51 protein-coding genes, 1 tRNA gene and 1 pseudogene (1 of these 53 only partly in view) are annotated in these 55,854 nt (G+C 61.2%); 35 read left to right on the top strand and 18 right to left on the bottom strand.

Features of this window, described 5'->3' with window-relative positions; all coding sequences use genetic code 11:
- From FSY45_RS03660 to FSY45_RS03630, 6 genes and pseudogenes are all read left to right on the top strand, one after another.
- Window positions 1-913 (top strand): annotated as a pseudogene (locus tag FSY45_RS03660) (aspartate carbamoyltransferase catalytic subunit) (its annotated part extends 41 nt beyond the left edge of the window); the annotation flags it as partial.
- Window positions 914-1,120: 207 nt separating this feature from the next.
- Window positions 1,121-2,413 (top strand): dihydroorotase, encoded by a 1,293-nt coding sequence (locus FSY45_RS03650; RefSeq protein WP_046461791.1) that lies wholly within the window; start codon window positions 1,121-1,123, stop codon window positions 2,411-2,413.
- A gap of 201 nt (window positions 2,414-2,614) precedes the next feature.
- Window positions 2,615-3,376, top strand: a complete 762-nt coding sequence (locus FSY45_RS03645) for a 1-acyl-sn-glycerol-3-phosphate acyltransferase (RefSeq protein WP_046461790.1) — start codon at window positions 2,615-2,617, stop codon at window positions 3,374-3,376.
- 50 nt (window positions 3,377-3,426) lie between these two features.
- Complete coding sequence (locus FSY45_RS03640; protein WP_034363549.1) at window positions 3,427-4,335, top strand: LysR family transcriptional regulator; 909 nt, start codon at window positions 3,427-3,429, stop codon at window positions 4,333-4,335.
- Between the two features lie 103 nt (window positions 4,336-4,438).
- Entirely contained in the window at window positions 4,439-5,827 is a 1,389-nt protein-coding gene (locus tag FSY45_RS03635; RefSeq protein ID WP_003071180.1) for an 8-oxoguanine deaminase, read from the top strand.
- Between the two features lie 286 nt (window positions 5,828-6,113).
- Entirely contained in the window at window positions 6,114-7,469 is a 1,356-nt protein-coding gene (locus FSY45_RS03630) for a uracil-xanthine permease family protein (RefSeq protein ID WP_003071182.1), read from the top strand.
- An 18-nt stretch (window positions 7,470-7,487) separates the two neighbouring features.
- Here the strand turns inward: FSY45_RS03630 and FSY45_RS03625 are convergent, their stop codons facing one another.
- Complete coding sequence (locus FSY45_RS03625) at window positions 7,488-8,498, bottom strand: tripartite tricarboxylate transporter substrate binding protein (protein ID WP_046461789.1); 1,011 nt, start codon at window positions 8,496-8,498, stop codon at window positions 7,488-7,490.
- Window positions 8,499-8,631: 133 nt separating this feature from the next.
- Here FSY45_RS03625 and arsC point away from each other — a divergent pair, with 133 nt between their 5' ends.
- From arsC to FSY45_RS03580, 9 genes are all read left to right on the top strand, one after another.
- Complete coding sequence (arsC, locus tag FSY45_RS03620; protein ID WP_046461788.1) at window positions 8,632-9,012, top strand: arsenate reductase (glutaredoxin); 381 nt, start codon at window positions 8,632-8,634, stop codon at window positions 9,010-9,012.
- A 171-nt stretch (window positions 9,013-9,183) separates the two neighbouring features.
- The gene (locus FSY45_RS03615; RefSeq protein WP_046461825.1) at window positions 9,184-10,725 is read left to right on the top strand and encodes a Do family serine endopeptidase; all 1,542 of its coding nucleotides are present in this window, start codon (window positions 9,184-9,186) and stop codon (window positions 10,723-10,725) included.
- A gap of 282 nt (window positions 10,726-11,007) precedes the next feature.
- Entirely contained in the window at window positions 11,008-12,573 is a 1,566-nt protein-coding gene (locus FSY45_RS03610) for an ATP-binding cassette domain-containing protein (protein ID WP_046461787.1), read from the top strand.
- Window positions 12,574-12,658: 85 nt separating this feature from the next.
- Entirely contained in the window at window positions 12,659-13,063 is a 405-nt protein-coding gene (locus tag FSY45_RS03605; RefSeq protein ID WP_012839717.1) for a hypothetical protein, read from the top strand.
- Window positions 13,064-13,209: 146 nt separating this feature from the next.
- On the top strand, window positions 13,210-13,869 hold the full coding sequence (locus tag FSY45_RS03600; protein ID WP_034363552.1) for a response regulator transcription factor: 660 nt from the start codon (window positions 13,210-13,212) through the stop codon (window positions 13,867-13,869).
- Window positions 13,866-15,233, top strand: coding sequence for an ATP-binding protein (locus tag FSY45_RS03595; protein ID WP_003071194.1), 1,368 nt, complete (start codon window positions 13,866-13,868; stop codon window positions 15,231-15,233). The genes FSY45_RS03600 and FSY45_RS03595 overlap by 4 nt, the downstream gene beginning before the upstream one ends.
- Window positions 15,234-15,382: 149 nt before the next feature.
- Window positions 15,383-16,405, top strand: a complete 1,023-nt coding sequence (locus FSY45_RS03590; RefSeq protein ID WP_012839715.1) for a sensor domain-containing diguanylate cyclase — start codon at window positions 15,383-15,385, stop codon at window positions 16,403-16,405.
- A gap of 120 nt (window positions 16,406-16,525) precedes the next feature.
- Window positions 16,526-17,995, top strand: coding sequence for a GGDEF domain-containing protein (locus tag FSY45_RS03585; RefSeq protein WP_046461824.1), 1,470 nt, complete (start codon window positions 16,526-16,528; stop codon window positions 17,993-17,995).
- Between the two features lie 192 nt (window positions 17,996-18,187).
- On the top strand, window positions 18,188-18,493 hold the full coding sequence (locus FSY45_RS03580; RefSeq protein WP_003071202.1) for an MliC family protein: 306 nt from the start codon (window positions 18,188-18,190) through the stop codon (window positions 18,491-18,493).
- Between the two features lie 140 nt (window positions 18,494-18,633).
- Here the strand turns inward: FSY45_RS03580 and FSY45_RS03575 are convergent, their stop codons facing one another.
- Window positions 18,634-19,524, bottom strand: coding sequence for a LysR family transcriptional regulator (locus FSY45_RS03575; RefSeq protein WP_046461786.1), 891 nt, complete (start codon window positions 19,522-19,524; stop codon window positions 18,634-18,636).
- 169 nt (window positions 19,525-19,693) lie between these two features.
- Between FSY45_RS03575 and FSY45_RS03570 the strand changes: the two genes are divergently transcribed.
- The 4 genes from FSY45_RS03570 to FSY45_RS03555 all read left to right on the top strand — a co-directional run bounded on the left by FSY45_RS03570 (window position 19,694) and on the right by FSY45_RS03555 (window position 24,523).
- Entirely contained in the window at window positions 19,694-20,692 is a 999-nt protein-coding gene (locus FSY45_RS03570) for a tripartite tricarboxylate transporter substrate binding protein (protein WP_003071208.1), read from the top strand.
- Window positions 20,693-20,769: 77 nt separating this feature from the next.
- Window positions 20,770-22,053 carry a hypothetical protein gene (locus tag FSY45_RS03565; protein ID WP_046461785.1) on the top strand — a complete coding sequence of 428 codons (1,284 nt, stop codon included), beginning with the start codon at window positions 20,770-20,772 and terminating at the stop codon, window positions 22,051-22,053.
- A 341-nt stretch (window positions 22,054-22,394) separates the two neighbouring features.
- Window positions 22,395-23,750, top strand: coding sequence for a chromate efflux transporter (gene chrA / locus FSY45_RS03560; RefSeq protein ID WP_046461784.1), 1,356 nt, complete (start codon window positions 22,395-22,397; stop codon window positions 23,748-23,750).
- Window positions 23,751-23,902: 152 nt separating this feature from the next.
- Window positions 23,903-24,523: a YdeI family protein gene (locus FSY45_RS03555; RefSeq protein WP_003071219.1), complete on the top strand. Its 621-nt coding sequence runs from the start codon at window positions 23,903-23,905 to the stop codon at window positions 24,521-24,523.
- 351 nt (window positions 24,524-24,874) lie between these two features.
- Here the strand turns inward: FSY45_RS03555 and FSY45_RS03550 are convergent.
- Together FSY45_RS03550 and dmeF are read right to left on the bottom strand one after the other, a co-directional pair.
- Window positions 24,875-24,949, bottom strand: a tRNA-Arg gene (locus FSY45_RS03550).
- Between the two features lie 51 nt (window positions 24,950-25,000).
- Window positions 25,001-25,954, bottom strand: coding sequence for a CDF family Co(II)/Ni(II) efflux transporter DmeF (dmeF, locus tag FSY45_RS03545; protein WP_046461783.1), 954 nt, complete (start codon window positions 25,952-25,954; stop codon window positions 25,001-25,003).
- A 71-nt stretch (window positions 25,955-26,025) separates the two neighbouring features.
- Here dmeF and FSY45_RS03540 point away from each other — a divergent pair, with 71 nt between their 5' ends.
- On the top strand, window positions 26,026-26,301 hold the full coding sequence (locus FSY45_RS03540; protein WP_003071225.1) for a metal/formaldehyde-sensitive transcriptional repressor: 276 nt from the start codon (window positions 26,026-26,028) through the stop codon (window positions 26,299-26,301).
- Window positions 26,302-26,346: 45 nt separating this feature from the next.
- On the opposite strand, the gene FSY45_RS03535 is transcribed toward FSY45_RS03540, so the two are convergent.
- From FSY45_RS03535 to FSY45_RS03505, 7 genes are all read right to left on the bottom strand, one after another.
- A complete protein-coding gene (locus FSY45_RS03535) occupies window positions 26,347-26,622 on the bottom strand; it encodes a hypothetical protein (RefSeq protein ID WP_046461782.1) in 276 nt (91 codons plus the stop codon).
- Window positions 26,623-26,679: 57 nt separating this feature from the next.
- Window positions 26,680-30,915 (bottom strand): translocation/assembly module TamB domain-containing protein, encoded by a 4,236-nt coding sequence (locus FSY45_RS03530; RefSeq protein ID WP_046461781.1) that lies wholly within the window; start codon window positions 30,913-30,915, stop codon window positions 26,680-26,682.
- Window positions 30,916-30,917: 2 nt separating this feature from the next.
- Entirely contained in the window at window positions 30,918-32,708 is a 1,791-nt protein-coding gene (locus tag FSY45_RS03525) for an autotransporter assembly complex family protein (protein ID WP_080944470.1), read from the bottom strand.
- Between the two features lie 121 nt (window positions 32,709-32,829).
- Window positions 32,830-34,017 (bottom strand): VWA domain-containing protein, encoded by a 1,188-nt coding sequence (locus FSY45_RS03520; RefSeq protein WP_003071236.1) that lies wholly within the window; start codon window positions 34,015-34,017, stop codon window positions 32,830-32,832.
- Between the two features lie 18 nt (window positions 34,018-34,035).
- A complete protein-coding gene (locus FSY45_RS03515) occupies window positions 34,036-34,638 on the bottom strand; it encodes a GNAT family N-acetyltransferase (RefSeq protein ID WP_003071238.1) in 603 nt (200 codons plus the stop codon).
- Window positions 34,639-34,649: 11 nt separating this feature from the next.
- Window positions 34,650-34,871, bottom strand: a complete 222-nt coding sequence (locus FSY45_RS03510; protein WP_003071240.1) for a hypothetical protein — start codon at window positions 34,869-34,871, stop codon at window positions 34,650-34,652.
- A gap of 30 nt (window positions 34,872-34,901) precedes the next feature.
- Entirely contained in the window at window positions 34,902-35,744 is an 843-nt protein-coding gene (locus tag FSY45_RS03505) for a MoxR family ATPase (protein ID WP_003071243.1), read from the bottom strand.
- A 116-nt stretch (window positions 35,745-35,860) separates the two neighbouring features.
- On the opposite strand from FSY45_RS03505, the gene FSY45_RS03500 reads away from it, so the two are divergent.
- On the top strand, window positions 35,861-36,523 hold the full coding sequence (locus FSY45_RS03500; protein ID WP_034363567.1) for a cytochrome c: 663 nt from the start codon (window positions 35,861-35,863) through the stop codon (window positions 36,521-36,523).
- A gap of 155 nt (window positions 36,524-36,678) precedes the next feature.
- Here the strand turns inward: FSY45_RS03500 and FSY45_RS03495 are convergent, their stop codons facing one another.
- The gene (locus tag FSY45_RS03495) at window positions 36,679-37,131 is read right to left on the bottom strand and encodes a DUF1841 family protein (protein WP_034353992.1); all 453 of its coding nucleotides are present in this window, start codon (window positions 37,129-37,131) and stop codon (window positions 36,679-36,681) included.
- Window positions 37,132-37,147: 16 nt separating this feature from the next.
- The gene (gene kefC, locus FSY45_RS03490) at window positions 37,148-39,040 is read right to left on the bottom strand and encodes a glutathione-regulated potassium-efflux system protein KefC (RefSeq protein ID WP_003071254.1); all 1,893 of its coding nucleotides are present in this window, start codon (window positions 39,038-39,040) and stop codon (window positions 37,148-37,150) included.
- A gap of 204 nt (window positions 39,041-39,244) precedes the next feature.
- Here kefC and FSY45_RS03485 point away from each other — a divergent pair, with 204 nt between their 5' ends.
- Entirely contained in the window at window positions 39,245-39,877 is a 633-nt protein-coding gene (locus FSY45_RS03485) for a LysE family transporter (protein ID WP_003071257.1), read from the top strand.
- A gap of 132 nt (window positions 39,878-40,009) precedes the next feature.
- Window positions 40,010-40,474, top strand: a complete 465-nt coding sequence (locus FSY45_RS03480) for a MaoC family dehydratase (RefSeq protein ID WP_046461863.1) — start codon at window positions 40,010-40,012, stop codon at window positions 40,472-40,474.
- A gap of 103 nt (window positions 40,475-40,577) precedes the next feature.
- Here FSY45_RS03480 and FSY45_RS03475 read toward each other — a convergent pair whose 3' ends face one another.
- The 3 genes from FSY45_RS03475 to FSY45_RS03465 all read right to left on the bottom strand — a co-directional run bounded on the left by FSY45_RS03475 (window position 40,578) and on the right by FSY45_RS03465 (window position 42,345).
- A complete protein-coding gene (locus FSY45_RS03475; protein WP_223305702.1) occupies window positions 40,578-40,952 on the bottom strand; it encodes a DUF4148 domain-containing protein in 375 nt (124 codons plus the stop codon).
- An 87-nt stretch (window positions 40,953-41,039) separates the two neighbouring features.
- A complete protein-coding gene (gene trmL / locus FSY45_RS03470) occupies window positions 41,040-41,534 on the bottom strand; it encodes a tRNA (uridine(34)/cytosine(34)/5-carboxymethylaminomethyluridine(34)-2'-O)-methyltransferase TrmL (protein ID WP_012839697.1) in 495 nt (164 codons plus the stop codon).
- 70 nt (window positions 41,535-41,604) lie between these two features.
- Window positions 41,605-42,345, bottom strand: coding sequence for a ComF family protein (locus FSY45_RS03465; protein WP_046461861.1), 741 nt, complete (start codon window positions 42,343-42,345; stop codon window positions 41,605-41,607).
- An 86-nt stretch (window positions 42,346-42,431) separates the two neighbouring features.
- Between FSY45_RS03465 and FSY45_RS03460 the strand changes: the two genes are divergently transcribed.
- The 7 genes from FSY45_RS03460 to FSY45_RS03435 all read left to right on the top strand — a co-directional run bounded on the left by FSY45_RS03460 (window position 42,432) and on the right by FSY45_RS03435 (window position 49,107).
- Window positions 42,432-43,340, top strand: a complete 909-nt coding sequence (locus FSY45_RS03460) for a class I SAM-dependent methyltransferase (RefSeq protein ID WP_046461860.1) — start codon at window positions 42,432-42,434, stop codon at window positions 43,338-43,340.
- 580 nt (window positions 43,341-43,920) lie between these two features.
- Entirely contained in the window at window positions 43,921-45,495 is a 1,575-nt protein-coding gene (gene coxB / locus FSY45_RS03455) for a cytochrome c oxidase subunit II (RefSeq protein WP_046461859.1), read from the top strand.
- A gap of 34 nt (window positions 45,496-45,529) precedes the next feature.
- Entirely contained in the window at window positions 45,530-47,173 is a 1,644-nt protein-coding gene (ctaD, locus tag FSY45_RS03450) for a cytochrome c oxidase subunit I (RefSeq protein WP_003071270.1), read from the top strand.
- A 10-nt stretch (window positions 47,174-47,183) separates the two neighbouring features.
- The gene (locus FSY45_RS28020) at window positions 47,184-47,294 is read left to right on the top strand and encodes a cytochrome oxidase small assembly protein (RefSeq protein WP_003071272.1); all 111 of its coding nucleotides are present in this window, start codon (window positions 47,184-47,186) and stop codon (window positions 47,292-47,294) included.
- Window positions 47,295-47,328: 34 nt separating this feature from the next.
- Window positions 47,329-47,943 (top strand): cytochrome c oxidase assembly protein, encoded by a 615-nt coding sequence (locus tag FSY45_RS03445; RefSeq protein WP_034353987.1) that lies wholly within the window; start codon window positions 47,329-47,331, stop codon window positions 47,941-47,943.
- Window positions 47,940-48,137 carry a DUF2970 domain-containing protein gene (locus tag FSY45_RS03440; RefSeq protein ID WP_003071276.1) on the top strand — a complete coding sequence of 66 codons (198 nt, stop codon included), beginning with the start codon at window positions 47,940-47,942 and terminating at the stop codon, window positions 48,135-48,137. Before FSY45_RS03445 ends, FSY45_RS03440 begins: the two co-directional genes overlap by 4 nt.
- An 88-nt stretch (window positions 48,138-48,225) precedes the next feature.
- Entirely contained in the window at window positions 48,226-49,107 is an 882-nt protein-coding gene (locus FSY45_RS03435) for a cytochrome c oxidase subunit 3 (protein WP_046461858.1), read from the top strand.
- A 68-nt stretch (window positions 49,108-49,175) separates the two neighbouring features.
- On the opposite strand, the gene FSY45_RS03430 is transcribed toward FSY45_RS03435, so the two are convergent.
- On the bottom strand, window positions 49,176-49,418 hold the full coding sequence (locus tag FSY45_RS03430) for a twin transmembrane helix small protein (protein ID WP_041744308.1): 243 nt from the start codon (window positions 49,416-49,418) through the stop codon (window positions 49,176-49,178).
- A gap of 14 nt (window positions 49,419-49,432) precedes the next feature.
- Here FSY45_RS03430 and FSY45_RS03425 point away from each other — a divergent pair, with 14 nt between their 5' ends.
- The 5 genes from FSY45_RS03425 to FSY45_RS03405 all read left to right on the top strand — a co-directional run bounded on the left by FSY45_RS03425 (window position 49,433) and on the right by FSY45_RS03405 (window position 54,533).
- A complete protein-coding gene (locus FSY45_RS03425; protein WP_046461857.1) occupies window positions 49,433-50,245 on the top strand; it encodes an SURF1 family protein in 813 nt (270 codons plus the stop codon).
- Complete coding sequence (locus FSY45_RS03420; RefSeq protein WP_081007735.1) at window positions 50,181-50,912, top strand: hypothetical protein; 732 nt, start codon at window positions 50,181-50,183, stop codon at window positions 50,910-50,912. Before FSY45_RS03425 ends, FSY45_RS03420 begins: the two co-directional genes overlap by 65 nt.
- 74 nt (window positions 50,913-50,986) lie before the next feature.
- A complete protein-coding gene (gene cyoE / locus FSY45_RS03415; RefSeq protein WP_046461867.1) occupies window positions 50,987-51,910 on the top strand; it encodes a heme o synthase in 924 nt (307 codons plus the stop codon).
- Window positions 51,911-51,916: 6 nt separating this feature from the next.
- Complete coding sequence (locus tag FSY45_RS03410) at window positions 51,917-52,531, top strand: SCO family protein (RefSeq protein ID WP_046461856.1); 615 nt, start codon at window positions 51,917-51,919, stop codon at window positions 52,529-52,531.
- A 226-nt stretch (window positions 52,532-52,757) separates the two neighbouring features.
- The gene (locus FSY45_RS03405) at window positions 52,758-54,533 is read left to right on the top strand and encodes a bifunctional diguanylate cyclase/phosphodiesterase (RefSeq protein WP_046461855.1); all 1,776 of its coding nucleotides are present in this window, start codon (window positions 52,758-52,760) and stop codon (window positions 54,531-54,533) included.
- 18 nt (window positions 54,534-54,551) lie between these two features.
- On the opposite strand, the gene FSY45_RS03400 is transcribed toward FSY45_RS03405, so the two are convergent.
- A complete protein-coding gene (locus FSY45_RS03400; RefSeq protein WP_046461854.1) occupies window positions 54,552-55,715 on the bottom strand; it encodes a hypothetical protein in 1,164 nt (387 codons plus the stop codon).
- Window positions 55,716-55,854 lie beyond the last annotated feature (139 nt).

Genomic DNA, 55,854 nt, shown 5'->3' with positions numbered 1-55,854 from the left:
CCTGCTCTCCACCGAAGGCCTGTCCAAGGACATCCTGACCCAGATTCTCGACACGGCCAGCAACTTCGTCAGCGTCAACGACCGTGAAGTCAAGAAGGTGCCTCTGCTGCGCGGCAAGAGCGTGTTCAATCTGTTCTTCGAGAACAGCACACGCACCCGCACCACCTTCGAGATTGCGGCCAAGCGCCTGTCGGCCGACGTCTTCAACCTGGACATTGCGCGCAGCTCGGCCAGCAAGGGCGAGACCCTGCTGGACACCATCGACAACCTCTCGGCCATGGCGGCCGACATCTTTGTCGTGCGCCACAGCGAGTCGGGCGCTCCCTATCTGATCGCCAAACATGTGGCACCCCATGTGCATGTGGTCAATGCCGGCGACGGCCGCCATGCCCACCCCACCCAGGGTCTGCTGGACATGTACACCATCCGCCACTACAAGCAGGATTTCTCCAATCTGCGCGTGGCCATCGTGGGCGACGTGCTGCACTCGCGCGTGGCGCGCTCGGACATCCACGCCCTGACCACGCTCGGAGCTGCCGAGGTGCGCGTGGTCGGACCGCGTACCCTGGTGCCCTCGGACATGGCCAGCATGGGTGTGCGCGTCTTCCACAATCTGGAGGAGGGCATCAAGGACTGCGACGTCATCATCATGCTGCGTCTGCAGAACGAGCGCATGAGTGGCGCGCTGCTGCCTTCGAGCCAGGAATACTTCAAGAGCTTCGGCCTGACCGAAAAGCGCCTGGAACTGGCCAAGCCCGATGCCATCGTCATGCACCCCGGCCCCATCAACCGCGGCGTGGAGATCGACTCCGCCGTGGTGGATGGCCCGCAGGCCGTGATCCTGTCGCAGGTGACCTTCGGTATCGCCGTGCGCATGGCGGTCATGTCGATCGTCGCGGGGAATGAGGCTTGAACACCCCCTGAGCCGCTGCGCGGCTTCCCCCTCTCTCGCGATGCGGGAGGGGGACGACACCTTCGCGTCGGGGCGGCCCTAGCTTGGTGTCCCGTGCGAAGGTCGACGAAGCAAACTGCAGTTGCTGGTGGTGACGATTTTTAGAGATGTTTTTATAGCTGCTAGCGCTTGTGTGGCAAGGGCTGGAAGCCAATTTGGTGCCAAACCATGAAGATTCTGATTCGCAATGGCCGGGTGATGGACCCGGCACGAGGTTTCGACCAGCAGGCCGATATCGCCATCGATGGCAGCGTGATCGCCGCCATTGGCACGGTGCCCGAAGGTTTTGTGGCCGAGCGTGAAATCGACGCCTCCGGCCAGTGGGTGCTGCCCGGTCTGGTGGACCTGGCCGTGCGCCTGCGCGAGCCCGGTCACGAGCATGAAGGCATGTTGCAGTCCGAGATGGCGGCTGCCGTGGCCGGTGGCGTGACCAGCCTGGTCTGCCCGCCCGATACCGAACCCGTGCTCGACGAGCAGGGTCTGGTGGAAATGCTCAAGTTCCGTGCCGAGAAGCAGCACAAGTCGCGTCTGTTCCCCATGGGCGCGCTGACCGTGGGACTCAAGGGTGAAACGCTGACCGAGATGGCCGAGCTGACCGAGTCCGGTTGCGTGGCCTTCGGCCAGGCGGATGTGCCGCTGTCCAGCATCACCACGCTGAGCCGTGCGCTGAGCTATGCCAACACCTTTGGCTATGCCGTGTGGCTGCGCCCGCAGGACAAGGATCTGGGCAGGGGCGTGGCCGCCAGCGGCGCGCTGGCCACCCGCATGGGTCTGGCCGGGGTGTCCGTGGCGGCAGAGACGATTGCGCTGCACACCATCTTCGAGCTGATCCGTGGCTCGCAGACCCGGGTTCACCTGTGCCGCATCTCCAGCGCCGCCGGCGTGGAGCTGGTGCGCCGAGCCAAGGCCGAAGGCCTGAACGTGACCGCCGACGTGTCCATCAACTCGCTGCTGCTGACCGAGAACGACATCGGCTACTTCGACAGCTGTGCCCGTGTGGTGCCCGTGCTGCGTCAGCAGCGCGACCGCGATGCGCTGTCTGCTGCACTCGCGGACGGCACCATCGATGCGCTGGTTTCCGATCACTGCCCGGTGGACGAAGATGCCAAGGTGCTGCCCTTTGCCGAAGCCGAACCCGGTGCGACCGGCGTGGAGCTGCTGCTGTCCATTGCCGTGAAGTGGAGCCGCGACTACAAGGTGCCGCTGAACCGCGCACTGGCTGTCGTGACTTCGGCTCCCGTGGCCGTGCTGGGGAGCGCCCTGGGCGAGCAGCAGTCCCTGCTGGGGCAGCTCAAGGTGGGCGGCGTGGCAGATCTGTGCATCGTCGACCCCGAGGCGGAGTGGACGGTCGATCCCAAGGCGCTGCAAAGCCAGGGCAAGAGCACGCCATTCAACGGCTATGAGCTGCCTGCGCGCGTGGTAACGACTATCGTTGACGGCGCTGTCGCCTATCAACGATAGGCTCCCCCTGAGCGGCTTTGCCTAGGCGGCCCCGCCGCTTCCCCCTCTCTCGGTGCGTTGCATCGGGAGGGGGACGACACCCTCGGTGCGCGGCGGCGCTTCCTAGGTGCCTCTGACTTTGCATTGCGCCAGTCTTAGGCGCTTGCCGGTTTCATGTTGCAGCAACTGAGTCACAACGAGCCGCTACACTGTTTGAGAATCATGGCAAACGGCTTGCACAAAATCAAAACCGGCTCGCGTGCGGTATGGCGCGGACTGCGTCTGCTGGCCCATGTGGCCAAGGGCGCCTGGATCGTGGCGTTTCGCTTTCCGCAGCTGCACTACCTGCAGCAGCACGAGCATGTGCAGGCCTGGGCCGCAACGCTGCTGCTGCGGGCCGGGGTGCGACTGCAGGTCAAGGGCCTGCCGCCAGCCAAAGGACCGGTGCTGATGGTCAGCAACCATATCTCCTGGCTCGATATTCCGCTGCTGCACGCGGCGCGCCATTGCCGCTTCATCTCCAAATCCGACGTCAAGGGCTGGCCCATCATCGGCACGCTGGCGACGGCAGCGGGCACGCTCTACATCCAGCGCAGCTCGCGCCGCGATGCAGTGCGCATGGTGGGCGCCATGGAAGAGGCCTTCAAGCGCGGCGAAATCCTTGCAGTCTTTCCTGAAGGGACGACGGGCGATGGACGCAGCCTGCTCTCGTTTCACTCCAATCTGCTCGAAGCCGCCGTGCAATGCGATGCGCCGGTACAGCCCGTGGGGCTGCGCTTTGTCGATGGCAAGACAGGCAGCACCAGCTATGCCGCAACCTATGTCGGGGATGAGACCTTGCTGGGCTCCATCTGGCGCGTGCTTTGTTCGGAGCAGCTGATTGCCGTGGTGCACTATGGCGAGGCGCAGAGCGCACAAGGGCGTGACCGCCGCGCCTGGGCCAAGGACTTGCACACCGAGGTGGACAGGCTGCGCCAGAACTAGGCGCTGTGCCGGCGCTTTGCGCGCCCAGTCAAACCCTGTAGGCTGCGCGCATGCACGCCAGAGTTTTGCGCTATCTCGATGAAGTGGTTCGCCGCGGCTCCATCCGCAAGGCGGCCGAGCACCTGCATGTGGCTCCCACGGCCGTGAACCGGCAGATTCTCGATCTGGAGGCCGAGCTGGGAGCGCCGCTGTTCGACCGCATCCACAACCGCCTGCGTCTGACGCCTCTGGGTGAGATGGTGCTGACCCATGTGCGAAGCACCTTGCGCGAACATGCAGCGCTGCGCGAGCGCATTGCCGACCTCAAGGGCATGCGGCGTGGCGAGATCACTGTGGCGGCGACGTCGGGCCTGGCGGGCTCCTTGCTGCCATCGCTGGTGCATGACTTTCGCAGCAGCCACCCGGGGATGGTCGTTCGTGTCATCGACTTGCCCACGCAGGCCATTGTGTCTGCCGTGGAGGCCGGAGAGGTGGACCTGGGCCTTGCCTACGATCTCACGCCCAGACCCGGTTTGCGCATGCTGGCGGCCAGCGAATGGCAGATCGGAGCCGTCCTGCCGGTCAAGCACCCGCTGGCCCAGCATTCGTCGCTGCTGCTCAGCGAATGCGTGGGTCATCCGCTGATTCTGCCGGCACCGGCCCTGACCATACGCAGTCTGCTCAACGAAGCCTTCGCGCGCAGTGCCATCGAGGTGACGCCGGTGGCCGAGTCCACCTCCATGGCCTTGATACAGCGCCTGGTCATGCTGGGCGAGGGCATTGCCTTGCTCAACGCTCTGGATGTACTGGAGGAGCTGGATCGCGGTTCGCTGAGCTTCGTGCCTCTGCGCGATGCGCATCTGCAGCGCCAGACCCTGATGCTGTTCGTGCGCAAGGGCGCGGAGCTGAGCGCGGCTGCCGAGCTCATGGCGGCAAGCATCGAATCCGCGCTGGCGCGGCTCTACGCCAGAAAACACTGATTCACCGTCCACATTTTGTGGACATGCTTGGCTGAATTCAGCGCTATCGCGCGCTTGGGTGCCTCTCTAGACTTGCGCTTCTTGTTTAGAGAGGAAGAAACCCATGACCCTGATTGCCCTGAATGCCGACGTACTGGTCACCATGGATGCGCAACGCCGCGAGATCAAGGACGGTGCGCTGGTGGCGGACGGCCCGGCCCTGCTGTGGGTGGGTGCAACGGCCGAGCTGCCGGCGCAATACCGCCGCATGGCCGACGAGGGCCAGGCGCGCGTGCTGGACATGCGCGGCAAGGTCGTGACGCCGGGCCTGGTCAACACCCACCATCACATGTACCAGAGCCTGACGCGTGCCGTGCCGGCCGCCCAGGATGCCGAGCTGTTCTCGTGGCTGCAGAACCTCTACATGCTGTGGTCGCATCTGACACCCGAGATGATCCATGTCTCGACCCAGACCGCCATGGCCGAGCTCATGCTGTCGGGCTGCACCACGACCAGCGACCATCTGTACCTGTTTCCCAATGGCTCGCGCCTGGACGATTCCATTGCGGCTGCGCAGCAGATGGGCATGCGCTTTCACGCCGCGCGCGGCTCCATGAGCCTGGGCCGCAGCAAGGGCGGCCTGCCACCCGATGTGGTGGTGGAGGAGGAAGAGGCCATCTTGCGCGACAGCCTGCGCCTGATCCAGCAATACCACGACGGCTCGCGCCACTCCATGCTGCGCGTGGTTCTGGCCCCATGTTCGCCGTTCTCGGTGACGCGTGATCTGATGCGCGAATCGGCGGTGCTTGCGCGTGCGCACGGTGTCTCGCTGCACACCCATCTGGCCGAGAACGACAACGACGTGGCCTTCTCGCGCGAGAAGTTCGGCCTGACCCCGGCGCAATACGCCGAGGACCTGGGCTGGGTGGGGCGCGACGTCTGGCATGCGCATTGCGTCAAGCTCGATCCCGAAGGCATTGCGCTGTTTGCGCGCACCGGCACCGGTGTGGCGCACTGTCCATGCTCCAACATGCGCCTGGCATCGGGCATCGCACCCATCCGCAGCATGCGCGATGCCGGCGTGTCCGTGGCCCTGGGGGTGGACGGCAGCGCATCGAACGACGGTGCCCACATGCTGGGCGAGGCGCGCCAGGCCATGCTGCTGCAGCGCGTGGGCTACGGCCCGGCGGCCATGAGTGCCCGAGAGGCGCTGGAGATCGCCACGCTGGGCGGTGCGCGCGTACTCAACCGCGATGACATCGGCGCACTGGCTCCCGGCATGTCTGCCGACTTCGTGGCCTTCGACATGGAAGACGTCGGCTATGCGGGTGCCGGCCACGACCCCGTGGCAGCGCTGGTGTTCTGTACGCCGGCCAATGTGTCCAGCAGCGTCATCAACGGGCGTGTGGTGGTCGAGGACGGGCGTCTGCTGACCGCCGACCTGCCCGTGGTTCTGGGCCAGCACCGCCATCTTGCGCGCAGCCTGTTCGAGCGAGCTGCCGCAGGGCATTGAGACTTTTCGGTGACGGCCATCGTGGGTCCATTGCGATGGCCGGACATCGGTGTGAGAGAGATTCCAAGCCTTTGTGGCACTGGAAGAAAAGTGGGCTCGGGACTGGTGTCAGGTGACTTGGAGTGCCAGAAATTCTTTCTCGATGCTGGACACGCTATACGGCGCCGCGCATGGGCTGTATCGGCAACGGCATATGAGAGCTCCCGGTTGCGTGCTTAGTCTTGTGGCCTTCGCGGGGAAGCCTATTCCCCGGCGATTGCATACCTAAAAAACAGGAGACAAGACCATGGAAAAGCTGCTTTACGGGGTGGAAGACCGTCCGCCCAGCCTCATCACCACCACGCTGCTTTCGCTGCAGCATCTGCTCGCCGCTCTGGGCGGCATCATCGCCGTGCCGCTGGTGTTCGGTGGCGCGCTCAAGCTGCCGGCCGACCAGATCGTGGCCCTGGTCAATGCGGCGCTGCTGGGCTCGGGCATCGTCACCATCATCCAGTGCCGTGGCGTGGGACCTGTCGGCATACGCCTGCCCTGCGTGATGGGTACCAGCTTTGCCTTTGTCGGCGCGGGCATCAGCGTGGGACTGGAGCATGGTGTGCCCGGCATCCTGGGCTCTTCGCTCGTGGGCTCGCTGGTGATGATCGTCGGCAGCTTCTTCATGCCTGTGATCCGTCGCTTCTTTCCGCATACCGTGACCAGCGTGGTTGTGACCATGATCGGGCTGTCGCTCACGCCCGTCGCCGTGGACTGGGCCGCAGGCGGTGTGGGCAGCGGCAGCTATGGCGCCGTGGGCAATCTGGCGATTGCGGGCTTTGTGCTGGCGCTGGTGATTGGCTTTGTGCAATGGGGCAAGGGCGTGATCTCGGCATCGGCCGTGGTTCTGGGCATTGCCTGCGGCTATCTGCTGTGCCTGGCCCTGGGCTTGATCGATTTCACCCAGGTGCGTGAGGCGCCGATCTTCGCGATTCCCCAGCCGCTGCATTTCGGCATGAGCTTTCCGGTATCGGGCATCGTTGCCATGTCCATCGCCTTTCTCGTGACCATTGTCGAGACCACGGGTACTTTCATGGCCCTGGGGGCGGCAACACAGACGCCGATCCGTGGCAAGCGCCTGTCCAGCGGCATGCTCTGCGACGGCGTGGGTTCGGCCTTTGCCGCCTTGATGTCGAGTCCTCCTGTCTCCACTTTCGCGCAGAACGTGGGCGTGGTTTCGCTCACCGGCGTGGCCAGCCGCCATGTGGTGATGCTGACCGGCGTGATGCTGTTGCTGGCCGGTCTGTTTCCGGTGCTGGGAGCGCTGGTCGTGACGATTCCCCAGCCAGTGCTCGGCGGTGCGGGCCTGATGATGTTTGCCATGATCATCCTGGCGGGCATCCGCATGCTCAGCGGCGCAGAGCAGACGCGTCGCAGCGGCCTGATCATTGCAGTCTCGCTGGGCTGCGGTCTGGCCGTGACGGTGCGCCCCGATCTGCTCTCCAAGATGCCTGCCTTTGTGCGCGAGGTGTTCGGCTCGGGTATTACCGTGGGGGCGCTGGTGGCCGTGGGCCTGAATCTGCTGCTGCCGGGGCGTGAGTTCGATGCCCACGAGGAAGAGCTGGAGTCCGCAACGGCAGCCCCGGTTGCAACCAGTTCCGCCGCAGCCTGAAGCGCAGGCCCTGGGCGCTTAAAGCGTCATCTTGCTGTCGATGATGACCTTGCGCCAGCGCGCGAGGTCCTTGACGATGAGGTCGGCAAAGACCTTGGGCGTGCTGGGCATGGGCTGGGCGCCTTCGCTTTGCAGACGCTCGAGGATGGCGGGGCTTCGGAGCGAGGCATTGATCTGCTGATTGATCCTGGCGACCACGTCGGCGGGCATATTGGCAGGACCGACCACGCCATACCATTGGTCGGCCTCAAAGCCGGGCAAGCCTGCTTCGGCCACGGTAGGCACATTGGGTAGTGCAGGGATGCGCTGAGGTGATGAAACGGCAATGGCCTTGATCTGGCCGGAGCGAATTTGGGCCAGCACGGCAGGGATGCCGGTGAACAAGGCCTGAACCTGACCTGCCACCAGGTCATTGACGGCCGGTGCCGTGCCCTTGTAGGGCACATGCTGCATCTTCAGCCCGGCTTGCAGGCTCAGATAGGCCATGGTCATATGCGCGGCACTGCCGTTGCCCCCCGAGCTGAAATTCACTGCGCCCGGGTTGGCCTTGGCGTAGCTGATGAACGATGCCAGATCATTGACCGGCAGCGATGGATGCACGACCAGCACGTTGGGCACACGCGCCACCCAGGCCAGAGGCGTAAAGCTCTTGATAGGGTCGTAAGGCAGCTTGGGGTAGAGCGTTGGTGTAACGGCCAGCGTGCCGACATGACCCATGAGCAGTGTGTAGCCATCGGCACTGGCCTTTGCCACGCGGTCCGCGCCAATGCTGCCGCCTGCGCCGGCGACGTTTTCCGGCACCACGCTCTGGCCCCAGGCGGTCGTCAGCTCATGACCTATGGCGCGACCCAGAATGTCGGCGGAGCCGCCGGGCGTGAACGGAATGACCATGCGTATGGCCTTGCTGGGGTACTTCGAGTCCTGTGCCAGAGCCGTACCGGTCAGACTGCCCAAGGTGGTGGCCGCAGCCCATTGGCTCCATTTGCGACGGTTCAGAGTGAAGGGTTCACGTGCGGTGAAAGCGGGCATATTGTCTCCTCATGATGTTTTGCAGACAGTCTATGAGATGGCGCTCTGCCTGGCTCTGGCGCAGCCGGCATAGCTGCTATGCAGTGACTGCCTGCCAAGCCTTGGACAGGTACAGGCTCGCTACACTGCAGTCATGACTACAAGTACAGACACCCCCGTGAATCGCCCTGACATCACCATTTTTCACAACAGCCGCTGCAGCAATTCGCGCGGCGCGCTGGCGCTGCTGCGCGAGCATGGTATCGAGCCCAATATCGTCGATTACATCGCCACGCCGCTGACGGCGCCAGAGTTGGCAGAGCTGGTGGCACACCTGGGCGTTTCGGTGCGTGACTTGCTGCGTACCAAGGAAGCTCAGTTCAAGGAACTGGGTCTGGACAACGCAGCGGTCAGTGATGTCCAGCTGATTCAGGCCGTGGCTGCGCATCCGGTGCTGCTCAATCGACCCATTGTGGTCACTCCCAAGGGGGCCAAGCTTTGTCGCCCGCCGGAGCTGGTGCTGGAGCTGATCTGAACGAGGTGGGTTGCAGATTGAAAATGGCCTGAACTCCTTGAGCTGCCGATGCAAGCAGCTTCTGGTTCAGGCGCATTGGTGAATACCGCAAGCGCCTAAGTCTCGCCTAAGTGTGGACGTTCAAACTTCCCTTCAACGACACCGATCCGGTGCTTTTTTGAAAGGATGACCATGAACACAATTCTGTCCACACCCCGCCGACTGGTAATGGCTCTGGTGGCTGCAGGTGCGATTGGCGCACTGGGCGCCACCGGCGCCGGCCTGGTTGGAACCCGCAGCGCTGCCCAGGCGCAGGTGACGCAATCTGCAGCGGCTGCGCAGCCCGCAGCGCTTAACCTGCCTGTGGTGAATGCTCCCAATTTTGCGGATATCACGGCGCGCAACGGCCCGGCCGTGGTCAATATCAGCGTGGTGGGTTCCTCTCGTGCCATGAGCGACGATGAAGGCGACCAGGCCAGCGAACGTCAGCAACAGGGCCCGGGCATCAGCCCCGATGACCCCTTCTTTGAATTCTTTCGCCAGTTCGGCTTTCCTGGAATGCCGGGCGGGCAGGGCATGGGGCCACGTGCGCAGCAGCCCGATACACCCATGCGCGGCCAGGGCTCGGGTTTTATCGTCTCCAGCGACGGCGTAATTCTGACCAATGCCCATGTGGTGCATGGCGCCAAGGAAGTGACGGTCAAGCTCAACGACCGCCGCGAGTTCAGGGCCAAGGTGCTGGGAGCCGACCCCAAGACCGATGTGGCGGTACTCAAGATTGACGCCAGCGGCCTGCCCACGGTCAAGCTGGGCCAGACCAGCCAGCTGCGTGTGGGCGACTGGGTGCTGGCGATCGGCTCGCCCTTCGGTTTTGAGAGCAGCGTGACGGCTGGCGTGGTGAGCGCCAAGGGACGTTCTCTGCCCGATGATTCCTTTGTTCCCTTCCTGCAGACGGATGTGGCGATCAACCCCGGTAACTCCGGTGGCCCGCTATTCAACGCCCAGGGCGAGGTCGTGGGCATCAACAGCCAGATCTATACCCGCTCGGGCGGGTATCAAGGGGTGTCGTTTGCGATTCCCATCGAACTGGCAACTCGTGTGCAACAGCAGATTCAGGCAACGGGCAAGGCCCAGCATGCCAAGCTGGGTGTGAGTGTGCAGGAGGTCAATCAGGCCTTTGCCGATTCCTTCAAGCTGGATAGGCCCGAAGGTGCATTGGTGGCCAGTGTCGAAAAGAATGGCCCTGCTGCCAAGGCCGGACTGGAACCAGGCGATGTGGTGCGCAAGGTGGATGGCAAACCCGTTGTTGGTTCGGGCGATCTGCCGGCCTTTATCGGCCAGGCCTTGCCGGGGCAGAAGGTAACGCTGGAAGTCTGGCGCAAGGGTGAATCCAAGACTCTGAGTGCGACCCTTGGCGATGCCAGTGACAAGGCTGCGAAGGTGGCTAAGTCCTCTCCGGACGCTGACAAGGGAAAGCTGGGGCTGGCTTTGCGCCCCCTGCAGCCTGAGGAAAAAAAGCAGATTGGTGTGGACTCCGGCCTGCTGGTGGCTCAGGCCAGCGGTCCGGCAGCAGCAGCAGGTATCAGCCAGGGAGACGTGCTGCTGTCCATCAATGGCGCGCCTGCCGGAAATATCGATGAGGTGCGGGCCGCAGTCGCCAAAGCGGACAAGACCGTGGCCGTGCTGATCTGGCGCGATGGCAACAAAATCTTTGTGCCGGTGCGCCTGGGTTGAGTTGATCCCTTGCCGTATGAAAGACCGCATCCTTAGGGGTGCGGTTTTTCTTCTCTGTTTTTATTGATTAAAAACAAAAAATATCTGAATAAATGAATATTTGGTGGATTTCCACATGATGTTGTCTTGTTTCAAGAGGTAACGAGTTTCTAGAGATGTAATGCCATAGACTGCCGGGCCAACGCATTCATTCGTCTTTTTGACGCCGTGCGGTGGCGATTCGGCGTGACCGCAAATACATCGTGACGGCCCTCGGAGCAGGCGCTGCGAGGGGAGGATTTTTTGGATCAGCAACACAGTCTGCAGGTGCAAGGCCTGGGCGCTTCATATGGTCCACGCGTGGTTTTGGCCGAAGTGGATTTCACACTTCCGCAATCAGGCGTAACTGCATTGCTGGGTCCTGCGGGTACAGGAAAATCCACGCTGCTGCGCACGCTGGCCGGACTGAACGCGGTCAATCCGCGTTTTCGCAGCTGGGGGCAGGTGGTCTATTGCGCTCATCCATTGCGTATGCCTTTGAGCGCCGATGGCGTGCAGGCCTTGCCGCGCCTGGTACAGCAGCATGCCCGGCTCATGCGCGCCAACACCCTGGATGCTCTGATCGAGAAGGCGCGCCAGAGCGAGTCACGTGGGCCACTGCAGTGGCGCACGTGGGTGACTGAACAGCTGCAGCACTATGGTTTTGCCGAGCTGGCCCAGGTACTGGACAAGTCCACCATGCTGTTGAGTGCGGTGCAGCAACGCGCTGTAGCCATTCTGCGCGAGGCCTGGGCCCGGCCTGCGGTGTTGATGGTGGATGAGCCCACGGCTGATCTGGAAGGCTATGAGGCGTTTTTGCTGCTGGACTTGATCAAGCAGATAGGGCAGCACAGTAGTGTGCTGCTCGTCACGCACCATCAGCAGCATGCCCAGGCTGCTGCCCAGCAGATGCTGTTGCTCGCAGGTGGTCATATTCAGGAAGCTGCAGCAATGGCGGTGTTCACTCTGCGGCCGCTCAGTGCTGCCGGTCAGCAATTCCTGCGTACCGGCAGCTGCGCTGTCCCCATGCCGGGTACCCCTTTGAATGAGCTGGCCGACGATGTATTGCCGCCACCTCCCTTGCCTGTCGCAGCCTTGGCGGCCATTGCCGAATTTTCCGACCTGCCGGCATCTTCGGCAGCAGTGAGTGAGGCCGTTGCTCCCTTTAAATTGGAACCCGTGCTGCCTGTGCCAACGTCGGTCTCTGCACCTGCACCTGCACCTGCACTGTCGCAAGCGGCAGCGGTTGCGGCATCTGGTCTGTCCTCTGCAACCCGCTACCAGCCTCGCATCGTGAATGCGGCTGTGCTGATGGAAATGCAGCCACTGCTGGCTGCTGAAAATGCCATGCCAGCCAGCCGCGGCCCGAACGGATTTTCCTGGCTGGTGCCAGGAAGGCTGGCAGGTACGCCCTGGCCGGGTGTGGTCCATGACATGGACGCCGACCTCAAGGCCCTGAATCGTTGCGGTATCACCATGCTGATCACGCTGACGGAAAAGGACTTCCCGCAGGATGCCTTGGCCCGCAATGGGCTCAAGAACTTTCACCTGCCGGTCTATGACCACGAGCCACCGACAGTGGCACAGATGCAGATGCTGCTGGCACGCATGTCGGTCGCCCTGCGCCGTGGAGAGGTGCTTGCCGTGCACTGCCTTGCAGGATTGGGCCGTACCGGAACCGTGCTTGCCGCCTGGCTGGTACGCGAGGGCCTGACTGCCGAAGAAGCGCTGCGCCGTGTGCGATTGATTGACGCTCAGTATGTGCAATCCGAGGCACAGGAAGCGCTTCTTTATGAATTCGAAAACGCATTGCTGCAAAAGATGGCGTGATGTTTTCAAGACCACCAAAGCATGGGCGCTGCGGACTGCAAACGGCCATGACGCGAAAGATTAGCAATAGGAAAGTGAGAGCGTAATGAGTTTGGATACCGTGTTGACGCAGGCCGTGGCTTCGGTCCCCGAGTGCTTGGCCGCTGGTTATGTGGATGCTGCTTCGGGCATGTTGCTGTCGATCCGTACCGTGGATTCCCATCCGCGTGAGGTGATTGATCTGGTGGCGGCTGCTACGGCCGACCTGTTCAACGGCCCCAATGTCTCCATGATCGAGACCATGTTCAAGCGTTCGCGCGGCCTCAGCGATGATGGTCACCACTATTTTCAGGAAATCATCGTCAACAGTGACAACCTGATTCACGTCTTTCTGCGTAGCAAGGCAGTGCCCGACTATGTGGCAGTCTTTGTCTGCCGCCGTACCGCCAACCTGGGCATGGCATTGACCAAGGCACGTATGGCGATGCCGGGCATCGAAGCTGCGGTGTAACCGGCGGCCCTTCATGTGAGGTGGCGGCTTGCCCGCTTGGGGTGGAGCTGCCTCGCTTGCCGCCTTGCGGGCATGCAGTCTGCGTGCGATGCATCCTTTGTTTCTGGTGCTGGGCATTCCCGCTGTAGCGGCGCTATCCTTGCTCCATGCGTTTACTGCTCGTTGAAGATGACACCATGATCGGCCAGGCCGTGCTGGCGCTGCTGCGCGGTGAAGGCTATGTGGTGGACTGGGTTCAGGATGGCGCCCAGGCCGATACAGCCTTGCATGGCCACCAGTACGATCTGGTGCTGCTCGACTTGGGCTTGCCCAAGCTTGATGGCTTGCAGGTGCTGCGCCAGTTGCGTGCGCGCAAGGATGCCACGCCGGTGCTGGTGGCGACCGCCAGGGATGCCGTGCATGACCGCATTGCGGGGCTGGACGCAGGGGCCGATGACTATGTCATCAAACCCTATGACATGGATGAGCTGCTGGCCCGCATTCGCGCGCTAACGCGGCGTGCGGCAGGGCATCTGGATGCGGTGTACGAACATGGCGGCGTCATGCTGAACCCCAATACTCGCGAGGCCAGCGTGAATGGCCAGCCGGTCACTCTGTCTGGTCGTGAATGGGCAGTGCTGCAGGCGTTGCTGGCAAGGCCGGGGGCCACGCTGTCACGTCAGCAAATCGAAGACAAACTCTATGGCTGGGGCGATGAGGTCAGCAGCAATGCGGTGGAGGTCTATATCCACGGGTTGCGTAAAAAGCTCGGCGCTGCCGCAGTACTCAATGTGCGCGGTCTTGGCTATATGGTGCCCAGGCCATGAGCGAAAACCAAGCATTGCAGCGGTTGAAGCTGCCCGGCTCGCTGGGCGGGCGTCTGTTGCTTTTCATCGGCATGGCGATTTTGCTGGTGGCCGTGCTGCAAGGGGTGTTTGCCTATCGCAATGCACTGGCGCAGACCGATACGCTGTTCGACTACCAGATGCAGCAGACGGCGTTTGCACTGCGGGCGGGTCTGCCGGTCGATGCCAAAGGCAGACCGCAGGGAACGCCTCCCGAAGATGAAAACAACGAGTTCATCGTCCAGGTCTGGACCAATGAGGGACTGAGAATTTTCGAGTCGGCTCTGGGGGATGCCTTGCCCCAGATGGCAGTGCTGGGCTTTGCCGATGTGCCTGCGCGTGGCACGACCTATCGTGTGTTTTCACTGCAGACACGATCTCAGGTGATTCAGATTGCACAGGACATGCGCGTGCGTCAGATCCTCGCGCGTGAAGCCGCCTGGCGCAGCTTGTTGCCTGTGGTGCTGCTGTTGCCGCTGCTGGCGCTGGCCGTGTGGTGGGTGATTCGCCTTTCACTGACTCCCGTGCAGCGGGTGCGCAGGGAGTTGGCCTTGCGTCAGCCTCAGGATCTGGCACCCGTGGCGGAGCATGATCTGCCGGATGAGATGCGCCCGCTGGTAGAGGAGCTCAACAGCCTGCTGCAGCGCGTACGGCAGGCTTTTGAGGCACAGCAGAATTTCGTGGCAGATGCTGCGCATGAGCTGCGCTCGCCGCTGGCCGCGTTGCAGCTGCAATTGCAGCTGCTGCGCAAAGCAACGGACAGCTCCGAGCGCGAGTCGGCGCAGGCCCGTCTGGCGCAAGGAATCGAGCGCGCCAGGCGCCTGGTGGAGCAGTTGCTTGCATTGGCCAGGCAGGAAGCCAGGCCGCAGACTGAAGATGCACCGCTGGCTGACTTGCGCGTGCTGGTCGAGCAGGCTCTGGCTGATGCCGCGCCGGCTGCCCAGGCCAAGGGGTTGGACATGGGTCTTAGTGAAGACCCGCAGCAGCAGTCCGCATTCAGCGTGGCCGCAGACGCAGAGGCACTGGCGGTGCTGCTGCGCAATCTGCTGGACAACGCCATCAAATACGTGCCCGCCGGGGGGCGGGTTGATGTGGGCTGGTTGCAGGACGAGCACGGACATGCACTGGTGGTGGAAGATTCGGGTCCAGGCATTGCACCGGCCGAGCGCCAACGCGTCCTGCAGCGCTTTGTTCGCGGTCAGGGGGCTGGTGGCATGGCCGGCGGCAGTGGCCTGGGGCTGGCCATTGCGCAAAGCATTGCGCAAAGCAGCGGCGCCCAGCTGTGGCTTGACGAGTCGCCGCAACTGGGCGGTCTGCGTGTCAGGGTCCTGTGGCCTCAGTCCTAGTCTGACAATCGATTGCTTGAAAATACAGGCGTTGGGATCTGGCTTTCATTGCATGATTGAACGATAGTCTCAGCCGAATGAAAGTGATGATGCCTAGGCTTTGCCTGAGCTGCCGCACTCGTCGTGCGGCCGTACCCCCAAATTGCACCATGCCATCAATTATTCAACGCCTTTCCCAGACTGTCTCCGCATCTCAGAATCTGCCCAGCTTCACGCGACCTCTTCTGGAAATCATGGTGGAAGTGACTGATCTGGAGTCGGCCTATCTCACCACCGTGGATGAGGCACGCGGTATTCAGAATGTCCTGTACTCCCTCAATACGGGAGGAATGAAGATCCCCGAAGGGCTGGAGGTGCCCTGGCACGACACCTTGTGCAAGCGGTCGCTCGACGAAGGGCGTACCTTTACTGACAATGTTGGCGAGTGCTGGGGCGACTCGGATGCAGCGCGTCAGCTGGGTATCCAGACTTATGTGAGCACGCCCGTGCGTTTTTCCAATGGTGCGTTGTTCGGCACTCTGTGTGCAGCCAGCGACCATTCCGTCGCGCTGGCCGCGGAGGCCGAGGATCTGCTGCGCCTGTTTGCCAAGATCATTGCAGGCTTTGCCGAGCGCGAGCAACTGGTGAGATCGCTGCAGCATGCCAACGAGGAGCTGGCTTCGTTGGCCATGCTCGATTCCCTGACTGGATTGCCCAATCGCCGCTGCGTGACCGAGGAACTCAACCGACTCATTGCTCATTGCCGTCGCACCCGTGAATGGGTGCTGGTGGGCTTTGTGGATCTTGACCGCTTCAAGCAGATCAATGACCAGTTCGGTCATGAGGCTGGGGATGCATTGCTGCGTGCCATGGCCGAACAACTGCGATCAGGACTGCGCAGCAGTGACATGCTGGCTCGTTTCGGTGGCGATGAATTCGTCATGGTTGGCGCGGGGCCTTTGCTGGATGAAGACGCTGAGGCCGTGATCAGGGAGATGCAGCTGCGATTGAGCAAAGCCTCTGTCGCCAGCTTGCAATTGGCCGACGGTCGTGAGATCGAGTACGCAGGAGCCAGCGTGGGAATGGTCTGCTTGATGCCCGATGACACCGATGTGGATGATGCTTTGCAGAAAGCCGATGCCGCAATGTACAAGGTGAAAGCCGCAAGGCAGAGACTGCCTGAGGTGATCTGACCTGAAAAGACTCCGCAGGGAGTCTTTTTCATTGCGGCGAGACAGTCGATCGACTCTTGCAAAAGAGGGCTGAGTGCAGGCTTGAAGTCTCGGTAATAATCGTTGGCGGAGGTATCGTTTGTGAAAAATTCGCTCGCAGAAGGTCTGGACTTCGAGGATATGTTCAACCTGGCACCGGTATCGCTCTGGATGGAGGATTACAGTGGCCTGAAACAGATTTTCGATCAATGGCGGGCGCAGGGGGTGAGCGATCTGCTCAGCTTTCTCAAAGAGGATCCGGAGCGGCTCAGGCTTTGCAGTCAGTCCTACAAGGTGCTGCGAGTCAATCAGTACACGCTGGACCTGTTCAAGGCCGAAGATGAGGAAACCCTGAAGAACCGGCTCAGCGAGGTCTTTCGCGGCGACATGCTCGACAGCATCATGAACGAACTGGTCGCTCTCTGGGAGGGGGTGCTCAGTTTCGAGACCCGTTCGGTCAACTATGCCCTGGATGGACGGCGGCTCGATGTGCAGGTGAGGGCGCGTGTGCTGCCGGGCTACGAGCAAAGCTGGAGCCGGGTGTTGGTCTCCCTGGAGGATGTGACGGCGGAGGTGCAGAGCACGGTGAAGCTGCAGCGCAGCGAGCAATACGCCAGAGACTTGTTTGAGTACTCTCCGGTGTCACTGTGGGTCGAGGACTTCAGCGTGGTCAAGCGCCTGATGGACGATGTGAGAGCGCGCGGAATCACCGATTTCCGGACTTTTCTGAAAGTGCATCCGGAATTCGTCACCCGCTGCATGCAGGAAATCCAGGTGCTCGATGTCAATCGCCAGACGTTGCAAATGTTCGGTGCCGAGAGCAAGCAGCAACTGCTGCAGAATCTGTCCAAGGTCTTCAGGGGCGAAATGTACGATTCGTTTGCCGAGCAACTGATAGACCTTTGGGAGGGTAAGCTGGTGCAGCAGCGGGAAGTGGTGAACTACGGGCTGGCTGGCGATGTGCTCCATATTCATATGGAGTTCGCCATCATGAGCAGCCATGCGGAAAAGTGGGGTTTGGTTCTGCTGTCGCTCGTGGATATCACCGCTCGCAAGAAGGCTGAGGCTTATCTTGAATACCTGGGCAAGCATGATGTGTTGACCCAGTTGCGCAACCGCGCTTTCTATACCGAAGAGCTCAACAGGCTGTCGCGCAAAGGGCCCTGGCCCTTGTCCATGCTGGCCATAGATATGAATGGACTCAAGGTCGTCAACGACGAGCATGGGCATACTGCAGGCGATGCCATGCTCAGGCGTATGGGCGAAGTTCTCTCCAAGGCAGTGGATGCGCCGGCCTGCGCCGCCCGCATCGGCGGCGATGAGTTTGTCGTGCTATTGCCGGGAACCGATGAACGCGGTGCCGTGGCATTGCAGGAGCGCATCTTGTCCTTGCTGGAGTTGAACAATCAGTTCTATCCGGGTCACAGCATCCAGGTCTCCATGGGCCATGCCTGTGGCCTGGAAGGCACGCCGATAGAAAGCATTGTTCAAGGGGCGGACAAGGCCATGTATGCTGAAAAAGCACGCCTTTACCGGGACAAGGAGCGCGACAGGCGTGTGAGCTCAGCCTGAGCTCGGATATGCGTCAATCAAGTTCCACTTCGCGTTGCGGTCTGACCCGCTGGCGGGAGCCTGCAGTGGGTTGGGACATCCCAATCTGTCGAGAGAGACAAAGGTGATCTGCCAAGTGTTGGAAGTGCCACCAGACACAAGAGTTCTTCATGGCTGCTTGAGTCCTGCCTTGAAATATCACGGGAGAAGTCTATGAAAGTCATCGGGCTTGCCATGTTCGCCGCAATCGCCGTCAGTGCCTGCAGTTCTGCGCCATCTCAAGATGCAGACCGTGAAGTTGCATTCACCTGTGCAAACGGGGAATCCATTTCGGTGCGTTTCTCGCCTGCCAACAGCAAAGCAGTCTTGATACGTGGCGGTCAAGACATAGAGCTTCCACAGCAGCCAAGCGGCTCCGGATTTGTTTACAGCAACGGGCCCAATACCATCCGAGGAAAAGGACTGGATCTGACGGTAGAGGTCGGCCGCATGGTGCCGATTCAATGCAAGGCCCGGTAAGAGGCCCTCTGACTATCGCCGGAATTCCACCGCATCCATGCGCATGTGCTCGGTTGCGGGCGCAGACCCTTGAGACGCATTTGGCGTTCGCAGCCATCTGGCGCTGGAGTTTTCTTGAGTGCTTGGCCTTTGCCGCAGGGTTATGGTTCCAGCTGTTTTTGCAACTCCTCGACGAAGCATTGCGTGCGTTCCGAAGGTGCCGAATGACTGGGCAGTGCCAGCACTACCTCTACTGAGCACTCGGGCAGGAACGGTTTGATGCAGAGGCTTGACGCAAATGTTGCCGCCACGTAGGGGTTCACCACGCCCAAGCCCGTACCTTGCGCGGCAAGGCAGCAGATGGTCGAGGAGTAGGTGGTTTCCACCGTTGAGCTGGGCCGGACATCATGCTCAAGCATGGTTCGCTGCAGTTGCAGGTAGATGTTGTCATCCGAATTCAAGGTCAGCAGCAGCTGATTTTCCAAGTCCTGGACATGCAGGCTGCTGTGCTGTGCCAGCGGATGGCCTGGATGCATGACGCAGACGGCCTGGGTCTGGTGCAGAACGCTTGCGTTGAGCTCAGGGGAGCCAATGGCCATGGTGCTGACGACCAGGTCAAACTGACCGTGCAGCAGTCCTTCCCGAAGATGTGTGGTGCCTAGCGTCTGCAGGCTGATGTGTGTACCCGGGTAGTGCTGCAGAAAATTGTGCAGGGCCGCAGGAACGATGGACAGTCCCAGTGCCGGGGTGCAGCCTATGCGCAAAGTGCCTGCACCGAACTGCCGCAGCCCCTGAAGGTCGCGCTCAATGCGGTCCAGTCCTACGAAATGTTGCTGCACCGTCGAAAAGAGCTCCCGTGCCTCTGCAGTCGGGCGCAGCCGCCCTTTATGCATATCAAACAGCTTCAGGTCCGCGCTGGTCTGCATTTGAGCCAGCAGACGGCTGATGGACGGCTGCGTGGTGTGCAGCAGCTGCGCAGCGGCGGTCGTGGTGCCGGTTTGCATCACGGCACGAAATGCTTCAATTTCTTTAAAACTCAAAGGGCGTGGCATGGCGCAATCGGTTTGATGCTGAGGAGGAAGGGTATACCAACCACGTATAGATGAGTTTGAAAAATGAATTTTTCCGAGTAGGTTAGGCTTTCTACACTGACTTCCATACGAATAAGTGCATGCGTTTTCAGGAATTGAGGGCGCATCAATCAATCCAAGGAGTCATTAGATGGTTTGCATTAGCGCTCGTCGCTCTCTGTGTCTGGGAGTGCTGGCTGCCGCAACGTTGGCGAGCGTCGGCTCGGCCTGGGCTGAAGGCAGCTCCGCATATCCCAATCCTGCTCGTCAAATTCGCATCATCGTGCCGTTCACTGCGGGTGGCAGCTCGGACGTGCAGGCCCGTATGCTTGCCGACAGACTCGGTCGTATGTGGAATCAAGCCGTGGTGGTCGAGAACAAGCCAGGTGCAGGCGGCCATCTAGGTGGGAAATATGTGTCCGATCAGCCGGCGGACGGCTACACGCTGATGGTGGGATCCATCGGATTGCATGCTGCTTACGGGGTTTACAAGAAACTACCTTACGACCCTGCCAAGGAGTTGCGCGTTGTCACCGTGCTGGCGGAGATGCCTCATGTCGTGGTTGCAACCCCCAATCTGCCGGTCAAGAATCTGCAGGAGCTGACCGCGCTGGCCAAGAAGGATCCAGGCAGCATCAATTTTGGCTCTGCTGGCGTGGGCTCGTCGGTTCACATGATGGGAGAGCTGTACAAGCTCCAGTCAGGCGCTCCCATTGTTCATGTCCCCTATCGCGGCAGCTCGGCAGCGCTCAACGATTTGCTTGGCGGCCAGATCCAGCTGATGTTCGAGAACCCTCCGACAGTGCTGGCTCATGTCAAGGGCGGCAAGCTCAAGGCGTTGGCGGTGACCGGCAACGAGCGCCTGGCGGCGTTGCCGGATGTGCCGACGACCGGTGAGGCAGGAATGAAGGACTATGTGGCCACATCGTGGACCACGGTTGCCGTGTCCTCCAAGGTGCCTGAGGCCCTGGTGCACAAGCTCAGTGAAGACATCCGCAAGGTGGCCAATACACCCGAGTTCCGCAAGGGGCTGCAGGATCAAGGGATGAGTGCCGTGGCCAATACCCTGGCAGAAGCGCAAAGCTTTGTGGCCAAGGAAAAGCAGCGTTGGGACCAGGTGATCGCTGCCGGAAAGATTACGGCGAATTAACCAGAGCCGGGCTTCTTCATGCCCTGCATCGCTTTCGAGTCGCAGCCAGTCGCTGCGACGCTACTGCTTGATATCCAATGACGACCTCTTCTCATTCTTCTTTTGCTCCCTGCCGGCGCGTGGGTGACGGCAGCCTTCATCATTTCTTCGGCTATTACAATAAGTCCAACTGGGACAAAGGCAATCGCCTGCTGGCAGCCCAGCAAACGCCCTGGATGGACATTTACCTGACGCCAGAGGTCAAGGCCACGATTGGCTATTTCGACACTCAGGACGGTGACCGCTTTCACGCAGTGGGCGAGACCGGTGCCTGGAACTTCCAGATGGGCAGCCAGCTGCAGTGGCTAGACGGCGCACCGGGCCGCAAGCTGATCTATAACGATCGCACGGGCGATATGTCAGCCCGTTACCCGGGCTTTGGCGCCGTGGTGGTGGATGTGGATACGCAAGAGCGCCGAGTTCTGCCCATGCCCGTGTATGTGGTTGCACCCAGCAGTGCCTGGGCGCTGTCGGTCAACTACCGGCGCCTGTACATCACGCACGAGACCATTGGTTACAGCGAGCCGGGCCAGCCTTTTGAATTGCCTCTGGCGCCCGCAGATGACGGCATCTGGTGCATGGAGCTGGCGAAAGGTGATTCCCGGTTGTTGGTCAGCTATGAGCAACTCAAGGCATTCCATCATGTGTCGTCGATGGACAAGGCCATCCACTGGGTCAGCCATATCGAGATCAACCCGGCTTCTTCGCGCATCCTGTTTTTGCATCGATGGTCAGAACGTGTGAAGGATGAGACCTGCTTTCTGCATCGCCTGATCACCATGAACCCGGACGGTTCGGACATGCGCTTGCTGGAGTGCTCCGATCATCCGCTGCCGCAGCTGGCTGACGACTTCGACCCCAGTGCCGTAGGCACGTTTGACTATGAAAAGTCGCAATACCAGATCTCTCATCCCTTGTGGCAGGACAACGAGCACATCATTGTCTGGGGGCCACATGCCGGCGAAATTCACTACCACCTCTATCACGATGTTGAAGGAGGTGAGGTGAAAGTGATTGGTCGCGATGTACTGGTGGCAAACGGCCATATGACGTTCTCGCCGGTCAGTACCCGCTGGATGCTGAGTGACACCTATCCCGACGACAGGACACACGAGCGCTTTCTGTTCCTTTTCGACATGCAGACCGGCGAGCGTCGCAATCTGGGCAGTTTCTATGCCACTCCGGAGCTGAGCAAGGAAAACCGCTGTGACCTGCATCCACGTTGGAGTCGTGATGGCAAGCAGGTATGCATTGACTCGGTGCATGAGAGCCAGCGCCAGATGTATGTACTGGATGTCTCGTCGATCGTGGAGGCGGCCTGAAGGTTGAAAGCGGCGCCATCGGTGATGATGGTTCTGGTGATCCGAGCTGCGGTGTGCTTCAAGAGGGAAAATTCCGGCGCTCGATGCCTTCGTCTGCGCGAGTGAGCTGCCGCGAAGGAGCTCTGGGCGTTGAGGGCTGAGATGCATGTCCTTGTGGTGCACAGCAAGTACGGCTCTGCTCCATGTGCTGGCGCTGCTCTCGGTAGCTGCAGACTTTGTCTTCGGCGTGCATGAGAGCTCAGGCGACTGGGCTAGAATTCCTGTATCGGGAAAGCAGCCTCCCGTCCCGCAAGGGTAGACGGTGTCCCGTCCAAGAGCTGGATATTCTCTATGGAGCTTTTATGGACACCGCTTTACCCAGGCCTACCGACCCGGTTGCGCCAGCCTCTCTTTCGCTTTCAGAAGCGCTGCGCTTCTGGTTGAAGCTTGGATTCATCAGCTTTGGCGGTCCCGCAGGTCAGATTGCACTCATGCATGAGGAGCTTGTAGACCGCCGTCGATGGATTTCCGAGAAGCGATTTCTCCACGTCCTTAACTACTGCATGTTGCTGCCGGGGCCCGAGGCTCAACAGCTTGCAACGTATCTGGGATGGCTGCTGCACCGGACATGGGGTGGCATTTTGGCAGGGGTTCTTTTTGTCCTGCCATCGCTGTTCATCATCATGGCTCTGGCCTGGCTGTATATGGCCCACGGGGACATGCCGGTCATTGCGGGCATTTTCTATGGCATCAAGCCCGCTGTGACGGCGCTTGTGGCACAGGCAGCCTACCGAGTGGGCTCCAGGTCGCTCAAGAGCAGCTGGCATTGGGGCATTGCGGCTGCTGCGTTTGTCGCCATTTTCGCGCTCAATGTTCCGTTTCCGCTCATCGTCATTGCGGCTGCAGCCATCGGTTTCATCGGTGGCAAATTGCGACCCGAGGCCTTTGGTGGCTCCAGCCATGAAAAAAGCAATGCGCGTCAGCCAGTCGGGGCCGCATTGATCGATGACGACACTCCAACTCCGCCGCATGCACAATTTTCCTGGCGAGGATTCTGGAGGGTGTCGCTGGTCTGCCTGACGCTGTGGGGCATCGCAATGGGCGTGCTCGCCACGGCGTTTGGTCTGGAATCACCGCTGGTACAAATGGGATGGTTCTTCACCAAGGCTGCGCTGATGACTTTTGGTGGCGCATATGCGGTGCTTCCCTATGTTTACCAAGGCGCGGTGGAGAACTTCCATTGGTTGACTGCAACACAAATGATCGATGGCCTCGCTTTGGGAGAGACCACTCCGGGCCCTCTCATCATGGTGGTGTCCTTTGTGGCTTTTGTGGGCGGCTGGACAAAAGCGATCTTCGGTGTGGATTCGCTGCTGCTCGCTGGAGTCGTCGCTGCAGTGATCGTGACCTTCTTCACTTTTCTGCCGTCGTTCTTTTTCATTTTCCTGGGGGGTCCCTTTATCGAGTCCACCCACGGCAATCTGAAATTCACTGCGCCATTGGTCGGAATCACCGCTGCGGTCGTGGGTGTCATCCTGAATCTGGCGGTCTTCTTTGCCTACCATGTAGTTTGGCCCCACGGCTTCGCAGGACACATAGAGTGGCCGTCGATTGCCATTGGTCTGGCAGCAGGCATCGCGTTGCTCCGCTTCAAGATCAATGTCATCTGCGTCATTGTGGCGGCAGGGCTGACAGGATTGCTTGCGCAGTTGTGGTGATCGCTCAAGCCCCTGGTCTGGGGGCGAGTCATGGGGCATTTTGCGACTGCCATAAGTTGGGAGCTCTGGTTAAACTTGTCTTACCCCACCATCAACCAGGTTCCTGCCTCTATGCCACGAATCGCGCTGATGTTAATGCCGCATAGGTCCAGATGATGCCTACTGTCAAATCCATCATCCCGCTTGAACTTGCACCAACCCTGTTCAAGAGCGCCAACGCCTTCGAGGCCTGGCTGAAGAAGAATCACGCTACTTCTGAAGGCCTCTGGCTCAAGATCGCCAAGCGAGGCTCCAACGAGCCCAGTGTCACCTACCCCGAAGCGGTGGAGATTGCGCTGTGTTGGGGCTGGATCGATGGGCAGAAGAAAAGTCTTGACGATCAACACTATCTTCAGCGCTTCACGCCGAGGCGCGCGCGAAGTGTCTGGTCGAGAATCAATGTCAACAAGGTACAGGCACTCATTGAAGCGGGCCGCATGCAGGCCCCGGGTCAGGCTCAGATAGAGGCGGCCAAGGCTGACGGGCGCTGGGCGCGGGCCTACGACAGTGCGCGTACGTCCACGGTGCCCGAGGATTTGCAGGCTGCACTGGAGGCCGAGCCGGCGGCCAAGACCTTCTTTGCAAGTATCAATGCCTCCAATCGCTACGCGATACTGTGGCGTATCCAGACTGCCGCGAGGGCCGAGACGCGCGCCAGACGCATCGCTCAGTTGGTGGAGATGCTTGCCCGCGGCGAAACCATCCATCTCTTCAAGCCGAGTGCCAAGGCTTGATTACGAAGCTCGCATGCGTATGGGCATTCTGCATTGAGCGGCCTGCGTTTCTGTTGCTGTCTGGTTGCCTGCGGCGAAAAGCATGACTCATATGCCAGCGCCAGAGAAGGGCTGGTCGATATTCACGCCGACGGGGGCAAGGGTTGGGTGACGAGGGGGGACGAAGCCAGGGGGCAAAACTGGGGGCATCTGAAATGTACCCCCAATTTATAAAAATGTACCCTCAAATGTGTCCCCAGAAGTCCTCTTATTGCGGCACATTCCTGTGGACTTCGGCGCACTTCAAATTGAGGTCTACAGAGGGGAAAAAGAAAAAGGCCGGAAGGTTATGCACCTTCGCGGCCTTGAATTTGGTCCCCCCGACAGGAATCGAACCTGTATCTGTCGCTTAGGAGGCGACCGTTCTATCCATTGAACTACGGGGAGGGACGCTGGATTCTACCCGTGTTGCCAGCCTGTGGATTCCAACCGACTTATTTATGTCAGCTCTGTACTGTTGACTTCGACAGAGACGTGGGTGAGTTCTTCGTGTACCGACAGCAACCGGCGGATGTAGTCGGGTGTGACCGTGGCAGCGCCCTCGACTGCGATGATGCAGGCATGGTGGTTCTTGCCTACGCGCCAGACATGCAGGTCTGTGATGGTGACGGGTTGCGGACCTTGCGCGATGGCATCACGTACCTCTTGCACGACGGGGGCATCCATTTCGGCATCGAGCAACACGCGGCTGCTATCGCGCAGCAAGCCCAAGGCCCACATTGCCACCATCACGGAGCCGGCCAGGCCTATGACCGAATCCAGCCAGGCAAAGCCCAGGAGCATGCCGCCCAGCAACGCTGCGATGGCCATGACTGATGTGGCTGCGTCTGCAATTACGTGCAGATAGGCGGAGCGCAGGTTCAGGTCGCCATGCGCATGGTCGTGTCCATGGTGATGATCGTGGTGGGACTCATGGCCGTGGTGATGGTGGTGTCCGTCCTTGAGCAGCCAGGCACAGACCAGGTTGACCAGCAGGCCAAGAGTTGCCACGCCTATGGCTTGCTGATAGTGAATGGCGGCAGGCGAGAGCAGGCGTTGTATGGATTCAAAAGCCATCAGGCCTGCAACCAGCAGCAGGCAGATGGCGCTGGTGTAGCCCGCCAGGATTTCTATCTTCCAGGTGCCGAAGCTGAAACGTCTGTCATTGGCCAGCTTGCGCGCAGCGGCATAGGCGCTGACGGACAGGCCCAACGCCAGCGCATGTGAACTCATATGCCAGCCGTCTGCCAGCAGGGCCATGGAATTGAAGTAATAGCCGGCGGTGATTTCCAGCACCATCATGGCAAGCGTCAGCAGCATGGCCAGCTTGGCATTTTTTTCGCCCAGCGGATTGCCTTGGTCAAAGTTGTGGGAGTGTTGCCGGGTAAGGGGGGAGGCGGTGTATGAGGTCATGATTGGCTTGTTTTTATATACTCTACCCCAGTATATTTTCCATGCCGGCAGGAGGACTACAATTCCTGCATATGTCGCATACCGTTTCGAATCAAAAACCGTTGCTCGCGCGCATTCGCCGCATCAAGGGGCAGACGCAGGCACTGGAGCGGGCTCTGGAAGAGGGGCAGGAATGTGCCGTGGTGCTGCAGCAACTGGCGGCTGTGCGCGGGGCCGTCAATGGTTTGATGCTGGAGCTGCTAGAAGGCCATGTGCGCGAGCATCTGGGCGCCGAGGCCGCGACGGCCGAGCAGCGTGAACAGGACCTGGAGCTGGTCGTGAAGGTGCTGCGTTCCTACGTCAAATAGGGCCGGGCTGCAGGCGTGGGCGGCCTGCATGGATGAAGCGGTGGATCAGGGCTGCACCAGCGTCGCCAGATCATTGACGAATGGCTGCACGTCAGGATGGCCGTGCAGCCATTGCCTGCCCAGAAATTCTTCGATCGACTGCTGCTGCAGCCCGAGGCCGGGCCGGCGGGCCGATGCGGCCTGCAGCAGGTCATGAGCGCGGTTCATGACCTGCTCGCTGTCTGCCGCCGCGGGCTCGCCCAGCTCCAGCATCCATTCCTGCTGGATGCGGAGTATCAGCTTGCCCGCGGCTTGCTCAAGCGCAGTGCGGTTGCGTGGCATAGCAGAATTGATGGCTTCTATCGCATGCCAGAAAGGGGATGAAGGCAGTTCTCATGCTTAGTCCTTGCGAACGGTATAGACGATGTCCATGGCGCTGGTCATGCCGGTCTGGGCGCGCAAAGTGACGCTGCGCGACAGGTCGTAGAAGATATAGATGATGCCCATGGCTCCCGACAGGCTCTGCTCGTAGGTCAGGTAGAGCTTGTCCGAGATGCGCTTGCCCATGGTCAGCGCAGCGCCTGCTGCATCCGTACCGTCCCCGCCTCCCTTGAAACCGACTTCATCGAGACCCAGGCTACCCGCAATCTTGCCGCTGGAGCTGTTGCCGCCAGCGAGCAAGGCCATGGCGGCCTGCTGAAGCAGGGCGCTGCTGGCCCCGCCGGAGGCAGGGTCGCGGCCCATGACTACCCAGGAGAGCTTTTCCGCGTCGGGCAGGGCAGGGTCCGAGTACAGCAGCACGCGTGGCGCACTGGCCGTGCCCAGCACCTGCACACCGGCCTTGACGGCAATATTCGGGCGCAGCGCCAGTATGTCCAGAGAGGGGTTGTTGTAGGGGCCATTGAAGCGGATCAGCCCGGTTTCCACATTCAGCGACTGTCCCCAGGCGCGGTAGCGGCCTTGCTCGGTACGGATCTCTCCGGTCACGCTGGGCGGGCCGCCGATGTAGCTGGCGCCTCGCACTTCAAGCTGACCCAGCAGTCGCGTGGTTATGCCAAAGCCTTGCAGCGCAAAGTCACGTCCCATGTCGAGCTTGACAAGAATGTCTGGCACCTTGCGTGGCGTGGCGCGGGCCTGCTCCTTGCGGGCCTGTTGTTCGCTACGCCGGCGCTCCTCCTCTTCGGCCTTGCGCGATGCCGACGAGCGCACCACCACATCCTTGTCCAGCGATGGCGCGGATTCCTCGGGCAGGATGATGGAGGCTCTGTCGACCGTCAGGTCGCCGCGCAGCGTGAACTGGCCTTGCTCCAGCCGGGCCTGCAGATCGCCGGAGACGCTGACCTGACGGTCGGCACGCACCAGGACTTGCAGCTTGCTGGCCTTGGCCTGCAGATTCATGCTCAGGCCCGATTCGGGCCCCGTACCCGATGGTGTGAACTGGGCATAGCCCGAGCCGGTAAGCTGGCCGCCGTCTTCAGGAGCTCGGGTCAGATTGCCGCTATAGCCCAAAATGCGCGCCTGGCTGCCCTTGCCGCCCTTGAGGCGCAGTTCGGTGATGTCCAGTCTGGTGCCTTGCAGCTTGGCGCGCAGAATGCCGTCGCGCAGGTCCACGCCATCGAGCAAGGACACGATGTTGAGCCCATCGGCCTTGATATCGCCCTGCCACTTTGGGTCCTGCAAGGTGCCGCTGATGCTGGCATCCGCCGCCAAGCTGCCCTGAATGCGCCAGCCTGGTGGCGCAAACAAGGACCACAGCCCCATATCTGGCATATTGGCGTGCAGCTGACCGGACAGAGGCGCTGTGGCGGGTAGCGTCCAGCCGTCTTGCTGGTAGCTGAGCTGGGTGCGCAGGTCGGCGTTGAGCTTGCCTGCGCGCTCGCTGTCCCAAAGCAGTTTGGCGTTGACCTGGCTGCCCTGGGCCTGCACGTTGAGGCGCATGTCCTTGATGCGCGAGCGCATGCCTGCGCCGCCGATCTGGCGCGTGCGCGTGCCGCCGGCGCGTGTGGCGGTGGGGCCGGTGGTCTGGATGACGGTGGTGCTGGAGCCATCGTCCACCGCCAGCCGCAGATCGCCTGCGGCGCGCTCGACCGTGAGATCGGCCTTGAGATCCTTGCCCAAGGTGTCCAGGTTCCAGCGTGCGTTAAAGCTCAGGTCGCCGGAAATCCCAGCGGCTTCCAGTGGCGGATCGTCATCGCCCAGGCTGAAGGCATCGACCCAGGCCAGCGGAATTTCAAGGGCCTGCCCTGCGCTGCGCACACCCCATTGGCCGCTGCCGGCACGGGTGACGGAACTCGCCTCCCATGTCAGCTGGGCGGGAGGCAGTGGCTCGCTGCTGGTACGCCTGAGGCTCAGTTTTGGAGGCGTAATCTGCAGCTTGCCGGCGCTGAACTGATAGGCGGTGCTCAGCACCGTGCTGCCGCTGGTGCGCTGTTGGATCTGGACGGGGGCACCGGGCTGAAGCTGCATGACCCAGGGGCCGGGCTTGTTCTTGTCGGGTGTGAACTGGGCCTGCAGCTTGTCCAGACTGGCCTGCCAGTCCAGCGGTGCCATGGCCTTGCCGCCTGTGAGGCCGGCCTGCAAAGTTGTGTCGATCTGTATGCTCTTGCCAGCCTGCTGGGCCTGCGCGGTCAGGCCGACCCTGGCATTTTCAGGGCTGCCGTCAATGCTCAGTGCCAGCGCAGGCAGGATGGCGCTCTGCTCGGCTGCAGTGCCGGCGGGCAGATAGCGAATTTTCTCGGCGCGCAGCTTGGCCTGAATCTGCAAGCCACTGGCGGGAATGGCCGCGCCATGGGCGGCACTCAGGCGCTTGAGCAGATTTTCCCAACCGCCCTTCAGGGCCAGTTGCAAATCTGCACTGCCATCAAGCTGCGCACCGCTCAGTGGGTCCTTGACGCCCGGCAGCTTGCGCAGCCATTGCGTGAGCGTGCTCATGGAGCCGAGCTGCAGCTGGCTTTGGACAGCGCCGCTGGCGGGGCCCATCTGACCTTCGATGCTCAGTTGCGCACCGGGAGCAGTGGCCTTGAGCCTAGCCTTGGCCTGCTGGGTTTCGGTATTGAACTCCACGGACCTGGCATCGACGCTGGCCTGCAGGGCTTGCAGCTGCAGCTTTTCCAACTGCAGCAGCGGAGCCTGCCACTGGCCGCTGGCAGCCAGGGTCTGAATGCGCAGCGCCGGGCTGTCGCGCTTGCCGCTTGCCGCTTGCAGATTGGCGTCAAACACTATCTTGCTGGTTGCTGGATCGCTGCTGTCGACATCGGCCTGTACGGCCTTGGCACTGATCCGGCCCTGCAAGGGCGAGGCTTCCAGCGTGCTGTAGAGATCGGCCGGGTTGAGCTGTTCCACCGTGGCCAGGCCTTCGAACAACCGGGTACTCGGAGTGAACTGACCGCCGAGTGCGATATGGCCCTTGCCGATCTGGATACGGGAGTCATCCACCTGCCATTGCTGGCCATCGAAATCGATTCGGGCTGTCAGCTCGGCCACGGGCAGGCGCTGCTTGTCCCAGGGGCCGGGCAGTGCGTTGCTGAAACGGGTGTTCAGGTTCCAGGGCTGAGCCTCCAGGTTCGTAGCTGGAACTACCGTTTCGTCGGGGCCAGCCTGCAATTGGCCGGTCAACAGGGTGCGTGGCCCTTGAGGCCAGAAGGCCGAGACATCGAGATTGTGGAGTCTGGCCTTGGCTGCCAGCAGCGGCTGGCTGCGCCAGGGCATGATGCTGGCCTCCACATCGGCCTGCATGGTGCCCACCTCTGCCGTTGCTGCTTCGGACGGCCTCCCGCTCTTCTCCCGCTTCGGCTCGGTTGCCTGCGGGTCTTGAGTTACCGGGCCAGGGGTCGATGCTTCAGCGCTGGCATTGGCCTTGATTGCCAGCCTGGCCGCTTCGGTGGCCAACGTGCCTTCGGCCGTCACCTTGGCCTGCACGGCTATGGTGTTGAGGGCGTCAGCGCTTTTGTCCAGCGGATTGGGCACTTGCACATCGCCTGTTGCTTCTGCTTGCAAGGCCATGGGGGCCGCGCCCTGAAGCTTCAACTGGGCCTGATAGGCACCCTGGGCAAAGCGCAGGCTGCTGACCTTGAGTTCATGGTCTGTGCCCGTGTATTCATAGCGGCCGTGGAGGTCCTGAACCACGGCCTCAGGCGGGCCTTGCCAGATGATCTGATCGATCCTGAAGGGCAGCTCTATTTTCACCGGCAGGGTCAGCGACTGCAGTGGTTCGCTGGCGGGTTGGTCGGGGTCGGGGGTGCTGGCAATGCGCAGCTCTGCGATATGGACTTCGCCCAGCTTGAGCGTACGGGACAACAGCAAAGGCCTGAACTGCCAGCCGATCTGAGCTTCCCTGACCTCGACCTTCATGGTCGGGCTTTGCCATTGCAGCCAGCCGATACGGCCGCCGTTCTTGACGCTGCCCGTGACCTCCTTGGCCACCAGGCTCTGGTCTGCGGGCAGCCAGCCCGCCACGCGCTGCAGCGTCTGGTTGAGCGAGTCGTCCCTGCCAATCCACCACAGCAGGCTGCCAAGTGCCAGCGCCAGGGCGAGCAGGGCCGCTGCAATAGTCCAGCCCAGTGCGCGCAGCCAGCGGCGGCGTCTGGGGGCTGAGGAGGAGGCCTTGGCGGTAGGGGTTGTGTCTTGTTCTGCCATGCTTAAAACGTGAAGCCCAGGCGCAGGTGCAGGCGCAGTTGCTGCTCCTGAGCGCCCCAGGCGAGATCTGCTTGAATCGGACCGACTGGGCTTTTCCAGCGTATGCCGGTGCCAAAACCGACGCGGGTGTAGAGCCGGTTGATATCGTCGCCGACCGTACCTGCATCGATGAAGACGGCGTGTTCGAAGTCCTGGGTGTTGCCCTTGATGGTGATGGGCCGCTGCCATTCCACGCTGCCCATGGCCAGATAGCGGCCGGCAATCACGCGGCCGTTGTCGGTGCGTGCGCCAATCGACTGATAGCCATAGCCGCGCACCGTGTTGTCACCGCCGGTCAGAAACATGATGGTGGTGGGCAGATCCACATCTTTCTTGGCCATGACGGCGCCGACTCCGGCCTTGATCTGCAGACGGCTGTGGCGCCTGGTTTCCTCATCGCGCTCGCCCAGCGGGATCAGGCTGAGCCAGCGGCCCGTGAGGCGCCCGAACGGCGAGCGCTGCGGCGTCAGCGTGGTGCCGGCACCAGCCTCCAGGGCCAGGCCGAAGCCCGAGGTAGGCAGCAGATTGTTGTCGAAATAGCGCGCCGTCCAGCCATAGTTGGCCAGCAGCGAGGAGGCTCCGGGCGGAGCACCTGCGCCCTGGGTCTTGGCGTAGTCGTACTGCAGGTACATATTGCGCTCTATGCGGTCCTCGGCCTTGGAGCGGCCAAAGCGCATCTGCGCACTGTTGGTGTAGAAGTCGCCTGCAGGCGCACGCTCGAGCTTGCCGCTGGCAAACCAGCGCCAGAGGTCTTCACCAGGAAGGCCGACCAACTGAGTGGAAATCAGCGGGTTCTTCCTGTCCAGCTGCAGCTTGCTGACGGCGCGCCAGTTCAGACCAGGAACCTTGTTGTAAGTGTGATCGATGGACAGACGAGGTCCGGTGTCCGTGCTCAGACCCACACCGAACACCCATTTCTGCAGCTTGGCCTCGCGCACCTTGGCAATCACGGGCGAGGTGATGGCTGCACCCTGATTCTTGCGCTGCTCGTCGCGCTCAGCTTCGGTAGCGGCCTGTTGTGGCGAATCGGCCAGCGAAAGAAATACCGAGTCGTAATAGCCGCTGCTGACCAGGCGCTGCTGCGCATCAAGCATGCTTTGCAAGTCATATTCCCTTCCTTCCGGAAGGCGCGCAATACGGGCCGTGCGCACCGGGTCGTAGCGCTCGGCACCATCGATCTGCAGCGGGCCGAATGTATAGGCCGGGCCGGGGTCGTAACTCACGCTCACCTGGGCCTTGTTGGTGTCGGCGTCCACATCGGCGAGACTGGTATCTATGCGGGCCAGCGGATAACGGCGCTTTTGCAGCTCCTTGAGACCACCGCTCTTGGCGCTGCTCCAGGCCGATTGCGAGAATTGCTCGCCAGCCTGCAGCGGCCAGGTTTCCTCGATCTGCAGGCGCTGCGAGGTTCCCAGCTCGTCGCTGGCATTGACGCCGGTAAAGCGCACCTCGGATTTTTCAATGATGGTGGGCGGGCCCGGATCGACCTTGACCACCACTTTGCGCGGTGCTTCTTCCTCGGGGGTATCGGTCAGCTCCACGGTCACCGTGGGGCTGAAATAGCCCAAGGTGCCTATCAGCTCGCGTACGTTGGCATCGGTCGCGCCCAGCAGGCGCGTCAGCTCGCGGCGCTGCAGATCGGGCTGGTGGCGAAAACGCTTGAGTTCAAGATGCTGCTCCAGCAGCGCACGGACTTGTTTTGGGGCATCGACTTCCAGCGTGAAGGCGGGGGGACCACTGGTGTCGATGCCCATGGCTTCGGCTTCTTTGTCTTTGGGGGAAAGCAGGCTGCAGCCGCTGAGGAGCAAGGCGGCTCCCAAAAGCAAAGCCGGCCTCAAGGCCGGCTTTTTCAAGGGCAAGGTCTGGGGCATGCCCCTATTTTGACAGCATGCGCATGGCGTCTTCCAAGCCTTTGAGCGACAAAGGGTACATGCGGTCCCCCATCAACTGCTGGATGATGCTGATGCTCTGGCGGTACTGCCATACGCCCTGAGGTTCGGGGTTGATCCAGGCAAAGTGCGGGAAGGCGTTCGTCAGGCGCTGCAGCCACTCGGCACCGGGTTCCTCGTTCATGTACTCGACCGAGCCGCCGGGCTGCAGGATTTCATAGGGGCTCATGGTCGCATCGCCGACAAAGATCAGCTTGTAGTCCTTGTTGTACTTGCGAATGATGTCCCAGGTCGGGAATTTCTCGGCAAAGCGGCGGCGGTTGTTCTTCCACATGAAGTCGTAGACACAGTTGTGGAAGTAATAGAACTCCAGATGCTTGAGTTCGCTCTTCACGGCCGAGAACAGTTCCTCCACTCGCTGTATATGCTCGTCCATGGTGCCGCCCACGTCCATGAGCAGCAGCACTTTCACATTGTTATGCCGCTCGGGAATCATCTTGATGTCGAGATAACCCGCATTGGCGGCCGTGGAGCGGATGGTGTCCGGCAGATCCAGTTCCAGTTCGCTGCCCTGGCGCGCAAACTTGCGCAGGCGGCGCAGCGCGACCTTGATATTGCGCGTGCCCAGTTCCTGGGTATCGTCATAGTCGCGGTAGGCTCGCTGCTCCCAGACCTTGACGGCACTCTTGTTGCGGCCCGGCCCGCCAATGCGTATGCCTGCCGGGTTGTAGCCGCCGTGGCCGAAGGGGCTGGTGCCGCCCGTCCCTATCCATTTGTTACCGCCCTCGTGGCGCTCCTTTTGCTCCTCCAGGCGCTTCTTGAGCGTTTCCATCAGCTCGTCCCAGCCCATGGCTTCGATCTTGGCCTTGTCCTCGGGGCTGAGCTCGCGCTCCAGAAGCTTTTGCAACCAGTCCTGCGGAATTTCCTTGGTCAAGTCGGCCAGCATCTCAACCCCCTTGAAATAGGCGGAAAAAGCGCGGTCGTACTTGTCGTAGTGCTTCTCGTCCTTGACCAGAATGGTTCGGCCCAGGTGATAGAAATCGTCCAGGCTCCAGCGATCCTCGCTCTTGGGGCCGATGATGCCCGCGTCCAGTGCCTCCAGCAGGGCCAGAAACTCCTTGACCGACACAGGCAGTTTGGCGGCACGCAGGGTGTAGAAGAAGTCGATCAGCATGAAAAATGTCTCCAGCGCTTATGTAGCGGGTGCATGCTGCTCCAGAAGATAGAGCAGTTGTGCACGGGCTTCAGGCCATTCGCCGCTGCGCATGCTGTACATCACGGTGTCGCGAATCGTGCCGTCGCGGCGCAGCGCATGGCCGCGAATCACGCCATCTTTCTTGGCACCTAGGCGCTCGATGGCGCGCTGGCTGGCGAAGTTGAAGTTGTCCGTGCGCCAGCCCACCACATGGCAGCCCAGCGTACCGAAGGCATGGGCCAGCAGCAGCAGCTTGGCCGAAGTGTTGACATGAGTGCGCTGCACGCTTTTGGCATACCAGGTGTAGCCAATCTCCACACGGCGAATGGCCGGCACGATGTCGTGATAACTGGTCGTGCCCAGCACCTTGCCGCTGGCATCGTCGAGCACGGCGAACGCAAAGCGGTGGCCCTGGTCGCGGCCCAGCAGCGCGGCCTCGATATAGCTGCGCACCTCGCCAGGCTCGGGCACGGAAGTCACTCGAATCTTCCACAGCTCTCCATCGGCAGCGGCCGCTGCCAGTCCAGGCTCATGGCTCAGATCCAGCGGCTCCAGTCGCACACCGCGGTCGCGCAAGGTCACAGGTTCTACAAAAGTCATGGCTTGCTCACTCAAAGTGGATTGCGCTTGCTGCGCCAGAGTCGGGCCAGCTTGAGCCCCAGGCCTCCGCCCAGCCCCACCATGGCAATGGCGGCAATGCTGCCCGCACCATAGCCCTGGGCAAACAGGTCAAGGCCCAGCACATGGGACAGGCCCCAGCCCAGCAGGGCGCCGCCCACAAAGCCGATGGCGTCGGAGCCGCCTTCCAGCAGCAGTTGTTGTGCGGTGCTCATGGGCTGCGTCTCCTCGGTTCTTAAGGACGGTTAGCGGTTGCGCTGATTCATGAAGACCAGCTTTTCAAACAGGCTCATATCCTGTTCGTTCTTGAGCAGCGCGCCAACCAGGGGCGGTACGCTGACCTTGCCTTCCTCGGATTGCAGGGCCGATGCAGGAATTTCCTCGGCGACCAGCAGCTTGAGCCAGTCGATCAGCTCGCTGGTCGAAGGCTTTTTCTTGAGGCCGGGCAGATTGCGCACATCGTAGAAGACCTTCATGGCGGCATTCAGCAACTCACCCTGCAGCTTGGGAAAATGCACGTTCACGATCTGGCGCATGGTGTCGGCATCGGGGAACTTGATGTAGTGGAAGAAGCAGCGGCGCAAAAATGCGTCAGGCAGCTCTTTTTCGTTGTTCGAGGTGATGAACACCAGGGGGCGGTGTTTGGCGCGGATCATCTCGTGCGTCTCGTAGCAATAGAACTCCATGCGATCGATTTCGCGCAGCAAGTCGTTGGGGAACTCGATGTCAGCCTTGTCGATCTCGTCGATCAGTAGGGCCACGGGACGTTCCGCCGTGAAGGCCTGCCAGAGCACGCCCTTGACGATGTAGTTGTGAATGTCCTTGACGCGCTCGTCTCCCAGCTGCGAATCGCGCAGGCGGCTCACGGCGTCGTACTCATACAGGCCTTGCTGGGCTTTGGTGGTGGACTTGATATGCCACTGCAACAGCGGCATGTCCAGCGCCTGGGCCACTTCCTCGGCCAGCATGGTCTTGCCCGTGCCGGGCTCGCCCTTGATGAGCAGAGGGCGCTGCAGGGTAGCGGCAGCGTTGACGGCCAGCATCAGATCTTGTGTGGCCACGTATTTGTCGGAACCTTGAAACTTCATGGGCGGTATCAGCGTAAGTATTGATAAGCGTGCGAAATTCTCACTGCCATAATCGTTTGCACTGCAGCAAGGCATTTGAGCACCCGTCTGAACTCTTGAAGGATTGTGCGCGCAAAATGATAAAAACTTGGACCACGGTATTGGCAGTAGTTGTCGCATCAGTGACCGGCGCGGCAAACGCCCAGGCTGTCAAGGGCGATGCAAAGGCTGGCGAAGGCAAGATCGCCATGTGCATAGGCTGTCATGGCATCACCGGTTATCAGGCCAGCTTCCCTGAGGTTTACAAGGTGCCGATGATCGGCGGGCAGAACGAGGCCTATATCGTCTCGGCCCTGAATGCCTATAAGAAAGGCGAACGAAAACACCCCACCATGCGTGGCATTGCCGACTCGCTGAGCGAGCAGGACATGGCCGATGTGGCGGCCTTCTATGCAGGTCATGGCAAGGCCAAGGACGGCAAGGCCAAGGAGGCGAACCCTGCTGTCACGGCGCTGCTGCAAAAAGGCGCCTGCTTCTCCTGTCACGGTGAAGGCTTTTCAAAGCCGATTGACCCGTCCTATCCCAAGGTGGCAGGGCAGTATTCGGACTATGTTTTCCGCGCCTTGCAGTCATATAAAACCGATGGCAATCCGCTCATCGGGCGCAGCAATGGCGTGATGGCCGGCATTGCCAAGCAGTTCAAGAACGACGAGCTGCAGCAACTCGCCAAGTACATCGGTAGCCTGGACAGCGAGATGCAGGTGGTGGCGCAGCCGCACTTCCGCTTGGGCCAGAAATAGACCTTGTTTCAGAAAAAGCAAAAGCCCGTGAAGACGGGCTTTTGCTTTTTCTCAACGGGATGCAGCTCAGGGGGCCGGTCCCCAGGGCTTGGGGGGCAGAGCTGGAGCCATCCTGCCGCGAGTGTGTCATCTCCCACCGGAGGCTGCGCAGCGCATCAGGGGGTACTTTTAAAACTGCCGTCGGTGGTGGCCAGACGCTGCACTCCGGCGACATAGGCTTCGCCATCGGGCGGGCGTCCCGAGCGCTGGCTTTCCCAGAGCATCTGGCCCAGGCATTCCATGGCGGCGTGATGGGCGTCATGCAGATCACGCTTCTTGGCCAGCAACTCAACCGCCTGGCGGATGCCGCGTGGCGAGTCCACGCTGCACTGCTCGCTGATGGACAGATGCATGGACAGATGCAGAAACGGGTTGGTGCGCTCGGGCTCTGAGTCATAGTTGCGCGCCACGGCGGCATCCATGTCGGAGAGCTCATCGAAATACTCGGGGTGCTCGTCTATCCACAGGCTGGCCAGTGTCTCGATGGCCTCCATGGGCGCGCCGCTGATCATCTTGGCGCGCACACCGCAAAAAAATCGCCGTACGTCGGCTTGACTGGGGTTGAACATGATGGCGCGCAGCGTATCACGGCTGTCGGGCATCAGCCGGACTGTGGTCTTGCTCGCTGGCCTGGGGCGTATCCTCTGCCTCGGCGTTGCCAGCCAGGAGATCGGCACGTTCCTTGGCCATTTGCTCCACCAGTTGCTGGCGGCCCTGCTTGGCCACCGCAATCAGCTGATTCTTGTCCTTGTAATGCGGGTACATGCGCTCGGCCAATGCCAGATTGTGCTCTCTGAAGCGTGCCGTGATGCGTTTGGCCTCGGCCGGACTCTGACCTAACAGCTCCAGCACCGACTGGGCCGAGATCAGGCTGGACTCGAACACTTCACGCTGGGCATGCTCCACACCCAGGTCGCGCAGTTGGAACCAGTGATTGAGATCCCGGGTGCGGGCCACGATCTCCAGGTTGGGGAAATGCTTGCGTACCTGGCTGGCTATCTTGAGGGACTGCTCGGGAGTGTCGACGGCAATCACCAGCACATGAGCCTTGGCTGCGCCTGCAATGCGCAGCAGATCCATGCGAGTGGCATCGCCGTAAAACACCCGGTGGCCATAGATCTGCGCGGCCTCCAGCATTTCCACGCTATGGTCCAGGATGGTCGGGCGTATGCCCTGGGCCAGCAACACGCGAGCCACGATCTGGCCGTAGCGGCCGAAGCCGGCAATGATGATGGGCGAGTCCTGAGGCTCGGAGATCTCTTTGGCCTTGTCGGAGCCGCATTCCTCATCCTTGATGGTGGAAAAGCGGCGCAGCAGCAGTTTGTCCAACAGCACCAGCAGCAGCGGGCCCAGCAGCATGGACAGAGCCACCGCTGCGACCAGCATGGACGAGACGCTGTGGCGAAACACCTTGTACTGCGCGGCTGTCTGGAACACCACAAAGGCGAATTCCCCACCTTGCGCCAGCATCAGCGTGAACACCGGGCGTTCGCGCCAGGGAATCTGCATGAATTTGGCCAAGCCGAAGATCATCACTGCCTTCAGTGCAATAAAGCCCGTCACCATGGCGGCCATGGCCCAGGGAGACTGGAGGATGACGCCAAAGTCAATGCTCATGCCCACGGCCATGAAGAACAGGCCCAGCAGCAGCCCTTTGAACGGCTCGATATTGGTTTCCAGCTCGCTGCGGTATTCGCTGTCGGCCAGCAGCACGCCGGCCAGGAAGGCGCCCAGCGCCATGGACAGGCCCACCTGTGTCATCAGCATGGCAATGCCTACGACCAACAACAAGGAAGTGGCGGTGAAGATCTCGGGGGTCTTGCTGCGCGCAATCCAGCGCAGCAGCGGTTGCAGCAGTAATCGGCCTCCGATGATGACGGCGCCAATCGTACCCACGGTCTTGAGAATGGCCAGCCAGACATGGCTGTCACCGTGGCTGGCATGAGCGGCCTTGTAAGCGCCGAGAATCGGAATCAGCGCCAGGATGGGGATGGCCGCCACGTCCTGGAACAACAGGATGGAGAAAGCGGCCTGTCCGCTGGGAGTACGCATCAGATTACGCTCGGCCATGATCTGCAGGCAGACAGCGGTGGACGACAGGGCTAGGCCCATGCCCGCAATCAGGCTGACGCGCCAGGACAGACCAAAGGCCCATGCGGCCAGAAACAGAATGCCGGTGCAGACCGCCATTTGCGCCATGCCCCAGCCGAAGATCGGTCGCCGCAGCTCCCAGAGGCGCTTGGGCTGCAGCTCAAGTCCGATCACGAACAGCATCAGCACCACGCCGAATTCGGCAAAGTGCAGGATGTCGTCCACATTGCGCACCAGACCAAAACCCCAAGGGCCCATGGCAATGCCGGCGCCCAGGTAGCCGATGATGGCTCCCAGGCCCAGGGCTCTGGCGATGGGGACGGCTAGAACTGCCGCCGTAAGATAGATGAAGCCGTAAGTCAGCCAGATGGGAGAGCCGTGTTCCATGGGAATGTTATGTGGTGTTAACCCTAGAGAGATTCCATTTTGGCACCCGCAGTCAGGCGTCAGATTTTTGACAGAAAGAAAAATGGGACGAATGGTGACCTGCTGCTTATAGCGCCTGGTCAACCATGCGTCTGCAAGTTGACCGCGCAACTTTTAAGATAGGCGCTTTGTGGCTGGCGCTTTAGATCGGCGTTTGGAGTGAGTATGGATCTGCACACCTGGTTTGCTTTTTTTGTGGCCTCCTGGATCATTGCGGTCTCGCCGGGCTCGGGGGCCGTGCTGTCCATGAGTCATGGTCTGTCCTACGGCGTGCGCAAGACCAGCGCCACCATCATGGGCCTGCAGCTCGGGTTGCTGCTCATCTTGCTGATAGCCGGGGCCGGCGTGGGCTCGCTGCTCATGGCATCCGAATGGGCCTTCAATGCCGTCAAGATCGTGGGCGCCGGCTATCTCATCTATCTGGGCATCAGCCAGTGGCGCTCCGGTGGCTCGCCGCTGGCAACGCAAGAGGCCGTGCCCGAGGCCAGTCTCAAAAAGCGCGTACTGACGGGCTTTTTGACCAATGCCACCAATCCCAAGGGCATCATCTTCATGGTGGCGGTGCTGCCCCAGTTCATGACCACCAGCCGTCCTCTGGCCCCTCAACTGGCGATTCTGGCCGTGACCATGCTGGCCGTGGATACCACGGTGATGCACAGCTATGCCGCAGGCGCCAGCGCCTTGCGCGGCCTGATGCGCAGCGCACGCGCCATGCGCAACCAGAACCGCGTGTTCGGCGGCCTGCTGATGGCGGTGGGCACGGGGCTGTTCTTTGTGCAGCGCTCCGGTGAAGCCTGATCCGCTTTAAAAAACATAGCTGCAAGCGTATGAATAGATTGAGCCAGCGGCATATTTGATCGAATAATCTAGGGTAAGCCCCTTGTCCCGCGTCAGACATGGCGCAGGGCAGGGGGCTTCTACATTGGGGGCATGAAAACCTTTCGCTCCTACTCCGAAGTGCTGGCCTCGATTGGGCAGGAAGTCGCCGTCAGCGACTGGATCACCATCACACAGGCCCAGATTCAAATGTTTGCCGATGCCACGGGCGATCAGCAATGGATTCATACCGATCCCGAGCGCGCAGCCCAGGGGCCGTTCGGCGCGCCGATTGCCCATGGCTTTCTCACGCTGTCCCTGCTGCCTCAGTTTTTCGAAGGCACTTTCAAGATCGAAGGCGCCAAGATGGGAGTGAACTACGGGCTCAACCGTGTGCGCTTCATGGCCCCGGTTCCCGTCAACAGCCGCTTGCGGGCCCGCATGACATTGCAGGCGGCGGAGCGCATCGAGCCGGCCGGCATCCAGATGACCTGGCTGGTGACGGTGGAGCGCGAGGGCAGCGACAAGCCTGTGTGCGTGGCCGAGTCGCTGGCGCGCAGCTTTGGTGCTGTGGCCTGATTCGCGGCGTAATTTTCAAGCCATGAAAAAAGCCCCTTGGCATCGGCCTTGGGGCTTTGTTATTGAGCAGCACCTTGCACAGCAGGGTGCTGCTCAGGGGTCGTCATTCGCCATAGTTGTCCAGCAAACCGGCCTTGCCAGCGGCAATGGTTTCCTGGCGCACTTGCTCACGGCTGAGGTTGCTGGATTGCTGTTGCTGGGACAGAGGCAGATAGGCATCGCCAACGGGCTGCAGCTGACCCCTGGCCATGGCGTCCTGCACCTGGGCCTTGACCTGGGCACGGGTCAGGGTGGACTGTGATGCAACTTCGGGAGGGTAGTGACCGCCGGTGAAGTCAAAGCTTGCAGCCTGTGCAGCGGCGGCGGACATAGCCAGGGTGGCAACGATGGCGAGGCGGTTGGCGTATTTCATGATTCGTCCTTTGGGTACATCGGGCCTGCAGTCCTGGCGGATATCGTCGGTCGGCTGCAAGTCCATGGGTCGTACTTTAGGACGATCTAATTGCGAGAAAAACCCCCTGTTGCGCAACTTATTGTTCCGAAAATAGAGACAATAAGCGGGAACTTAAAGAGCCGTCTTGGGCTCTGCAAGGGCAGCACCCGCGAAGCCCTGCTGACGCCAGGCTTCGAACACCGTTACGGCCACGGCATTGGATAGGTTCAGGCTGCGCTGAGATGCCAGCATGGGCAGGCGCAGTCGCTGCTCGTTGGGGAACTGGGCGCGCACCTCGGGTGGCAGGCCCTTGCTTTCAGAGCCAAAGACCAGCCAGTCGCCAGCTTTGAATTCCATGGCATGCGCCGGGCTGCTGCTATGCGTGGTCATGGCGAACATGCGCTCGCGCTGCGGCTGACAGGTTTCGAGGAAGGCGTCCCAACTGGCGTGGCGGGCTACATTGGCGTACTCGTGATAGTCCAGTCCGGCGCGGCGCATATGCCGGTCTTCCATGGAAAAGCCCAGCGGCTCGATCAGATGCAGGCTGCAACCCGTATTGGCGGCCAGACGGATGACATTGCCCGTGTTGGGAGGGATCTCGGGCGCCACAAGAACGATATGAAACATGGGGCGCTATTGTGCAGCCCGGCTTTGACCCACGCTGCCGCCTTCGCAGTTCCAGACTGGCGAATATGGGTCAAGGCGTGCGTGCCAGCACGACGGCGCTGACCGATGCCGCGCCGGCCGACAGCAGGCAGCCTGCCAGTGCATCCAGCGTGGCACCGGTGGTCATCACGTCGTCGAGCAGCAAAATCTCCCGCCCTTTCACCAGAGCCTGTCGAGCCGGGGCGAGGCTGAAAATGCCGCGCAGCTGGCGCAGTCTTTGTTCCCGGCTGGAGGCATGTTGGGGCAGCTCCAGGTGTTGGCGTTGCACAGCCTCGCTCAGCAAGGGCAAAGGCCTGTTGTATTGCTCAGAGAGGGAGCGTGCCAGCAGCAGGCTGTGGTCAAAGCCGCGCTCGCGCACGCGCTGTGCGGAGGCCGGCATGGGCAGCAAGGCATCGCAGGCCCGTAACTGCTCCCTGACTTCGGGGTGACCGGCCATCAGCCTGCCCAGACTGCGCACCAACCCCAGGTCGGCCTGAAACTTGTAGCGTGTGATGAGGTTTTGCCATGGGTAGGCATAGTCCAGTGCGGCGGTGCAGCGCTTGAGTCGGGGTGGTTGCTTGAGGCAGTTGCCGCAGAGGCTGACCAGAGCCGGCAGCGGCAGGGCACAGCTGTGGCAGCGGTGCTTGTGCTGGGCCCAGCGTGCATGGCAGTCGCGGCAGATACGCGGCCCCGGCCAGCGTCCACAGATTGCGCACTGGCTGGGCAAGGCATCCAGCCAACGCTGCTGCTGGCGGCGCAGGTGTGAAAGCCATGTCACATGAAGGTCGGGCATGGAATCAATATACTCGCGCCGCATTGATCTTTACTCCGGCAGTTGGTGAGCGGCTCGCTCGACTCTCTGCCTGCTTCTGTCCGCCCATGTCCCACGTCCTGCCTCCAACAATTGATTCTGCAGCTGCAAACCATTGGCAAATGGCCGCTCCGGCCGAATCCCCCTGGTTGCACGAAGAGGTGGCCAGTCGCATGCAGCAGCGCCTGGACTGGATCGTGAAGCCGCCTGAGCAATGGTGTCACTGGGAGCCGGTTCGCGGCGGCATGCAGGCTCACCAACTGCTGCGCGAGCGCTATCCGCAGGCCGAATGCACGATCTATGAACCCGTAGCCCGCCGCGAGGCCGTGGCCCAGGACAAGCTCGGCAGCCGCTGGTGGCAGCTCTCGCGCTGGAAGGGGGCTGCCGTGCAGATGGGGGCGCCCGCAGATGCCAGCATGGACATGCTCTGGGCCAATATGCTGCTGCATACGGCAGCCGATCCGCAGACCCTGATCGAGCGCTGGCACAAGGCACTCAAGGTCGACGGCTATGTCATGTTCTCCTGCCTCGGGCCGGATACGGTGCAGCAGCTGCATCGGCTCTACGCCGAACTGGGCTGGGGGCCGGCAGGTCATACGTTTACCGATATGCATGACTGGGGCGACATGCTGGTGCATTCCGGTTTTGCCGAGCCGGTGATGGACATGGAGCGCATCACCCTGACCTTTGCCACGCCGCAGCGTCTGTTGCAGGAACTGCGCGAACTGGGCCGCAATCTGCACCCCGGGCGTTTTGCCGGTCTGCGCGGCCGTGGCTGGAAGGCCGGGCTGCTGCAGAAAATGGCGGAGCGCTGGGCCGACAAGCAGCCCGATGGACAGTTCTCGCTGACCTTCGAGATCGTTTATGGCCACGCCTACAAACCGCAGCCCAAGCTGCGTCTGGAAGCCAACAGCGCCGTGTCGCTGGAAGACATGAAGGCCATGCTCAAGCAGCCCCGCAACACGGGTTTGCGATAGCACATCTGTCGTTTTCCGGTCATTGATTCGACACAAAGCTGCCTACAATTTCCCCTAGTTATTTCATGGATAGCAGCAATCCTTCGGGCTTCTCTCCTGCCTGAAGGAAACCAGACAGTGCGGCCCAAGCCGCCAGGGGAGATATCGGGTGTTTCGCTTTGCCAAGGGGACTGGCCAGCGGGTTCGACAGCGGCCGGTTTTCGCATTTCATCATCACCACAAGCCAGCCTTTTGCTGCGCTGACGCATCCCTGTGCCCGGCGGTTGTCGCGGTGCAGGGACGTCCCATCTTCTTCCCTTCTGTCTTGGCTGCCAGGCCAGTTTCAGCCATCTCCGGCACTTGCCGTGAGATGCGCTTGCCAGTACGAGTTTCAAGTCCGATCAGGCCTGCCTACGCAAGGTCGATTGGCATGGGTTTCCGGTACATGCATTAGTGAATGCGCGCAGACAGTGCTATCAAATTCTGGGGCATGCTGCGTTGAAGTTCGCGAGGTAGTGTGAGTGTCACAGCCTTTTGGCCGGCAGCGGCACGAAGCGGTGTGAGCGAGTGGACAACTGAGGCTTAGAGGTAAGTGAAAACGATGAAAAACATTTCCACCAAGCTGGTTCCCTGGAGTTTGGCCTTGGCGGCGTGGGGTAGTTCCATGGCCTATGCGGCGCAGGATCTGCCGGGAGGCCCTGCCGTCAACCAGCTCAATCTGCATCCGCCTGTGACACGCATTGCCGTGGAGCAGCACTGGCTGCACTGGATGATGCTCATCATCTGCACGGTGATCTTTATCGCGGTGTTCGGGGTGATGTTCTATTCCATCTGGAAGCACCGCAAATCCCAGGGTGCCAAGGCTGCGAACTTTCATGAATCGGTCAAGGTGGAGGTGGCCTGGACGGTTGCTCCCTTCATCATCGTGATTCTGATGGCGCTACCCGCCACCAAGGTGCTGGTGGCGCAGAAGGACACGACCAATGCCGACCTCACGATCAAGGCCACCGGCTATCAGTGGAAATGGGGTTATGACTATCTGAGCGGCGAGGGCGAAGGCCTGGGCTTTGTTTCCACGCTGGATAACGCCCAGCGCCAGATGTCCAACAGCGGCGATGTGAGCAATGCGCCCAACGACTATCTGCTCAGGGTCGACAACCCGCTGGTCGTACCCGTGGGCAAGAAGGTACGCATCATCACCACGGCCAACGATGTGATCCACTCCTTCATGGTGCCGGCCTTTGGCATCAAGCAGGACGCGATTCCGGGCTTTGTGCGCGATACCTGGTTCAAGGCCGAGAAGACCGGCGATTACTACGGCCAGTGTGCCGAGTTGTGCGGCAAGGAGCATGCCTACATGCCCATCCATGTGAAGGTGCTGTCTGCCGAAGCCTACACCGCCTGGGTGGCCGGAGAGAAGAAGAAGCTGGCCGCCAAGGCCGATGACCCGAACAAGGTCTGGGTGCTGGCCGATCTGGTGGCACGTGGCGAAAAAGTATATGCCGCCAACTGCGCTGCCTGCCACCAGGCCAATGGCAAGGGAGCCGGTCCCATCAAGCCGCTGGACGGCAGTCCCGTGGTCCTGGGCCCCACGGCCGATATGATGCACGCCGTGCTCGAAGGTCGCGCCAACGGTGCCATGCCGGCCTGGAAGCAGCTGAGCGACACCGAACTGGCCGCAGTGGTGACCTTTGCCAAGAATCATTGGAGCAACCAGACCGGCCAACTGGTGCAGCCCGCCCAGTTCGTGGCAGCGCGTGGCGGCAAATTCCCTGAAGGCGGAGGCAGTGCTGTACCCGCCGCTCCTGCGGCAGACTCTGCTGCCCCTGCGCAAGGTGCAGCCGCTGCCGCCAGCGACGCCGGCCCTTATCAAGTCTTTTTCGAGACCGGCAAGAGCGTGCTGGACGACAAGGCCCAGGCTGCGGTGAAGAAGGCGGCCGAGTACTGGAGTGCCCACAAGGACGGCAAGATTGCTCTGTCGGGCTTTGTGGACTCCACCGGCAACGCCGACAAGAACGCGGAGCTGGCCAAGGAGCGAGCCAAGGCCGTGGCCAAGCTGCTGGAGGACAGCGGCATTGCCGGTGACCGCATCGAGCTGCGCAAGCCCGAAACCATCACGGCTGCGGCAGGCGCGGACCAGCAGGCACGCCGTGTTGACATCACGGCCGCGAAGTAAGCCCCGGGTATAGAGACCGATTGGAGAAAAGAATATGAGCGCCGTAGTTCCTCCCGTCCACACCCATGAGGGCCATGGTCACGACCATGGGCACGACGACCATCACCACGCCATGCCCTCGGGCTGGCGCCGCTGGCTGTTTGCCACCAACCACAAGGACATCGGCACGATGTACCTGCTGTTCTCCTTCACCATGCTGATGGTGGGAGGCATTCTGGCCATGCTGATCCGTGCCGAGCTGTTCGAGCCCGGCCTGCAGATCGTCAACCCCGAGCTGTTCAACCAGCTCACCACCATGCACGGCCTGATCATGGTGTTCGGCGCCATCATGCCGGCCTTCGTGGGCTTCGCGAACTGGATGCTGCCGCTGCAGATCGGTGCGTCCGACATGGCGTTTGCGCGCATGAACAACTTCAGCTTCTGGCTGCTGATTCCCGCCGGCATCATGCTGGTGGGCTCGTTCTTCATGCCCGGCGGTGCACCGGCGGCGGGCTGGACGCTGTATGCCCCGCTGACGCTGCAGATGGGTCCGTCCATGGACACCAGCATCTTTGCCATGCACATCATGGGTGCCAGCTCCATCATGGGAGCGATCAACATCATCGTCACCATCCTGAACATGCGCGCGCCCGGCATGACGCTGATGAAGATGCCGCTGTTTGCCTGGACCTGGCTGATCACCGCCTACCTGCTGATCGCCGTGATGCCGGTGCTGGCCGGCGCCATCACCATGACGCTGACCGACCGTCACTTCGGCACCAGCTTCTTCAATCCTGCGGGCGGCGGCGATCCGGTGATGTACCAGCACATCTTCTGGTTCTTCGGTCACCCCGAGGTCTACATCATGATCTTGCCGGCCTTCGGCATCGTCAGCCAGATCGTGCCCGCCTTCAGCCGCAAGAAGCTGTTTGGCTACACTTCCATGGTCTATGCCGTGGCGGCGATTGCCATCCTGTCCTTCATCGTCTGGGCCCACCATATGTTCACCACGGGCATGCCGGTCACGGGTCAGCTGTTCTTCATGTACGCGACCATGCTGATCTCCGTGCCCACGGCCGTGAAGGTGTTCAACTGGACGGCCACCATGTGGCGCGGCTCCATGAGCTTTGAAACCCCGATGCTGTTCGCCGTGGGCTTCATTTTCGTGTTCACCATGGGGGGCTTCACGGGACTGATACTGTCCATGGCACCCATCGACATCCAGCTGCAGGACACCTATTACGTGGTGGCCCACTTCCACTATGTGCTGGTGGCCGGTTCGCTGTTCTCCATGTTTGCCGGCTATTACTACTGGTCGCCCAAGTGGACGGGCGTGATGTATTCCGAGACGCGTGGCCGCATCCATTTCTGGGGCTCGCTGATCTTCTTCAACATCACATTCTTCCCCATGCACTTCCTGGGTCTGGCCGGCATGCCGCGTCGCTATGCCGACTACCCCATGCAGTTCGCCGACTTCAACATGATTGCCTCCATCGGCGGCTTTGGTTTCGGTCTGATGCAGGTGTACTTCTTCCTGTTCGTCGTCTGGCCCGCCATGCGCGGTCATGGCGAGAAGGCGCCGCAAAAACCCTGGGAAGCGGCCGAGGGCCTGGAATGGGAAGTGCCTTCTCCGGCGCCGTTCCACACCTTCGAGACGCCTCCCAAGCTCGATGAAACCGCGACGAAGGTGATAGCCTGAGGAGGCGCGTATGACGACCCAGGAGCAACGCAAGAACAACCTGAGGCTGGGGCTGATCCTGGCCTCCACGGCTGTCGTGTTCTTTATCGGATTTGTGGTGAAGATGGCCTGGCTGCATTGAGGCAGCCCGATGGCAACGAGTGGAGGAGCTTGAGGTGAGCATAGCCAAGGAAAACGCGAAGATGGTGGGCAAGTTGGCGATCGTTGCCCTGGGCATGTTTGCGTTTGGCTATGTGCTCATTCCCATCTACAAGCATATCTGCGAGCTGACGGGCATCAACATCCTGTCGCTGTCCGAAAAGCAGGTGCCCGGCGCCGGCGTGGCGGGCCGCGACGTGAAGCTTCCGCCCAACAGCCAGATCGATACCAGCCGCACCATCACCGTGGAGTTCGATGCCAATGCTCGCGGTCCCTGGGACTTCAAGCCGGCCATGCGTTCGGTGCAGGTTCACCCCGGCGAGCTGGCCACGGTGATGTATGAGTTCCAGAACGTGCAGAACCGGCGCATGGCCGCGCAGGCCATCCCCAGCTATGCACCGCGCCAGGCCACGGCCTTCTTCAACAAGCTGGAGTGCTTCTGCTTTTCGCAGTACACGCTGGAGCCCGGCGAGAAGCGTGAGTGGCCGGTGGCCTTCGTCATCGATCCGCGCATCTCCAAGGATGTGAAGACCATCACGCTGTCCTACACCTTCTTCGAGGTGGGCGGCAAGACCCCTGCAGCGCCCGATGCCAGCACGGCGGCAGTCGTCACGCCCGGAGGCAGTTCATGACTCAGGACGTCAAGAAGACCGGATTCTGGCGCAGCATTGTGGCTGTCGCGTGGGCCATGCTGGGCGTGCGCAAGGGTAAGGAGTACGAAAAGGATTTCGCCAGCATCACTCCGCTGCATGTGATTGCCGTGGGGCTGGTGGCGATTTTTGCCTTGGTATTAGCGTTGATATGGATCGTCAACCTGGTCGTTTAGCCTTGGCTGAAACAGGTGTGGCGAATGCAGTGCAAGTGATAGTGGAGCGTCGGTCAAAACAACGATCAACAGAGTCAGGAGCCGAGTGATGAGTGCAACCCCGCAGGGCGCAACCCCTTACTACTATGTGCCAGCCGAATCCAGCCATCCCGTGATGGCGGCCATCGGTCTGTTCTTTGTGATCCTGGGCGCAGGCACCTGGATCAATGGTCACGAATGGGGAATGTATTCCTTGTTCGTCGGTCTGGTCTGGTGGCTGGCCGTGCTGTTCGTCTGGTTCCGCGATGCAGCGCGCGAAAGCGAGGCCGGGCTCAACAGCCGCAAGATCGACCTGTCCTACCGCTGGAGCATGAGCTGGTTCATCTTCTCTGAGGTGATGTTCTTCGGCGCCTTCTTCACTGCGCTGTGGTGGGCTCGCGCGCACTCGGTGCCGGCGCTGGGCAGCCTGGCCAACGAGCTGCTGTGGCCCAACTTTCAGTCCGTGTGGCCCAGCGTTGCCCCCGGTGCCACGGGGTCGCCCGCGAATATTGTCGAGCCCTTCAAGACCGTGGGCCCGTTCTGGCTGCCCACCATCAACACGGCGCTGCTGCTGAGCTCGGGCGTGACGCTGACCATCGCCCACCATGCGCTGCAGGTCAACAACCGGGCGCGCTGCATCAGCTTCATGTGGATGACGGTGATTCTGGGTTTCGTCTTCCTCTGCGTGCAGGGCTACGAATACCACCATCTCTACAACGACTACAACCTCAAGCTCAACTCGGGCGTTTTCGGCTCCACCTTCTACATGCTGACGGGCTTTCACGGCTTCCACGTGCTGGTGGGCATGCTGATGCTGTTCTTCATCACCATCCGCCTGATGAAGGGCGACTTTAGCGACAAGCACCACTTCGGCTTCGAAGGCGCGGCCTGGTACTGGCACTTTGTGGACGTGGTCTGGGTCTTTCTCTACATCCTCGTGTACTGGATGTAAGGCATTCAAAAATAGAAGCGCAAGGCGCTTTTATTTTTGGAGCGTTATCCAGCGCGGCGCAAAGCGGTCTATTGCCCGGGCTGCCAGCCCGTGGGCTGTATCCATCCCATCTTGGCCGCCAGCAGAACGCAGAGAAACAGCGCAACCGACAAAGCCACGCGCAGGGCCAGGGCGCGAAACATCTTGCGGCTGCGCTCGGCGTCGTCGGCCTCCGAGCTTTCGCTGTCGTCGCCCCTGCGCATCATGAAGAACAGCGCACTGCCGAGACTCGCCAAGATGGCGAGAAAGGCGAGAATGATCACGAATTTCATGAACGGATTATCTGGTGCGCATTTCCCGATTTCCAGACCTCTGGCGGTTTCTACTGATTTCTGCGGCGGCCTTGATCTGCGTGGCCGCCGCAGCATCGCTGGGCTTTTGGCAACTGGGCCGGGCAGCGCAGAAGCAGGCCATCTTTGATGCCATCATGCGCCAACAGGCGCTGGAGCCCTGGCATAACGCACAACTGGCAGCAGAAGTGCCGCTGGCATCCGAATCCATCGGCCAAGCGCAACAGGCGACGCTGCTGCATCGACCCGTGCAACTGCAGGGCCAGTGGCTGGCCGAGCAGACCGTGTTTCTGGACAACCGGCAGATGCAGGGCCGCGCCGGCTTCTATGTGCTCACGCCTTTCAGACTGAGTGCGCCTCACGGGCACAGGGTTGTCGTCGTGCAGCGTGGCTGGGCACCACGCAACTTCATGGACCGCGCGCTCCTGCCCGAGGTGCAGACGCCTGCAGGCCTGGTCAGCATCGAGGGCAGGCTGGAGGCACCGCCGTCCAGGCTGATGGAGCTGGAAGCGGCCCATGGCGGGGCAGACCCTGATGAGCAAAAGTCGCGCATCCGACAGAATGCAGACATTGCCCTGTGGGCGCAGCAAAGCGGCTTGCCGCTGCTGGCGCTGAGCGTGGTGCAAAGCGGCAGCGCCAGCGAAGGCTTGCTGCGCGACTGGCCGCAGATCAATGCCGGTGTGCAAAAGCACTACGGCTATGCTTTTCAGTGGTTCGGACTCAGTGTCTTGGTGGTGTTGCTCTATGTCTGGTTTCAACTCGTCCGACGCTTTTACCCCGGCCGCCGCGCAGCGCAGCCCGAGGGATGAACCGCTGAGCTTTGCGGTCCACGGCCTGCCCGATCCCGCGCAGAGCCAGGCGCGCAGCGGTCGCTGGAAGATGCTGGCCGTGCTGCTGGTCTGTGCGGCGCCGGTGCTGGCCTCCTACTTCACCTACTACGTGTTGCGTCCTTCGCAGCAGCGCAGCTATGGCGAGCTGATTGCCGAGCAGCCCGGTCTGCCCGAGGTACAGGCCAATACGCTGGACGGACGCAGCGTGAATCTGAGCAGCCTCAAGGGCCAGTGGTTGCTGCTCAGCACCAGTGCCGGGGACTGCGGGCAACGCTGTCAGGATCATCTCTATCTGCAGCGCCAGCTGCGTGAAACCCTGGGCCGTGAAAAAGACCGGCTGGACTGGGTCTGGCTCATCAGCGACCAGCAGCCTGTGCCTGAAAAAATCCTGCCTGCTGCCGAGCAAGCCACAACGCTGCGTGTGCCCGCTACAGTCATCGGCAACTGGCTCAAGCCCGAGGCGGGACATGCACTGGACGAGCATCTGTATGTGGTCGATCCGCAGGGTCACTGGATGATGCGCTTTCCTGCAAACATGGACAAAGCCACGGCCGGCAAGGCCAAGCGCGATCTGGAGCGGCTGCTGCGCGCCTCTGCCTCTTGGGATGAGGCCGGGCGAGCCACGGCCGAAACGGCGCAGAAATAGCTGTTGAAACCCGCGGTAGCCGGCTCTCGCAAGCGCTATCAGCGATCTGAATCATGGCCAGCGAGGAGGGCCGCATGCAGGCAGAAATCTCGGATTTGAAAGACGCGGTTCCGGCAGCAGGAGCGGCTGCTTCGCGCTGGGCACAGTATTACGCGCTGACCAAGCCCAAGGTGGTGCAGCTCATCGTCTTTTGCGCCTTCATCGGCATGGTGCTGGCCGTGCCTGGCGCTCCCGGCTGGCAGGACTGGGGTCGCATGCTGGTGGCATGTGCAGGCATCTGGCTGGTGGCCGCGGCGGCTGCGGCCTTCAACTGCCTGGTCGAGCGCAGCATCGATGCGCGCATGAAGCGCACGGCCTGGCGCCCCACGGCGCGCGGCGAGCTCTCGCATTCCCAGGCCTTGCTGTTTTCGGCCTTGCTGTGCGCCGCAGGGGCCGCCATCTTGCTGCTGGCCGTGAACGCGCTCACGCTATGGCTGACGCTGGCCACCTTCATCGGCTACGCCGTGATTTACACCCTGGTGCTCAAGCCATTGACGCCCCAGAACATCGTCATCGGCGGGGCATCGGGTGCCATGCCGCCTGTTCTGGGCTGGGCGGCGATGACGGGACAGGTAGGGCATGAAGCCCTGCTGCTTTTTCTCATCATCTTTCTGTGGACGCCGCCGCATTTCTGGGCGCTGGCGCTGTACCGAGTGGAGGATTACCGCCGCGCCGGTCTGCCCATGCTGCCGGTCACGCATGGCAATGCCTTCACGCGGCTGCAGGTGTTTCTCTATACCCTGGTGCTGTTTGCCGGCTGTCTGCTGCCTTTTGTGGTGGGCATGAGTGGCTATCTCTACCTTTTTGCCGCAGTGATTCTGGGGTTGGGCTTTTGCGGTTATGGTTGGGCACTGCTGCGCAACTACTCGGATGCGCTGGCACGCAAGACCTTCCGATTTTCCCTGATCCATCTGAGCCTGCTGTTTGCTGCGCTGCTGGTGGATCACTACCTAGCCTGATCGACCATGGATAAACGAGCTGCGCTGCGCGTACTCGGCGCTTTAGGCGCCGCAACACTGGCCGGTGCGGCCACATTGACATTGACTGGCTGCAAGGACGATAGCAAGCCCAAGTTTCAGGGCGTGGATGTGACGGGCGCAGACTACGCCAAGGACATTCCGCTCACCGATGTCCACGGAAAAAAGCGCAGCCTCAAGGACTTCTCGGGCAAGGTGGTGGCCGTGTTCTTCGGTTACACCCAGTGTCCTGATGTCTGCCCCACCACGCTGCAGGAGTTGCTTGAAGTCAAGCAGGCGCTGGGCACCGATGGCGACAAGCTGCAGGCCGTGTTTGTGTCGCTGGACCCCGAGCGTGATACGCCTGAGGTGCTCAAGGCCTATCTGGCCAACTTCGACGAGAGCTTTGTGGGGCTCAGCGGTACGGCCGACGAGATTGCTGCCGTGGCCAAGGATTTCAAGATTTTCTTCAAGAAGGTGCCAGGCAAGGTTGAAGGAACTTACACCCTCGATCATTCGGCCGGCACCTATCTTTTCGATCCCCAGGGCCGCTTGCGCGTGTACGAGCGCTACGGCGCGGGGCCGCAGTTGCTGACTCAGGACGTGAAGGCACTGCTGGGCTGAAGCGGTCGCGACCAGCAGCATTGGTCTCGGATTCTGAAATTTATTGTTACATGTTGGTGTTTGATATAGCGCAAGGAGAGCATGCGATGTCGCGCGCATAGTGAGCGACTTCAAACACTTGGCAAGGCTCGATCCGACTTTTCTAGAGTTGGGCATGCAGGCCGTTGATGCAGCATGGGGAGTGGCTGCACGCAGGGACGCCAGAGTGGATATCTGGAGTCCGTGTATGGCCGAGTGCCCTTTTTCTTCAATGCTCAAACCGGTGTCTGAGCCAGCGCTGGCGGACTGCCAGCGCCGGTTGCGACTGGCCATGTCGGCCTGGCAGGAGGGGGTGAGTCTTTCCTCCATGCTGAGCCGGCGTGAGCAGCAGGCGCTGGATGCCGCTCCAGACGGCATTTTGCTCGTGGATCGTGACGGGAACATCGTGACGGCCAATGCCGCCATGCAGGCCATTTCAGGCTACGGGCGCGGCGAGCTCGAGGGGCAGGCGCTGGACACGCTGCTGCCGCCCGAGTTTCAGGCCGGGCATGGCCATTACCTGCGTAGCTACTTCGCCCAGCCATCGCGCCGGCCCATGGGGCTGGGTGGCGTGCTGTGGTTGCAGCGCAAGCAGGGCAATGCCGTGCCGGTGGACATTGCTCTTGGCTATTTTGGCGATGACGACAAAGGTCTGGCCATAGCCTTTGTGCGTGATGTGACGGAGTTGCATCAGATGCAGCAACGCCTGAAGTTCCAGGCCACCAAGGACACCTTGACTGGCCTCAATAATCGCTGGCAATTCGGCCAGGAGCTGCAGGAGCAACTCAAGCTGGCGCAGGCTGACGGCGAAGCACTGGCCCTGCTGCAACTTGATCTCGACAACTTCAAGGCCATCAATGACGGCTACGGCCATGCAGCAGGCGATCAACTGCTGCGGGAGGTCGCCAGGCGGCTGAAGTCCCAGCTGCGCAGCGAGGGCGTGCTGGCACGCCTGGGTGGCGACGAATTCATGGTGCTGCTGGTGGGTGAGAATGCGGCCCGGGCCCGTTTCTGGAGCGAGCAGATACTGGCGGCGCTCTCCATCCCCTTCAAGCATGACGGGCTGGCGCTGGATTTCGGTGCCAGCGTGGGCATTGCCCTTTATCCCGACGATGCGCAGACCGGTGACGACCTGATGCGCTTTGCCGATATGGCCATGTACAGCGCCAAGGGCCAGGGGCGCGGCCATGCGGTGTTTTTCGAACCCGCCATGGGCAAGGAAATGGCCGAACGCGTGCAACTGGCCGAGCGCTTGCGCATGGCGCTCAGCTATGGTGGCTTGCAACTGCACTACCAGCCTCAGGTCAAGGTCGAGAGCTCCGCTGTGGTGGCTGTGGAGGCCTTGCTGCGCTGGCATGATCCCTTGCTAGGCAATGTCAGTCCGGCGCGCTTTATTCCGGTGGCAGAGGCCTCGGGCCAGATCGTGGCTCTGGGCAACTATGTGCTCGACGCAGCCTGCAAGCAGATCGCTTTGTGGCTCAAGGCCGGTACGCCGTTGCGGGTAGCGGTCAATCTTTCTGCCTATCAACTGCGGCAGGTGAATCTGGTCGAGCAGGTCAGCAGCTGTCTGCAGCGCTATCAGGTACCGCCGCAATGGCTGGAGCTGGAAGTGACCGAATCCCAGGCCATGATCAATCCCGCTCAGGGGAGCGAAGTGCTGCAGGGGCTGGCTCGGCTGGGAGTGACGATTGCGCTGGATGATTTCGGCACCGGCCATTCGTCATTGGCCTATCTTCAATATCTGCCGCTGCAGCGCGTCAAGCTGGGGCGGGAGTTCCTGTTTCCCTCGCCCTGCCGTGACAGGCTGATGGGCGGCATTGTGCATATGGCCCATGCGCTGGATCTGGAGGTCGTGGCCGAAGGTGTCGAAGAACTTGATCAGCTGCAGCTGCTGCGCGACATCGGCTGCGAGTTTTTCCAGGGTTGGCTGCATTCGCGCGCCATGCCCGCCGAGCAGGTGCGGGACTGGCTGGCAGTGGTTTGATGATATTGACTGACGGGATTAGCGTGGCTGCTGCTTCCAGTCCGGCACGGGAAAATGCTCGTTGGATGCGGTGACGATCAGGTCCAGCACCGGCTTGCCATCCTCGTTGAAGCGTACTCCGGGGCCCCAACGCGCCTGTTGGCGCTGGCCCGAGAACCAGAACAGCTTGCGCTCCCAGCTGCCGGGCTTGGGCGGCTTGCGGTTGGCCTGAATCAGGTGCTCCTGTATGCGTTGCAGGCCTGCTGTGAGACGCCACGGAGCCAACTGCAGAAGAGCAGCTCGCAGCTCTTGCGCCCAGGGCTCTGGCGCGGGCGAGAAGCGCTGGAATGACTGACCTGCGGCAAGTCTTCGCACGCGTTCGTGCAGCTCGATGCCATACAGTGCGCAGGCCTCGCTGATCCTGCCTTGCTTCATCAGCTGGCGTGCCTTGCGCTCCAGCTCAGAGTCCTTGGGGGTGTCTGCTAACGACCACAGCCAGCGGGCATCGCTCCATTGATGGCGGCAGTTGTAGAGAAACTCGGACGATAGAAGCAATTGCCAGCGGGGCATCTTTGACTGCATCACCGATCGAGCCATCAGGCAGGGCTGGCGCTTGCGTGTGGCGGGGCCATAGGCCGCGAGTATGGCGGTGGTGCGCGCCGCAAGTCGTCCGCGATCATCGCGTGGCCAGGATTGAAGCAGGCGCACGGGGTCGATGGCCGCCACATCGGCCTGCAGCTGTTCGAGCGCCGGCCCGGCATCGGCAAGCGTGTCCAGCATGCCGAGGTTCAGATCCTGATCCATCGCAGGTACACAGGCTTCAGTCTCGTCGGTATATGGACTGCGGGTCATGGCCTGGATGGTGACCTGTGCTGGCGCTGCATCAGGCGCTGTGCGCCATTCATGCAGCAGCTGTGCACAGCGCCCGGGGTTGCAGCTGACTTCATGGTGTATGACTTCACCGGCAGCATCGCGCAGCGTGATCCAGGCATGAAGCCGATGCTCCGCGCCCAACTGCATGGTCTCCTCATACCTGGTGGCCGAGAAAGCGCCGTTGCCACCGTGGTGCACAAAGAATTCGATATCCATGGAGCCGGCTACTGCGCTGCTGCTGATGCGTGTTCTAGCCGCGTCCTTGTGTTCGGCCTGGCAATCCGGAAGCTGCAGCCATTGCTGCGAAATCTGGGCAATCAAGTCTTGCATGAAGAAGATGAATGTTGATTTCCACCCAGAAGTGACCCACTAGCCCCCGGTTTTTCCATCTCAATCTGACCCACGCATTAACCCTAGCCTGCTGCTTTCTTGTGCAGCAGGAGACCAGGAGTGATTGACGTGGCTACTT

The organism is Comamonas sp. Z1, assembly GCF_008121555.1.
GTDB classification, from domain to species: Bacteria; Pseudomonadota; Gammaproteobacteria; order Burkholderiales; family Burkholderiaceae_C; genus Comamonas; species Comamonas thiooxydans.
The sequence above is the reverse complement of the archived record's forward strand: the minus strand, read 5'-3'. Positions and strand labels throughout refer to the sequence as shown.

What these genes read in the sequence shown, in the direction of transcription:
- FSY45_RS03650 (WP_046461791.1), top strand. Translation starts at nt 1,121, where the DNA reads ATGAAGATTCTGATTCGCAATGGCCGGGTGATGGACCCGGCACGAGGT.
- FSY45_RS03645 (WP_046461790.1), top strand. Translation starts at nt 2,615, where the DNA reads ATGGCAAACGGCTTGCACAAAATCAAAACCGGCTCGCGTGCGGTATGG.
- FSY45_RS03640 (WP_034363549.1), top strand. Translation starts at nt 3,427, where the DNA reads ATGCACGCCAGAGTTTTGCGCTATCTCGATGAAGTGGTTCGCCGCGGC.
- FSY45_RS03635 (WP_003071180.1), top strand. Translation starts at nt 4,439, where the DNA reads ATGACCCTGATTGCCCTGAATGCCGACGTACTGGTCACCATGGATGCG.
- FSY45_RS03630 (WP_003071182.1), top strand. Translation starts at nt 6,114, where the DNA reads ATGGAAAAGCTGCTTTACGGGGTGGAAGACCGTCCGCCCAGCCTCATC.
- FSY45_RS03625 (WP_046461789.1), bottom strand. Translation starts at nt 8,498, where the DNA reads ATGCCCGCTTTCACCGCACGTGAACCCTTCACTCTGAACCGTCGCAAA.
- arsC (WP_046461788.1), top strand. Translation starts at nt 8,632, where the DNA reads ATGACTACAAGTACAGACACCCCCGTGAATCGCCCTGACATCACCATT.
- FSY45_RS03615 (WP_046461825.1), top strand. Translation starts at nt 9,184, where the DNA reads ATGAACACAATTCTGTCCACACCCCGCCGACTGGTAATGGCTCTGGTG.
- FSY45_RS03605 (WP_012839717.1), top strand. Translation starts at nt 12,659, where the DNA reads ATGAGTTTGGATACCGTGTTGACGCAGGCCGTGGCTTCGGTCCCCGAG.
- FSY45_RS03600 (WP_034363552.1), top strand. Translation starts at nt 13,210, where the DNA reads ATGCGTTTACTGCTCGTTGAAGATGACACCATGATCGGCCAGGCCGTG.
- FSY45_RS03595 (WP_003071194.1), top strand. Translation starts at nt 13,866, where the DNA reads ATGAGCGAAAACCAAGCATTGCAGCGGTTGAAGCTGCCCGGCTCGCTG.
- FSY45_RS03590 (WP_012839715.1), top strand. Translation starts at nt 15,383, where the DNA reads ATGCCATCAATTATTCAACGCCTTTCCCAGACTGTCTCCGCATCTCAG.
- FSY45_RS03580 (WP_003071202.1), top strand. Translation starts at nt 18,188, where the DNA reads ATGAAAGTCATCGGGCTTGCCATGTTCGCCGCAATCGCCGTCAGTGCC.
- FSY45_RS03575 (WP_046461786.1), bottom strand. Translation starts at nt 19,524, where the DNA reads ATGCCACGCCCTTTGAGTTTTAAAGAAATTGAAGCATTTCGTGCCGTG.
- FSY45_RS03570 (WP_003071208.1), top strand. Translation starts at nt 19,694, where the DNA reads ATGGTTTGCATTAGCGCTCGTCGCTCTCTGTGTCTGGGAGTGCTGGCT.
- FSY45_RS03565 (WP_046461785.1), top strand. Translation starts at nt 20,770, where the DNA reads ATGACGACCTCTTCTCATTCTTCTTTTGCTCCCTGCCGGCGCGTGGGT.
- chrA (WP_046461784.1), top strand. Translation starts at nt 22,395, where the DNA reads ATGGACACCGCTTTACCCAGGCCTACCGACCCGGTTGCGCCAGCCTCT.
- FSY45_RS03555 (WP_003071219.1), top strand. Translation starts at nt 23,903, where the DNA reads ATGATGCCTACTGTCAAATCCATCATCCCGCTTGAACTTGCACCAACC.
- dmeF (WP_046461783.1), bottom strand. Translation starts at nt 25,954, where the DNA reads ATGACCTCATACACCGCCTCCCCCCTTACCCGGCAACACTCCCACAAC.
- FSY45_RS03540 (WP_003071225.1), top strand. Translation starts at nt 26,026, where the DNA reads ATGTCGCATACCGTTTCGAATCAAAAACCGTTGCTCGCGCGCATTCGC.
- FSY45_RS03535 (WP_046461782.1), bottom strand. Translation starts at nt 26,622, where the DNA reads ATGCCACGCAACCGCACTGCGCTTGAGCAAGCCGCGGGCAAGCTGATA.
- FSY45_RS03530 (WP_046461781.1), bottom strand. Translation starts at nt 30,915, where the DNA reads ATGGCAGAACAAGACACAACCCCTACCGCCAAGGCCTCCTCCTCAGCC.
- FSY45_RS03525 (WP_080944470.1), bottom strand. Translation starts at nt 32,708, where the DNA reads ATGGGCATCGACACCAGTGGTCCCCCCGCCTTCACGCTGGAAGTCGAT.
- FSY45_RS03520 (WP_003071236.1), bottom strand. Translation starts at nt 34,017, where the DNA reads ATGCTGATCGACTTCTTCTACACCCTGCGTGCCGCCAAACTGCCTGTG.
- FSY45_RS03515 (WP_003071238.1), bottom strand. Translation starts at nt 34,638, where the DNA reads ATGACTTTTGTAGAACCTGTGACCTTGCGCGACCGCGGTGTGCGACTG.
- FSY45_RS03510 (WP_003071240.1), bottom strand. Translation starts at nt 34,871, where the DNA reads ATGAGCACCGCACAACAACTGCTGCTGGAAGGCGGCTCCGACGCCATC.
- FSY45_RS03505 (WP_003071243.1), bottom strand. Translation starts at nt 35,744, where the DNA reads ATGAAGTTTCAAGGTTCCGACAAATACGTGGCCACACAAGATCTGATG.
- FSY45_RS03500 (WP_034363567.1), top strand. Translation starts at nt 35,861, where the DNA reads ATGATAAAAACTTGGACCACGGTATTGGCAGTAGTTGTCGCATCAGTG.
- FSY45_RS03495 (WP_034353992.1), bottom strand. Translation starts at nt 37,131, where the DNA reads ATGTTCAACCCCAGTCAAGCCGACGTACGGCGATTTTTTTGCGGTGTG.
- kefC (WP_003071254.1), bottom strand. Translation starts at nt 39,040, where the DNA reads ATGGAACACGGCTCTCCCATCTGGCTGACTTACGGCTTCATCTATCTT.
- FSY45_RS03485 (WP_003071257.1), top strand. Translation starts at nt 39,245, where the DNA reads ATGGATCTGCACACCTGGTTTGCTTTTTTTGTGGCCTCCTGGATCATT.
- FSY45_RS03480 (WP_046461863.1), top strand. Translation starts at nt 40,010, where the DNA reads ATGAAAACCTTTCGCTCCTACTCCGAAGTGCTGGCCTCGATTGGGCAG.
- FSY45_RS03475 (WP_223305702.1), bottom strand. Translation starts at nt 40,952, where the DNA reads ATGGACTTGCAGCCGACCGACGATATCCGCCAGGACTGCAGGCCCGAT.
- trmL (WP_012839697.1), bottom strand. Translation starts at nt 41,534, where the DNA reads ATGTTTCATATCGTTCTTGTGGCGCCCGAGATCCCTCCCAACACGGGC.
- FSY45_RS03465 (WP_046461861.1), bottom strand. Translation starts at nt 42,345, where the DNA reads ATGCCCGACCTTCATGTGACATGGCTTTCACACCTGCGCCGCCAGCAG.
- FSY45_RS03460 (WP_046461860.1), top strand. Translation starts at nt 42,432, where the DNA reads ATGTCCCACGTCCTGCCTCCAACAATTGATTCTGCAGCTGCAAACCAT.
- coxB (WP_046461859.1), top strand. Translation starts at nt 43,921, where the DNA reads ATGAAAAACATTTCCACCAAGCTGGTTCCCTGGAGTTTGGCCTTGGCG.
- ctaD (WP_003071270.1), top strand. Translation starts at nt 45,530, where the DNA reads ATGAGCGCCGTAGTTCCTCCCGTCCACACCCATGAGGGCCATGGTCAC.
- FSY45_RS28020 (WP_003071272.1), top strand. Translation starts at nt 47,184, where the DNA reads ATGACGACCCAGGAGCAACGCAAGAACAACCTGAGGCTGGGGCTGATC.
- FSY45_RS03440 (WP_003071276.1), top strand. Translation starts at nt 47,940, where the DNA reads ATGACTCAGGACGTCAAGAAGACCGGATTCTGGCGCAGCATTGTGGCT.
- FSY45_RS03435 (WP_046461858.1), top strand. Translation starts at nt 48,226, where the DNA reads ATGAGTGCAACCCCGCAGGGCGCAACCCCTTACTACTATGTGCCAGCC.
- FSY45_RS03430 (WP_041744308.1), bottom strand. Translation starts at nt 49,418, where the DNA reads ATGAAATTCGTGATCATTCTCGCCTTTCTCGCCATCTTGGCGAGTCTC.
- FSY45_RS03420 (WP_081007735.1), top strand. Translation starts at nt 50,181, where the DNA reads ATGTCTGGTTTCAACTCGTCCGACGCTTTTACCCCGGCCGCCGCGCAG.
- cyoE (WP_046461867.1), top strand. Translation starts at nt 50,987, where the DNA reads ATGCAGGCAGAAATCTCGGATTTGAAAGACGCGGTTCCGGCAGCAGGA.
- FSY45_RS03410 (WP_046461856.1), top strand. Translation starts at nt 51,917, where the DNA reads ATGGATAAACGAGCTGCGCTGCGCGTACTCGGCGCTTTAGGCGCCGCA.
- FSY45_RS03405 (WP_046461855.1), top strand. Translation starts at nt 52,758, where the DNA reads ATGGCCGAGTGCCCTTTTTCTTCAATGCTCAAACCGGTGTCTGAGCCA.
- FSY45_RS03400 (WP_046461854.1), bottom strand. Translation starts at nt 55,715, where the DNA reads ATGCAAGACTTGATTGCCCAGATTTCGCAGCAATGGCTGCAGCTTCCG.